General features: G+C 62.5%; 49 protein-coding genes and 1 pseudogene (1 of these 50 cut by a window edge). 31 read left to right on the forward strand and 19 right to left on the reverse strand.

Features of this window, described 5'->3' with window-relative positions:
* Together BUS42_RS35075 and BUS42_RS35080 are read right to left on the reverse strand one after the other, a co-directional pair.
* On the reverse strand, window positions 1-478 hold the 5' portion of the coding sequence (locus BUS42_RS35075) for an L-2-amino-thiazoline-4-carboxylic acid hydrolase (RefSeq protein WP_074314948.1). It extends 65 nt beyond the left edge of the window; only the first 478 of its 543 coding nucleotides appear in the window; its start codon is at window positions 476-478; the stop codon falls past the left edge of the window.
* 88 nt (window positions 479-566) lie between these two features.
* A complete protein-coding gene (locus BUS42_RS35080) occupies window positions 567-950 on the reverse strand; it encodes a response regulator (protein ID WP_074314950.1) in 384 nt (127 codons plus the stop codon).
* Between the two features lie 381 nt (window positions 951-1331).
* Between BUS42_RS35080 and BUS42_RS35085 the strand changes: the two genes are divergently transcribed.
* From BUS42_RS35085 to BUS42_RS35105, 5 genes are all read left to right on the forward strand, one after another.
* A complete protein-coding gene (locus BUS42_RS35085) occupies window positions 1332-2336 on the forward strand; it encodes an alpha/beta hydrolase (protein ID WP_074314952.1) in 1005 nt (334 codons plus the stop codon).
* Between the two features lie 186 nt (window positions 2337-2522).
* Entirely contained in the window at window positions 2523-3791 is a 1269-nt protein-coding gene (locus BUS42_RS35090; RefSeq protein WP_074314954.1) for a M24 family metallopeptidase, read from the forward strand.
* A gap of 140 nt (window positions 3792-3931) precedes the next feature.
* Window positions 3932-5140, forward strand: coding sequence for a DUF1559 family PulG-like putative transporter (locus BUS42_RS35095; RefSeq protein WP_083671015.1), 1209 nt, complete (start codon window positions 3932-3934; stop codon window positions 5138-5140).
* Between the two features lie 133 nt (window positions 5141-5273).
* Window positions 5274-6083: a site-2 protease family protein gene (locus tag BUS42_RS35100; protein WP_074314956.1), complete on the forward strand. Its 810-nt coding sequence runs from the start codon at window positions 5274-5276 to the stop codon at window positions 6081-6083.
* Window positions 6074-6307: a hypothetical protein gene (locus BUS42_RS35105; RefSeq protein ID WP_074314958.1), complete on the forward strand. Its 234-nt coding sequence runs from the start codon at window positions 6074-6076 to the stop codon at window positions 6305-6307. The genes BUS42_RS35100 and BUS42_RS35105 overlap by 10 nt, the downstream gene beginning before the upstream one ends.
* Before the next feature lie 109 nt (window positions 6308-6416).
* Here BUS42_RS35105 and BUS42_RS35110 read toward each other — a convergent pair whose 3' ends face one another.
* The 4 genes from BUS42_RS35110 to BUS42_RS35125 form a co-directional block, all read right to left on the reverse strand.
* Window positions 6417-6743, reverse strand: a complete 327-nt coding sequence (locus BUS42_RS35110; protein WP_074314960.1) for a hypothetical protein — start codon at window positions 6741-6743, stop codon at window positions 6417-6419.
* 36 nt (window positions 6744-6779) lie between these two features.
* Window positions 6780-7400, reverse strand: a complete 621-nt coding sequence (locus BUS42_RS35115) for a 3-keto-disaccharide hydrolase (RefSeq protein ID WP_074314962.1) — start codon at window positions 7398-7400, stop codon at window positions 6780-6782.
* Between the two features lie 157 nt (window positions 7401-7557).
* On the reverse strand, window positions 7558-8772 hold the full coding sequence (locus tag BUS42_RS35120) for a hypothetical protein (protein WP_074314964.1): 1215 nt from the start codon (window positions 8770-8772) through the stop codon (window positions 7558-7560).
* A gap of 80 nt (window positions 8773-8852) precedes the next feature.
* On the reverse strand, window positions 8853-9782 hold the full coding sequence (locus tag BUS42_RS35125; RefSeq protein ID WP_074314967.1) for an LOG family protein: 930 nt from the start codon (window positions 9780-9782) through the stop codon (window positions 8853-8855).
* Between the two features lie 475 nt (window positions 9783-10257).
* Between BUS42_RS35125 and hemE the strand changes: the two genes are divergently transcribed.
* Window positions 10258-11334, forward strand: coding sequence for a uroporphyrinogen decarboxylase (gene hemE, locus BUS42_RS35130; protein ID WP_083671018.1), 1077 nt, complete (start codon window positions 10258-10260; stop codon window positions 11332-11334).
* A gap of 184 nt (window positions 11335-11518) precedes the next feature.
* On the opposite strand, the gene BUS42_RS35135 is transcribed toward hemE, so the two are convergent.
* Both BUS42_RS35135 and BUS42_RS35140 read right to left on the reverse strand, forming a co-directional pair.
* A complete protein-coding gene (locus BUS42_RS35135; protein ID WP_074314970.1) occupies window positions 11519-11983 on the reverse strand; it encodes a DCC1-like thiol-disulfide oxidoreductase family protein in 465 nt (154 codons plus the stop codon).
* Window positions 11984-12050: 67 nt separating this feature from the next.
* Complete coding sequence (locus tag BUS42_RS35140) at window positions 12051-12461, reverse strand: hypothetical protein (RefSeq protein WP_074314972.1); 411 nt, start codon at window positions 12459-12461, stop codon at window positions 12051-12053.
* A 240-nt stretch (window positions 12462-12701) separates the two neighbouring features.
* Here BUS42_RS35140 and BUS42_RS35145 point away from each other — a divergent pair, with 240 nt between their 5' ends.
* The 4 genes from BUS42_RS35145 to BUS42_RS35160 all read left to right on the forward strand — a co-directional run bounded on the left by BUS42_RS35145 (window position 12702) and on the right by BUS42_RS35160 (window position 17553).
* Window positions 12702-13340 (forward strand): sigma-70 family RNA polymerase sigma factor, encoded by a 639-nt coding sequence (locus tag BUS42_RS35145; RefSeq protein WP_074314973.1) that lies wholly within the window; start codon window positions 12702-12704, stop codon window positions 13338-13340.
* The gene (locus tag BUS42_RS35150; protein ID WP_074314976.1) at window positions 13337-15052 is read left to right on the forward strand and encodes a serine/threonine-protein kinase; all 1716 of its coding nucleotides are present in this window, start codon (window positions 13337-13339) and stop codon (window positions 15050-15052) included. The genes BUS42_RS35145 and BUS42_RS35150 overlap by 4 nt, the downstream gene beginning before the upstream one ends.
* A gap of 965 nt (window positions 15053-16017) precedes the next feature.
* Entirely contained in the window at window positions 16018-17082 is a 1065-nt protein-coding gene (locus BUS42_RS35155) for a DUF1559 domain-containing protein (protein ID WP_074314979.1), read from the forward strand.
* 273 nt (window positions 17083-17355) lie between these two features.
* The gene (locus BUS42_RS35160) at window positions 17356-17553 is read left to right on the forward strand and encodes a hypothetical protein (protein ID WP_074314981.1); all 198 of its coding nucleotides are present in this window, start codon (window positions 17356-17358) and stop codon (window positions 17551-17553) included.
* A gap of 260 nt (window positions 17554-17813) precedes the next feature.
* Here BUS42_RS35160 and BUS42_RS35165 read toward each other — a convergent pair whose 3' ends face one another.
* From BUS42_RS35165 to BUS42_RS35175, 3 genes are all read right to left on the reverse strand, one after another.
* The gene (locus tag BUS42_RS35165) at window positions 17814-18476 is read right to left on the reverse strand and encodes a hypothetical protein (RefSeq protein WP_143206614.1); all 663 of its coding nucleotides are present in this window, start codon (window positions 18474-18476) and stop codon (window positions 17814-17816) included.
* 146 nt (window positions 18477-18622) lie between these two features.
* Window positions 18623-20437 (reverse strand): ABC transporter ATP-binding protein, encoded by a 1815-nt coding sequence (locus BUS42_RS35170; protein WP_074314986.1) that lies wholly within the window; start codon window positions 20435-20437, stop codon window positions 18623-18625.
* On the reverse strand, window positions 20424-22229 hold the full coding sequence (locus BUS42_RS35175; protein ID WP_074314989.1) for an ABC transporter ATP-binding protein: 1806 nt from the start codon (window positions 22227-22229) through the stop codon (window positions 20424-20426). Before BUS42_RS35175 ends, BUS42_RS35170 begins: the two co-directional genes overlap by 14 nt.
* 563 nt (window positions 22230-22792) lie before the next feature.
* Here BUS42_RS35175 and BUS42_RS35180 point away from each other — a divergent pair.
* The 10 genes from BUS42_RS35180 to BUS42_RS35225 all read left to right on the forward strand — a co-directional run bounded on the left by BUS42_RS35180 (window position 22793) and on the right by BUS42_RS35225 (window position 35697).
* Window positions 22793-23695: a PEP-CTERM sorting domain-containing protein gene (locus BUS42_RS35180; RefSeq protein ID WP_254053994.1), complete on the forward strand. Its 903-nt coding sequence runs from the start codon at window positions 22793-22795 to the stop codon at window positions 23693-23695.
* Window positions 23696-24332: 637 nt separating this feature from the next.
* A complete protein-coding gene (locus tag BUS42_RS35185) occupies window positions 24333-25832 on the forward strand; it encodes a trypsin-like peptidase domain-containing protein (RefSeq protein ID WP_074314993.1) in 1500 nt (499 codons plus the stop codon).
* A 559-nt stretch (window positions 25833-26391) separates the two neighbouring features.
* Window positions 26392-28311, forward strand: coding sequence for a DNA primase (dnaG, locus tag BUS42_RS35190; protein WP_074314995.1), 1920 nt, complete (start codon window positions 26392-26394; stop codon window positions 28309-28311).
* A gap of 31 nt (window positions 28312-28342) precedes the next feature.
* Window positions 28343-30013, forward strand: coding sequence for an RNA polymerase sigma factor RpoD (rpoD, locus tag BUS42_RS35195; protein WP_074314997.1), 1671 nt, complete (start codon window positions 28343-28345; stop codon window positions 30011-30013).
* Window positions 30014-30264: 251 nt separating this feature from the next.
* The gene (locus BUS42_RS35200) at window positions 30265-31002 is read left to right on the forward strand and encodes a zinc ribbon domain-containing protein (protein ID WP_074315738.1); all 738 of its coding nucleotides are present in this window, start codon (window positions 30265-30267) and stop codon (window positions 31000-31002) included.
* Window positions 31003-31166: 164 nt separating this feature from the next.
* Window positions 31167-31499, forward strand: coding sequence for a thioredoxin (gene trxA / locus BUS42_RS35205; RefSeq protein WP_074314999.1), 333 nt, complete (start codon window positions 31167-31169; stop codon window positions 31497-31499).
* Window positions 31500-31503: 4 nt separating this feature from the next.
* Entirely contained in the window at window positions 31504-32175 is a 672-nt protein-coding gene (locus tag BUS42_RS35210; protein ID WP_074315001.1) for a phosphoribosylanthranilate isomerase, read from the forward strand.
* Between the two features lie 313 nt (window positions 32176-32488).
* Window positions 32489-32803, forward strand: coding sequence for a hypothetical protein (locus BUS42_RS35215; RefSeq protein ID WP_074315740.1), 315 nt, complete (start codon window positions 32489-32491; stop codon window positions 32801-32803).
* Window positions 32804-32885: 82 nt separating this feature from the next.
* On the forward strand, window positions 32886-34226 hold the full coding sequence (gene ahcY, locus BUS42_RS35220; RefSeq protein WP_074315003.1) for an adenosylhomocysteinase: 1341 nt from the start codon (window positions 32886-32888) through the stop codon (window positions 34224-34226).
* A gap of 175 nt (window positions 34227-34401) precedes the next feature.
* On the forward strand, window positions 34402-35697 hold the full coding sequence (locus BUS42_RS35225; RefSeq protein ID WP_074315005.1) for a DUF1015 domain-containing protein: 1296 nt from the start codon (window positions 34402-34404) through the stop codon (window positions 35695-35697).
* 58 nt (window positions 35698-35755) lie between these two features.
* Here BUS42_RS35225 and BUS42_RS35230 read toward each other — a convergent pair whose 3' ends face one another.
* Window positions 35756-36355 carry a general stress protein gene (locus BUS42_RS35230; protein ID WP_315850749.1) on the reverse strand — a complete coding sequence of 200 codons (600 nt, stop codon included), beginning with the start codon at window positions 36353-36355 and terminating at the stop codon, window positions 35756-35758.
* A 190-nt stretch (window positions 36356-36545) separates the two neighbouring features.
* Between BUS42_RS35230 and purN the strand changes: the two genes are divergently transcribed.
* Window positions 36546-37208, forward strand: coding sequence for a phosphoribosylglycinamide formyltransferase (gene purN / locus BUS42_RS35235; protein ID WP_074315010.1), 663 nt, complete (start codon window positions 36546-36548; stop codon window positions 37206-37208).
* Between the two features lie 185 nt (window positions 37209-37393).
* Here the strand turns inward: purN and bshB1 are convergent, their stop codons facing one another.
* Entirely contained in the window at window positions 37394-38086 is a 693-nt protein-coding gene (gene bshB1 / locus BUS42_RS35240; RefSeq protein WP_074315012.1) for a bacillithiol biosynthesis deacetylase BshB1, read from the reverse strand.
* 447 nt (window positions 38087-38533) lie between these two features.
* Between bshB1 and BUS42_RS35245 the strand changes: the two genes are divergently transcribed.
* The 3 genes from BUS42_RS35245 to BUS42_RS35255 all read left to right on the forward strand — a co-directional run bounded on the left by BUS42_RS35245 (window position 38534) and on the right by BUS42_RS35255 (window position 40429).
* Window positions 38534-38842 (forward strand): Rieske (2Fe-2S) protein, encoded by a 309-nt coding sequence (locus tag BUS42_RS35245; protein ID WP_074315015.1) that lies wholly within the window; start codon window positions 38534-38536, stop codon window positions 38840-38842.
* Between the two features lie 75 nt (window positions 38843-38917).
* Complete coding sequence (locus BUS42_RS35250; protein ID WP_254053995.1) at window positions 38918-39901, forward strand: GNAT family N-acetyltransferase; 984 nt, start codon at window positions 38918-38920, stop codon at window positions 39899-39901.
* 234 nt (window positions 39902-40135) lie between these two features.
* The gene (locus BUS42_RS35255) at window positions 40136-40429 is read left to right on the forward strand and encodes a hypothetical protein (RefSeq protein WP_015245125.1); all 294 of its coding nucleotides are present in this window, start codon (window positions 40136-40138) and stop codon (window positions 40427-40429) included.
* Here the strand turns inward: BUS42_RS35255 and BUS42_RS35260 are convergent, their stop codons facing one another.
* Window positions 40430-41245 carry an SDR family NAD(P)-dependent oxidoreductase gene (locus tag BUS42_RS35260; RefSeq protein WP_074315019.1) on the reverse strand — a complete coding sequence of 272 codons (816 nt, stop codon included), beginning with the start codon at window positions 41243-41245 and terminating at the stop codon, window positions 40430-40432. It lies immediately after the preceding gene.
* 160 nt (window positions 41246-41405) lie between these two features.
* Between BUS42_RS35260 and ilvB the strand changes: the two genes are divergently transcribed.
* The 3 genes from ilvB (at window position 41406) to BUS42_RS43945 (ending at window position 45323) form a co-directional block, all read left to right on the forward strand.
* On the forward strand, window positions 41406-43175 hold the full coding sequence (ilvB, locus tag BUS42_RS35265) for a biosynthetic-type acetolactate synthase large subunit (protein ID WP_074315021.1): 1770 nt from the start codon (window positions 41406-41408) through the stop codon (window positions 43173-43175).
* A 225-nt stretch (window positions 43176-43400) separates the two neighbouring features.
* The gene (locus BUS42_RS35270; RefSeq protein WP_074315023.1) at window positions 43401-44678 is read left to right on the forward strand and encodes a type II secretion system F family protein; all 1278 of its coding nucleotides are present in this window, start codon (window positions 43401-43403) and stop codon (window positions 44676-44678) included.
* Window positions 44679-45152: 474 nt separating this feature from the next.
* Window positions 45153-45323 (forward strand): hypothetical protein, encoded by a 171-nt coding sequence (locus BUS42_RS43945; RefSeq protein WP_159452334.1) that lies wholly within the window; start codon window positions 45153-45155, stop codon window positions 45321-45323.
* 9 nt (window positions 45324-45332) lie between these two features.
* Here the strand turns inward: BUS42_RS43945 and BUS42_RS35280 are convergent, their stop codons facing one another.
* Together BUS42_RS35280 and BUS42_RS35285 are read right to left on the reverse strand one after the other, a co-directional pair.
* Window positions 45333-45761, reverse strand: coding sequence for a hypothetical protein (locus tag BUS42_RS35280; protein ID WP_074315027.1), 429 nt, complete (start codon window positions 45759-45761; stop codon window positions 45333-45335).
* Between the two features lie 99 nt (window positions 45762-45860).
* Window positions 45861-46805, reverse strand: coding sequence for a DUF1559 family PulG-like putative transporter (locus BUS42_RS35285; protein WP_074315029.1), 945 nt, complete (start codon window positions 46803-46805; stop codon window positions 45861-45863).
* 766 nt (window positions 46806-47571) lie between these two features.
* On the opposite strand from BUS42_RS35285, the gene BUS42_RS35295 reads away from it, so the two are divergent.
* The 3 genes and pseudogenes from BUS42_RS35295 to BUS42_RS35305 all read left to right on the forward strand — a co-directional run bounded on the left by BUS42_RS35295 (window position 47572) and on the right by BUS42_RS35305 (window position 51099).
* On the forward strand, window positions 47572-48141 hold the full coding sequence (locus BUS42_RS35295) for a hypothetical protein (RefSeq protein WP_074315032.1): 570 nt from the start codon (window positions 47572-47574) through the stop codon (window positions 48139-48141).
* A 214-nt stretch (window positions 48142-48355) separates the two neighbouring features.
* A pseudogene (locus tag BUS42_RS35300) lies at window positions 48356-49069 on the forward strand (DUF4291 domain-containing protein).
* A 641-nt stretch (window positions 49070-49710) separates the two neighbouring features.
* Window positions 49711-51099: a neutral/alkaline non-lysosomal ceramidase N-terminal domain-containing protein gene (locus tag BUS42_RS35305; protein WP_074315034.1), complete on the forward strand. Its 1389-nt coding sequence runs from the start codon at window positions 49711-49713 to the stop codon at window positions 51097-51099.
* Window positions 51100-51123: 24 nt separating this feature from the next.
* Here the strand turns inward: BUS42_RS35305 and BUS42_RS35310 are convergent, their stop codons facing one another.
* From BUS42_RS35310 to BUS42_RS35320, 3 genes are all read right to left on the reverse strand, one after another.
* Complete coding sequence (locus BUS42_RS35310; RefSeq protein ID WP_074315036.1) at window positions 51124-52431, reverse strand: MFS transporter; 1308 nt, start codon at window positions 52429-52431, stop codon at window positions 51124-51126.
* Between the two features lie 120 nt (window positions 52432-52551).
* A complete protein-coding gene (locus BUS42_RS35315) occupies window positions 52552-54084 on the reverse strand; it encodes a purine-cytosine permease family protein (RefSeq protein ID WP_074315038.1) in 1533 nt (510 codons plus the stop codon).
* Window positions 54085-54268: 184 nt separating this feature from the next.
* On the reverse strand, window positions 54269-55840 hold the full coding sequence (locus BUS42_RS35320) for an MFS transporter (RefSeq protein ID WP_074315039.1): 1572 nt from the start codon (window positions 55838-55840) through the stop codon (window positions 54269-54271).
* A 1117-nt stretch (window positions 55841-56957) separates the two neighbouring features.
* On the opposite strand from BUS42_RS35320, the gene BUS42_RS44175 reads away from it, so the two are divergent.
* On the forward strand, window positions 56958-57641 hold the full coding sequence (locus BUS42_RS44175) for a hypothetical protein (RefSeq protein WP_074315044.1): 684 nt from the start codon (window positions 56958-56960) through the stop codon (window positions 57639-57641).
* The last annotated feature ends 30 nt before the right edge of the window (window positions 57642-57671 follow it).

Genomic DNA, 57671 nt, shown 5'->3' on the forward strand with positions numbered 1-57671 from the left:
CCGAGCCTGGGGACGCAACAAACCGGAAATTGCAGCACGACGCCCCTTCCATGAGGGTTTGCGTGCGTGAGAGGTGAATCGTGGAGTTGAAGCCTTCGACGAGCGAAAAATCGCGCTGGCAGGAGAGGCTCGAGCCGAGGTCGGCCAGGCCCAAGGTGTGGTACATTTCGGCGTAGCGGCAGCGTGTCACGTTGAACGAGAGCCGTTCCTCGGTCTGCTCGAGCATTTCCAGCTCGAGCGCTCCCCCCGCCCGCCAGCGGTCGAGGCTTCCCGAGAACGCTTCGAGAGTCGCCGCGCCCAATTGCGCCGCGAGGTCGGCACCGCTCTGACGGGCCAGTTCGGAGATGACGCGGCGAAGCAGGGCCAGGGTTTTCTCCTCGCCGAGCTCGTCGCGTACCGCATGGATGATGGGGCCAACAATTCGCGCTTCGATTTCGCGTTGTTGAAGGAGAGTGAGCGGGTGGGGGTCGGATGACATTGGGGGCAGGCTCCACGGACCCGACAGGAATGCAAAGGCAACTCCAGGATGCCCGTCATTCTAAGGGGTTCGGCGGCCTTGGACACGATCAAACCGGGATCGCGCGTAACCGAAGCAGGAGTGTCGGAAGGTCGATCGGCTTGGTGACGAAGTCGTCTGCCCCCGCAGCTCGGGCTCGTTGTTCGGACAGGCCGGAGGAATCGGCCGTGATCGCGACGACAGGCAGGGTGGCTGTCTCCGGATTGGCGCGGAGTTGGCGGATGAGCTCAACCCCATCCATGACGGGCATCGCCAGGTCGGTCACCACCAGTTGGGGTCGAAATGTACTCACGCAGTCCAAGGCTTCACGACCATCCGTCGCTTCCATAACCTCGAAGCCATGCATTCGTAGCAAACGCCCGAACGCATAGCGCAGGAAAGGAGCATCCTCCACCAAAAGTAACCGAGGGTTCTTATCGTAAGAATCCCACATCGGATCAACTCCAGCCATATAAGGAAGGCCTGAACTCGGGGCCCAGCTCGTTCCAAGCCTTCCCCGCTCGATGCGATCACGGCAGTCGCGGATTCACAAGCCTCGCTGCCTCATTTGCAACGCGTTCCTGATCGATTCGACATTAGCAAGCAAACCTCAGGCCAACAGCGTGATTGTGCTCAGATCTAGAAAAAAAGACGTGACTCAAGCAGTCTGACGGCTGTGGACTTTACCCAGCCATCGCGATCGTTGCGGAGCTCAGTTCCAAGTTGCCCAAGATGATGCCGGTTCCTTGCTCAGGGCGGGAGCTCGCGCCTACGATGAGATTGATCCCAACTTGATTCCATGCTCGCAGAGAACTGCGTCGAAGGATCACCCCCCATGATGCCCACAACTCGCCAGCCGCTCCCCGCGAGCATTCGTTTTGGCACCGGCCTATTCCGGACTGTCGCCTGGCTGGTCCTACTCGGCGCGACCGCGATCCTGGTGCGTGCCGAGGCCCAACGAACGACCTTGCCGGAAACGGTTTCGGAGCACGCCGACATCGTCTACCGGAGCATCGCCGGTCGTGAGGTCCGGCTCGATGTCTACCTTCCCACCGCCCCTCCGATCCGAGGCGGATGCCCGGCCGTGGTCGCGATCCACGGAGGAGGCTGGCGGGGCGGCAGCAAGCGAGACATGAGACTCATGTCGATCCAACTCGCCGAGCACGGGTACGTTGTGGTGGCCATCGACTACCAGCTCTCGCGCCCCGGTCGACCAAGCTGGCCCAGCAACTTCGAAGACACCCGGGAGGCGGTCCGCTGGATCCGCCGCCACGCCGCTGACTACGGCGTCGACCCGGATCGAATCGTCGCGCTGGGGGTCTCGGCGGGGGGCCATCTCGCCGCCTTGCTCGGGACCTACCCCGACGGCCCGGTCAATCCGGACGCCCGCGACCGGCACCCCGCGCTCTCCTCCGCCTCCGTCGCTCGTTCCGACGCCTCGACCCGAGTCCAGGCAGTCGTCGACCTCTATGGTCCGGCCGACCTGCTCGCGTCCCGGACCTCCCTCCCCTTACCGGCAACTCCTGTCACCCTGATGCTGGGCGGAACCCTCGAGACCATGCCGGGACGGTACGAGGCGGCCACACCTGTCCGTCACGTCTCGCCCAACGATCCGCCGATGCTCCTGATCCACGGTCGCGACGACCGACTCGTCCCCCTCGAACAATCCCAGGCGCTCGCCGCCGCCCTCGACGAAGCCGGCGTCGCCCATCGCCTGATTGAGGTCGATGACGCCGCACACGGCTTTGGTTTCCACGTGCCGAACCGCAAGATTCTTCCCGACATCCTTGCCTTTCTCGACTCCGTGTGGAACTCTAATACGAGCCGGCCCTCAAAATAGAGAAACTAGGGCGATCATGCGGATCGCCCTTGGGGGGGGAAGGAATTCGTTTTCCAGAACTCCTTGCATTTTTTTGCTCGACTTGGAACGATTAGTGAATCCTTTCCCAGCAGGCACTCAGGTAGGAGCCGGAGGCTCGCCGAGCGCCATGTTTCGCGTTCGATCACGCAAGATGGAGGCGGCGTAGTGGATTCCAACACCCCAATGGGTGGGATGAACGCGCCCATCTCGGAACCGCTGGACTTGAACGACCAGTTCGATCGAGTCCTCCATACCGCGGGCGATCGCCCATCCACCGACACCTTGCCAGCCTTGATCGATCCAGCCGTCGATTTCGCCGACCGCAAGTTGACACGTCGCCGGGAAGATATCGAGGAAAAGCACCGGCGGATCGCCGCCTTCCTCGACGCGACGGGGCACGACGCGGTCGTTCTGGGGCGGGGCGACTCGGTCTCCTGGTTCACCTCGGGGGGCGACCTCGGGCAAGATCTCGGCTCCGAGGTGAGCACGGTCCTGCTCTACATCAACCGAGGCAGTCGAGCGGTCGTGACCGACAACGTGCAGAGCGCCCGGGTCTTCGAGGAAGAACTGGCGGGGCTTGGCTTCCAGCTCAAGGAGCGCCCTTGGTTCGAAGACCCGAGCCGGGTCATCGACGAGCTCGGCCACAACAAACGGCTCGCCTGCGATCTGGCCCACTCCCCGCGCCCCTGGCCGCGCGACGGCGACCCGTTTCGCGCCTTGCGACGCCCCTTGACCTCGCTCGAGCGGCAGCGGCTTCGCGAACTGGGCCGGACCCTGACCCTGGCGGTCGAGGCCACCTGCCGGAACTTCGTCCGCGGGGAAACCGAAGCCGATATCGCCGGCCACCTTGCCCACCGTTTGATCCGCGAGGGTGTCGTCCCGGTGGACATGCGGGTCGCGGGGGACGACCGGCTCGAGCGCTTCCGCCAGCCGACGTTCAAGGCGGCGGCCATCGATAAGCGCGTCACGATCACCGCCACGGGCCGCCGCTTCGGACTCTGTGCCACCGTCTCCCGAACCGTCTCGTTCGGGCCGGTCGACGCGAAGTTCGGCGCCTGCCATTCGTTGGCCGCGATGATCGACGCGAGCTGCATCTACTTCTCCCGCGACGGCGAGACCGTCAGCGAAGTCGCGCGCCGATCGAAGCGAATCTTCGAGAAGTACGGACGCGGACACGAATGGACGCTCGATTATCTCGGATTCGTGACCGGCTACACCCCCCGCGAGTCGCTCCTGCTCCCGGATAGCTCACTGGTGCTCACGCACGGGATGCCCCTCTGCTGGAGCCCGAGCATTGGCGCCGCACGCTCCGGTGACACCCTGGTGGTCGACCGTCGAGGCTACGAGGTGGTCACAACGGCTCAGAATTGGCCGCAAATTGATGTCGCCGTCAAGGGTTTCGTGATCCCACGGCCGGGGATCCTCGAACGCTGATCAGGTTCCCGCAGCCGAATTTCCGAACAAAGCGCACGGCCCCTGCACTCTCTTCCTCGCTTCTTTTGAATGCCGATTTTTTAATTTGATCGCTCGGTCAAGAGCCTCTTCTGGAACTGATCCTGGGGAGAACCACGCGCGTGCTGATCCGTTCCCATCCCCATCGCGGCTTCAAGCTGATCGACCTGATGGTCGTGGTGCTGGTCATCGGCGTCTTCTTCGGTTTGCTCATCCCCGCCATCGAGGCCGCGCGCGAAGCAGGTCGCCGGGTGCATTGTTCCAATAATCTGAGACAACTGGCTCTGAGCCTGATCAACTTCACCGCGAGCAAGAACCAGTATCCCAACGCGGGGACCTTTTTCGACGACCCGGCGATTCATGGCGGGGATCCGGCCCGGTCGATCATCGCTCGTTCAATCGAGAACCCCGCCGCATTCAAAGGAGATACTGATGGCTGGCGCCGCAGTTGGGTAATCGACATAATTCCTTATCTAGATTCTAATGACGTCTCAAATGGTTGGGACCGTAGCGAATCCTACCTCAGCACCACAAATTTCGGTAATCTCAAAATCTGTTCAGGTGACTTCGGTGTCCTGAGATGCCCCGATGACACGACGACGACGACGGGTCAGGGCAACCTGAGCTACGTCGTCAACGGCGGCTTCTCGCGCTGGCACGCGATCCCGTTGAGCTGGAATGGCGGGAAGGCGGATGGGCAATCCAAGAACGGCGGAGCGCTGCAATGGATTCCGCCCGGCGGCACCTGGCAAGAGACCCAAGCGGTCAGTCGTAAGTTGGGAGTCATGTTCCTGGGCACGAGCACGGGCGACCAGCCCTGGGACATCGTCACGGGGCCGAACGACATCCCCGACGGATCGAGCGAGACCCTCCTCCTCGCCGAGAATACGTTGGCAGGCTATTCCCCGGGGACTCCTTACTCGGGAGGAATCCCGACCAACTGGGCCTGCCCTCTGCCGAATTTCTGCATGTTCATTGCCTCGGACGATGTTTGCCGATCGGCTCGATCGACGACCGATTGTCTCGCTGGATCCTTGAAACCCGACACATCCGGCAAGGATGGCACCGGCTGGGCCTGGGCAAATCGGCCGGGAACCTACGAGAATATTGGCTATGGCCAGAACTTGCGTATCGAGGGTTCGTTCCCGTTCGCCAGTAGCGGCCATCCCGGTGGCGGGAACTTCGTTTTTTGCGATGGAGCGACACGATTCCTCAGTGACTCGATCGACGGCACGGTTTATGCGAAGATGATCAGTCCGGCGGGAAGTCAACTTCCCACGCCTCTGCTCCAGGGACCGCTCGCGCGCGACAGTTGGGAGCAGGCACCCTGAGTGGCTGCACTCAGGGCAAAAGATTTCATTCAAACAACGGTTTGTTGATAGTTGGGCTGAACATTCCTCACTCGAAGTGCGAAGTACTAGAGAGAAGAGAAGGGTCCGCCCTTCGAGAAAGGAAAACAAGGTCATGCAAAGTTCCTGGAAGTTGGGCCGGCTGGCGGGAATTGACGTTTACCTCCACCCGACCTTCATGCTGATCCTCGCCTACGCAGGCATGGTGCTGGGCGGCCTCCCGGCGATCTTGCTCGTGATGGCGGCCTTTAGCTGCGTCCTGCTCCATGAATTTGGCCATGCGCTCATGGCCCGAAGATTTGGAATCGAGACCGAGGATATCACCCTCTACCCGATCGGTGGCGTGGCCAGACTGCGGCGGATGCCCAAGTCGCCCGGCGCCGAGATGGCCATCGCCCTGGCTGGTCCCGCGGTAAACGTCGTGATCGCCGCGATTCTCGCGTCGGCGCTGGGGCTCGGCCTGTTTGATGGTCCGGGTAACGCGGCGATCCTCGGTGCCTTCGCCGTAAACCTCCTGTCGATCAACATCGTCCTGGTGTTGTTCAACATGATCCCCGCCTTCCCGATGGACGGCGGACGCGTTTTACGGGCCGCGTTGAGCGGCTGGCTCGGTCGGGTCCGAGCCACCATGATCGCGGCCTCGATTGGCCGGGGATTGGCCACCTTGTTCGGCCTCTACAGCATGGTGCATGGCGACTGGATTCAAGTCGTCCTGGCGATCTTTATCTACGTCGTGGCCGGAGCCGAGCTCAGACAGGTTCTTGCCGAGGGCCGCTCCTCGGATTCCGATTCGGACTCGCATCAAGACTCAGATGACGTCTGGGTCGCTCCACCCGGATTCCGCTGGGTCAGCCGCGGCAAAGGCGTCTGGCAGCTCGCTCCCATCGTGGTGCGCACCTCCGACCGGTCGTCATCATGGCGCTGATGCCGATCGTCGAGCTCGGAGTGGCCGAAGCGTACGAACTCCTGTCCGGCCGTTTCGGTATCGTGGGCCTGCCCCCACTCGAGGCGATCGAGAACGAGGACTGGGGTCGAGACTTCCTCCTCAGCCGATTCCAAGAACTGCCCGCCCAGGCACTCGCCGAGGCGGGCCTTTCTTGGGATGACCCCGATCCGGACGAACCGGCCGTGAATCCCTCCCCGATCTGACCCGACGTGTTGGGGGGCGTGAACGGCGCCTGGACTGATTCCCGACGGCCAGACCGAACCAACCTCCGGGAACAGATTCACCCAAGGCAACGGCAATTTAACGGGACTGTCAAACGGCCCAGGGGCGGACCAAGCCCGAGGCGCTCAACGACTCATCATCCTCGGCGATGATCTGGAACCGCAGGCCGGGCTCCACGGGGACCGGCCGCGCCAGCCTGAGACTCAGGCAGGTACAGACACGTTCGTCGAACGATCCCAACGGGGTCCGATCACGAATCGTCGCCCAGACGTCCGCCGTCCGGATTTGAACCCGCCAGGTGGTGCCGGGTAAGCATTCGAGCAAAAAGGTGTCAGCCTTTGCGGGGTCGTTGACCGTCACCAAGGCCTCGATCCGGTCGACCTCACGCGCATCGGGAATCCGCGGTGAATGTGACATGGGTTTCAAGCTCGCAACGGCCGGTCTTAGCTTCGCTTAAGAGGCCGGAAGTTCCTTGATTTTGAGACTGCGCCACTCAAAATGCCCGTGCTCCGCCTGGAGGCCGATATGGCCCTCAGGAAGCGCAATCGCATCGGATGCCGTGACGGGTACGCCGTTCAACGACGCTTCGACACGGGTTCCGACCACCTTCAGGCGAATCTGCTGCCACTCCCCGGCACCCTTCATCGCCTGCTTCAATTCCGCGGAGTGCCGATCCGAGGTGGGGGGAGGAGTTCCATGGCCAAACACCTTGAAATTGTTCTCGGAGTCGCTGACCTGGAGTTGATAGCCTCGCGCAGGCCAGTGCGGTTCTTCGGGTGAACTCTCGGTGGCCGTTCGGAAAAAGATGCCGCTATCCGCGCCTTTGTTCACCGCGCGATATTCCGCCTCGAGCTCGAAGTTCTTGTAGCGTTTGTCACTTCGCAGCCAACCGGTGCCGCCATCGTTGACGATCACCCCGTCGCGCACCGCGAACCGCTGGGTGTGCTCGAGCGTCCACCCGGTGAGCGTCTTGCCATCAAACAGGGCGACACTCGCCGGCTCGTCGGCCAGACTCATGGCGACCCAGACGACCGTCAAGGCAACGCCCGCAAGTGTCAATCTCAGGCGTGTCATTGACCGGCACCTCCACGACTCTCGCCACGCATCTCGTTCATCAGTTCGTAAACAACCATGCCACAAAAAATCGACCGGGCCCCCGAAATCAAGCCGCGGCCGGTTTCCTAATCCCCCAAATCGAGACACCCTCGGGCGATACGGTGTCAGGGTCGAATCAACGGTCTGCACTGGGCGGGATGTTCTTGGGAGCAGCCGCTTGGAGGAGGGCGGCCGTGAAATTGACGAGATCGCCTTGCTTACGGGCGATCGCCGCGAGCCGGTCGGGCTGACCGGCCCGCTGGCAGAGTTGCGCGACGCCCGGGCAGATCAGGCTGGACTCCGGGAGCCCCGCCAGGTGCTCGGCCGCGACTTCAATCGCCTGGTCGAGCCGACCGAGTCGCACCATCAGACCGACAAGCACTTGCGCCGGCAGGGATCGATCCGGCCGATCGGGATCGGGAGAATCGAGCTTTTGGCGAAAATGGGCCAGGGCGAGATCGACATCCTGACCGAGGAGCGCGGCCAGGTAGACCGCATGGTCGTCGAACGTCTTCTCGAACGGAGACTCTCCCTCATACTGGTACCGTTCCGAAAGCCGTCGACCATACTCGCAGAGCCCGGCCGCGAGCTTGAGCGTCTCGGGGTCGGTCAACATCGGAGCCAACCGCGCCGTCGCCGAGAGGTGGGAGACGTCGATGTGGTAGGCGTCTTCGAGGAACAGCCAGTCGTTGCCGGCGAGGAGGGCAGGAATCAGGCTTCCTTCCGCGGGCATCGGTTGGCCGCGCTGGGCGATTTCCGCGCGCAGGTTGGCGACCAGATGTTCATGGAGCTGTCGGACCAGACGATCGGAACAAGCGACGCGGGTCGCCTCGTCGGGGGGGAGATGCTCGAAGGCCGAGATCGCCGAGCAGGTCCCGTAGTGCTGAAGGATCAGCTCAAAGCCCTTGCGAGGATTGGCGCCTTGATTGAAGGCGACCTCGACGATCTGGTTGATCTGCTCGTCCCCTTCGACCGCTTGATAGGCGTCGATGGCGCGTCGGACCGGCTCGGGCTCGCCGATCGCCCGAAAGTAGGGCCAGGCCGAGGCGATATCCCCAGCCTTCAAGAGTCGGTCGCCGACCGAGCGGATCGCCTCGACGTAGCGTTCTTCGTACTGGGCTCGCGTCGGCTCCGGCAAGTCATTCAGGGAGCCAACCTGGATCAAGGGGAGTTCGAGCTCATGGCGGGCCCGCAGTAAGAGTGCATCGAGCAGGGCGCGAAACTCCCCCCGCTCGGCGAGGTGATCGACCAATTGGTCGAGTGCGGCTCGAGGACCCGAGGCACTCAGCGTCTGCTCGAGTGCGCGAAACACCTCGGCGTCCTGAACGGTCACGTCGGGGGCGATGGTCATGTCACAAGGGCTCCTGCGGAGGGCTCAGGCGGGTCAGGGCGGGGCCGGTGGGACGGACGATCAAATCCAACTCGGATCGACTATTGCGCGTCGGACTTGGCAGGGTCGATGGCCGTGGCCGGCGCCCCCGGCGGGTCGGCGTCGAGCTTGGCCCCTTCCGACTTCTTCCAGGTCGTCCAGCAACGCGTATTGTAGCAGTCGACAATCACGTCGCGGGCTTCGTCGATCGAGTCGGTCACGATCAGCAGATTCAGATCCTCGGCCGAGATCGCTCCATGGACAAGCTGGGTTCCCTTGATCCAGTCGAGCAAACCACTCCAGTAGGCCGAGCCGAAGAGCACGATCGGGAACCGGCTGATCTTCCGGGTCTGGACCAAGGTCAAGGCCTCGAACAACTCATCCAAGGTACCGAACCCGCCGGGAAAGATCACGAACCCATTGGCGTATTTCACGAACATCGTCTTCCGAACGAAAAAGTAGCGGAAGTCGATCGAGAGCGTTGTATATCGGTTCTCCGACTGTTCGAACGGGAGCTCGATATTGCATCCCACCGAGATTCCGCCCGCCTCGTAGGCTCCCCGGTTGGCCGCTTCCATCAGGCCGGGCCCACCGCCGGTAATTACGGCGAAGCCAGCCTCGGCCAGCTTGGCCCCGAGCCCTCGTGCGTCGGCATAAAACGGGTTGTCCTCACCGAACCGGGCCGAGCCAAAGATCGCCACCCCCGCGCCCACCTCGGCCAGTGCATCGATCCCGTTGACAAACTCGCCCTGGATCCGCAAGACCCGCCAAGGGTCGGTATGCGTGAACGCGGCCAATTCCGGTGCCTGGGCCTGCGGAGACGGAGGCACCGGACGATTCAGCAGTTCCTCGTCCTCTGTTGTCCGAGTACCCGAAAGGCCACGAGTGCCGGAAGCCTGAACGATTCTCCGGCGAGCCACCTCGGAGTTCTCGCCGTTGTTATAGGAACTAAACTCTTGATTCCGTCCTGCATGAGGATCAACGCGGTCCATCGTTATAAAACTCGTCGAGAAAACGCCGCAAATCGAATGGTTATCAGAAAGTTCTCGCTCGTGAATCGCGGCCAAAGCCAGCGAGAACCTGGATTATCACGAATCGGTCCCAGCATCCGTTGCCCTTCGACGTAAACCCTTTACAGTAAAGAGACTACTCCACTCAGGCTTCGGCAAAAAATCCCTCATCCCTTGATCTACAAAGGATTCGGGATTCTTGGTTCAATCCCTGGAAAAGCTCCTCGAATCCGACTGAAATTGTACGCCCCGTCCTCGCGCGGGCCTACCCCCCTGCCCGATCGCAACTCCTCGCTCATCCCGGTCGGAGATTGGCGAGATTCCGAAAAAAGGGGAAAGTGAGTCGAAAGTCTGGGCCGTTGGTCGCCCTCGTCAGGACGCCATTCCTTCTTCTACGGCACCTGGCGTAAAATAGTTTGCGATCGCCTACCGAACGAATCCCGAAGACAACATCCCCATGCCAACCCCCGCCTCGCAATCCACCATGAATGATACGCTCAGGCAAAGTCGATTCCTCAAGGCGTGCCGCCTCGAGCCGACCGACGTCACGCCGGTCTGGCTGATGAGACAAGCCGGGCGCTACATGTCGGAGTATCGCGAGCTCCGTGCCAAGGTTTCGTTCCTGGAGCTGTGCAAGAATCCCGAGCTCGCGACCGAGGTGACCGTAACCGCCGCCGAGCGGTTGGGCGTCGACGCCGCGATCCTGTTCGCGGACATCCTCCTGATCCTTGAGCCGATGGGCCTCGACCTCGAGTTCGCCAAGGGCGAGGGGCCAGTCATCCACAACCCGGTCCGCACGGCGGCCGACGTTGACCGGATCCGCTGGATGGAGGATCCCTCTCCGCTCGACTACGTCTACCGCGCGGTGACCTCGATTCGCTCAGCGCTCCCGTCGGGGATGCCCCTGATCGGCTTCGCGGGCGCTCCCTTCACTCTGGCTTGCTACGCGATCGAAGGAGGGGGATCACGCCATTATGAGAAGGCCAAGACCTTCATGTATCGCGATCCGGGCGCCTGGGATGCGTTGATGGAACGGCTCGTCGCCGCGACCACGCTCTATCTCAATGCCCAGGTCGCCGCGGGAGCCCAGGTGCTTCAGATCTTCGATAGCTGGGTCGGCAACCTCGGCCCCGACGATTACCGTCGGTTCGTGCTTCCCCACATGCGCCGGCTCTTCGAAGGCCTCGATCCGGCGACTCCCGTGATCCACTTCGGCACCGACACCGGCTCGCTCCTGGAACTTCAACGCGACGCCGGCGGCGACGTCATCGGGCTCGACTGGCGAGTCGACCTCGACCAGTCCTGGAATCGGCTCGGGCCCAAGGTCGGAGTTCAAGGCAACCTCGATCCCACCTTACTCTTCGCGCCGATCCCCGAGATCAAGCGCCAGACCAGGCGAATCCTCGACCAGGCGGCGGGCCGGCCCGGTCACATCTTCAACCTCGGGCATGGGATCTTGCCCACCACCCCCGTCGACCACGTGATCGCACTCGTGGACGAAGTCCATTCGTATCAGCCCCGTTCGGCGCAATAACGCCGTTCGTCGGGCTCCCGAGGCGATCCGTTGGTGAGTCGTGCCCTCCCCACAAGTCGCTTTGCATCAAGATTTCTCGACTTGTAAGCGAGGCGCGGCCCACCAACCTCTACCACTGATTTCTTCATGAACACGAAGGCAGGGAGCGGCACTTCCCATCGAGGCAACCGCAATCGTCGAATCGTCAACCGACGGTCGGAGCGTTCGAGGCGAGGAGGGCTTCGGGAACCTGGATCTCGCAAACGGCCCCTTGATAAGGCCGAAGCGTATTCGCGATCTCGGCATCGCTCGCCAGGTTGAGCCACGCCGAGAGGCGCCTGCGACCCGTCGAGATCAGGGCGAACGTCTCACGGGCAAACGGAAAGAGAAGCGGCTGCGCCAGGCGGAGTGACCACTCGCGGTATTCGACCAGGGCGTAGAGGCACATGATCCAGGCCTGAGCCTCACGGTAGACGCCGCCTTCGTCCGAGACGACCACGAGGTCGTCGACCGCATCGGGCGCCGAAAGGTCGGGGAAGATCCGCAAGGCCCAGGCCGAGCCTTTGGGGATGAAGACGAACTCCAGGAAAGCCGGCTGTCGCGTCAGCCAGCGCCGCGCCCAGGTGCAGAGCCCGCACCGGTCGTCATAAAGCACGAAGAGACGTCGCATGCGGAAGCCCTCCCACAAGCCCGGGCGGGAGCGAACGCTCACTCCCGCCCCTCACCTGCACCCACCGTCAAGAATGGCTGTACTCGCGAGCCGGCTCGATGAAGCGCTCGGGCAGGACCGGCGGCTTCTGGCTTCGGAGCATGGAACGCCGGCGAAGCTTGGTGAAGAGGTAGAGGTTGAAGAAGTGCATCCCCCCCAGGACCAACAAGACCACCCCCACCTTCGTGCTCAGGGTCTCGATCGCGCCGGGCAAATCGACCGGCCGATCGCCATATTTGAGCGCGAGGCTGACGTAGCCGAAATTGACCAGGTAAAACCCGACGACAAGTAAGTGGTTGACGGAGTCCGCGAGCCTCTCGTTCTCAAGAAATGCGTCGATCAAGAACACGCGTCCGTTTTTCATGAGCGTGCGAGCCACCCAGATCGTGAGCCCGATGCTGATCGTCAGGTACGCGAGATAGGAGTAGACGACGTACATTTGCAGACCTCCCACGGTTGCGGCACGCGATGCGCCACGAACCGTCTTGAAACTCACGGTCAATCGTTTCGGCTCCGGCCACCCTTCCCCAACCGAGCCACCGCCTCGTTCTTAACCCGGTTTCCAGAACAAACCCCAAAAAAAGGGAGCGTGCCCGCCTGGATGCCTGGTGGCCGCTGCGCGGAACCGAGCGTTATACTGAGAACTTGATGAGGAACCGACACCGGCCCGAGCCGCACCATGTGGCCTGACGCAAACGAGACCGAAGTCCTGCTGAAACACGTCGAGCAGGAGGGCGCCTCGGCAAAGGAGCGGCTCTGGGAGCGGCACCGCGAACCGCTCCGGAGGATGATCCTTCACCGGCTCGACCACGCGCTCGAACGACGCGTCGACGCGAGTGACGTCGTTCAAGAAGTGCTCCTCAAAGCCAATCAACGTCTGGCGGAATACCTGCGGAATCCGGTGATGCCGTTTCACCTCTGGCTTCGCCACATTGCCCGTGACCATATGATCGACGAGCACCGACGACATCGCGTCGCCGCCCGGCGCAGTCTCGATCGCGAGCAGTCACTGGCCGCCCCTGCGTTCGTCGATCGCTCGTCGATGGATCTGGCGGCGCAGCTCCGCGACCCGAACCTGACTCCGGCGGCCGCCGTCTTGCGCCTCGAGTTAGAACGACGCTTTCGCGACGCACTCAACCAGCTCGAGGACAACGACCGTGAGATCGTGCTGATGCGTCACTTCGAACAACTCTCCAACGGCGACGTCGCGCGACAGCTCGGCGTCAGCGAAGCGGCGGCCGGGATGCGGCACCTTCGCGCGCTCCGCCGCCTGCGGACGATCCTGGGGGAAACGCCCTCGTTGAGAGGACAGGCATGAGCGCGCCTCACCCGCCGCGAAACCAGGACCAGGACCAAGACCTCATCGAATCCACCGAACACGAGACCCAGCTTGTCGCACTGCTTCAAGCCCTGACGGACGAGCTCCGCCAAGGACTCGTGCCCGACGTCGAAGGGGCGGCACGCCGTCACCCTGAACTCGCGGACGAGGTCCGCGCGCTCTGGGCCACAGCGCGGATCGCCGAAGATCTGGCGGTCCCGCTGGAAGCAACCGCCGCCTGGTCGTCCGGCTCCCAACACGGTCGCACACCACGACCGACCTTGCTCGAACCGGGCGCTCGGAGACTCGGAAACCACCAGTTGTTGGAGGAGCTGGGCCGTGGGGGCATGGGGGTCGTCTATCGCGCGTTGGAGCTCGAGCACGGTCGGATCGTGGCGTTGAAATGCCTGCTGCGCGGCGAGTCAGCCGGCGCCAACGACCTGGCCCGATTCCGCGCGGAGACCGCGGCGGCCGCAAAGCTCGCTCATCCTCACATCGTCCCGTTGCACTATATTAATGAATACGAAGGCCAGCCCTACTTCGTGATGACGTATATCGACGGCACAACGCTTGCGAAACGTCTGGCCGATGGCCCGATGACCGCCAACGAGGCCGCGAAGCTCTTGGTTCAGGTCAGCCGGGCAGTGCAGCACGCCCATTCCCAGGGGGTCCTCCACCGCGATTTGAAGCCGTCGAACATCCTGCTGGACCGGGACGGCGAAGCATATGTCGGTGACTTCGGCCTGGCGAAATTGATCGACGTCGACGGCAGCCTGACCCAGAGCGGGGCGATCCTGGGAACGCCGAGTTATATGTCTCCCGAGCAGGCCTCGCGGAGTTGGGGCCCGATCGGCCCCGCCAGCGACGTCTACAGCCTGGGCGCCATCCTCTACCAGATGCTCACCGGCCGCCCCCCGTTCCAGGCCCCCTCCCCGCTCGATACCGTGCTCCTCCTGCTCGAGCAGGACCCGGTCCCGCCCCGGCTCCTGAACCCATTGGTCAACGCCGACCTCGAGATGATCGCGCTGAAGTGCCTTCAGAAACCGCCCAACCTCCGCTATCCCACGGCGGCCGCGCTGGGAGACGACCTCGACGCGTTCCTGGCCGGCGAGCCCGTCTCAGCGCGTTCCACGACCCTCCGCGCGCTGGCGGCTCGGCTCCTGGGCGAGACCCATCACGCGGCCGTCCTCGAGAACTGGGGAATGCTCTGGATCTGCCACAGCGTGGCCCTGATCGTCTTCTTCGGACTGACGAACTGGCTCCTCTGGCGGGGCGTCTCCGCGCGCTGGCCGTATGTCGCCATCTTCACCGTCGGCCTCGGGGCCTGGGCGGCCTTGTTCTGGACGCTCCGTCGACGCGGGGGCCCGATCGCATTCGTCGAGCGGCAACTCGCCCATGTCTGGGGCGCGGGCGTCATCGGCATCAACCTGATCTTTCTCGTCGAATGGCTTCTCGGCCTGCCTGTCCTGACTCTCGCGCCCATGATCGCGGTGATGAACGGAGCGCTCTTCTTGGTGAAGGGGGGCATCCTGTCGGGAAGCTATTACGTCCAGGCCGCCTTGACCTTTCTCACGATCGTCCCGATGGCCCGATACCCTCGATTCGCTCCGCTCATCTACGGCGTCGTCGCAGGACTCTGCTTCTTCACCACCGGCCTGAAATACCACCTCCGCTCTCAGCGCGGCCGACGACTGGCGACGAATCGGCCCTGAGCCGACCGGCACGAGAGACCAGGCACGGGCGAACCCCCGGGTTCGTCCCGGCCGCCGTGCGCGGATGCCCGCAAATCGCCGGGCGCATTTTCGTCCGGGACGACTTCAGACAGATCCGCCTGGCACCGCAATCGCATTGCACCACCAAACACACCGGCTTACAATGGCGATTTCAACCACTCCTGGCACCCTCCGCCGTTAGTACTGAACCTGGATCATCCCGGCGACCGTCAGTCAATTCGGACCTCCAGACCCGGCATTCACCCCGCAGTAAGTTCGAGGCATGTCCGAGCGATCCAATCGCAGGATCCAAGATTCCTACACTCATAAGCTATTCCGAAATTTCCGTTTTTTAGTCGACTTGAAAACCGATCACTGGACCAAGACCCAGGCGAGGAACGGGCGTCCGTTCGTCGTCGCGAAGCCAGATCTCGGAACGATGGCTCGCTCCCAAAGCCTGGCGCCTTGGCTGCATGACACCGAGTTTCGGCTCCCCTGCCTCACCGCCAGATTGACGCAATCGGACTGCGGAAGAATAAGCTTCAACCCTCATAACACAAGCAACTTACAAAGCGAACACCCGGCCATCCGCTCGACTTGCTGCCTCGCGGCAACGACTTGCGATTCTGGCCACGAGCACTCGCCTCTTCAAAACGATGAAATACGGACATACTGGTTCTTACCACCTGTAAATCACCCGATTTCCAGAAATTGCAGAATTTATTTGACAGAGCCGTGTCGCGGCGGGATGCTTCATTGACCCGCTCTCCGAGGCATCCAACTCAGGGGCGGATCTCACTGATGTTCTTAATCTCCCAGACTCCATCACCTTTTTCCTATCAGTATTGTTCCTGTCCGTGGCTGCCGACAGGATGTCGTCGGATTGGCAGGGGTGGAATATCCACGCTTTGTTTGGCATGGATGCATCCTTGCCATTAATGCGAAGGGTATAATGAGGGGGGCTCATGATGAAACGCTCACGTGGCTTTACTTTGATCGAGTTGCTCGTAGTGATCGCCATCATTGCCGTCTTGATCGCATTGCTCTTGCCGGCGGTGCAAGCGGCCCGTGAGGCCGCCCGCCGTGCGCAATGCATCAACAACCTCAAGCAGATCGGGTTGGCGATGCACAACTACCATAGTGGGCTGGACACCTTCCCGATCGGTGAGATGCGTCCTGGCATCGGACCCAGCGGGCAAAATGGGGCGTGGCAGTATTGGGGCTGCCTCGCGTTGTTGGCGCCGTATATGGAACAGGGGGCGGCGTTCAACTGCCTCAACTTCAATTATTGGGCGCCGTCGGACGCCGCGAATGTCACGACCCTGAACATGACGGTGGCTTCGTTCCTCTGCCCCTCCGACGGGGGTCGCGACGGTCTGATCCAGAACAATTACAAAGGGAGCACCGGTACCTACGCCAAGATCCAGAAGGGGGGCGGATCCAATGGCCAGGGCATCGGATTCCCCACCAACGGCATCTTCACCGTCGACCTCTGCTACGGGATTCGCGACTGCCTTGACGGCACGTCGAACACCATCGCGTTCGGCGAGCAGATGGGCGGCGACGGCCAGCGGGCCCGGTGGAGCCGTTCCGATGGCTGGGGCGGCGGCGTCGGTGTGTGGGCCTTAACCGCGGCCGGCGACCCGGTCACGGGCAACGCCCAGGTCGAGTTCAGCCTGTACCAGCAGATGGAAACCCAGTGCGACGCCAACGGCTACCGTAAGGCCGGCGTGACCGAGGCGAATTGGGCCGGAAGGTGGTGGACCGTCGGCGGATTTGAACTCTCCTTGTTCAACACGATCCAGCCCCCCAATGGCCAGCACGTGATGGGTTGCCGGTCGGACTGCAGTCCCGACTGCTGGCCCGAGCAGAACGGCCTGGCGATGGCCACCAGCCCGCACCCCGGCGGCACCGGCTTCTTGATGGCCGACGGCAGCGTCCGCTTCATCAAGGACAGCGTCGCCCAGAAGACCTACATGGGTCTCGGCACCCGCAACGGCGGCGAAGTCATCAGCGCCGACGCCTACTGACCCCGAACCGCATTGCCAGGCCGGCCACCGAGGCGGGTCAGATCGATCGATCGGTCGTGGGGCGAGGAAAAAGGGCTTGAACCTCGCCCAGGATTCTTGGCCAGCCACTCCCCTCCACCCGCCCCCCCAGGTGTGGGAGAGATTCGACGGCCACCAATCGCGCAAGGCCAGCACACTTCCAGTCGATCGATTGACATTCAGAAATTATGAATATTTCGGCGTATCCTCTTTTCCTGGATACCAGCCTCCTCGAATTTAGTGAAGGATTCTCGCATGTACGTAACAATCCGCCTGCGTGCCCTCGTTTTCTCACTCCTGCTCGCGGCCCCCGCGCTCCTTGCCCTGTCAGGCTGTGGTGACCAGTCAGGATCGACCGCGGAGGCGAAGGATCCAACGACTCAATCGGTCTCGAAGTACGAGTCGGAGATCGCCAAGAGCAAGTCCGCCGCCCCTGGGAAAACCGCCAAGTAGGTCAAGTGGGGGGCTGGGCTTTCCGGTTGGCGCTGAGACGCTCGAATGCCCGTGTGCCTCCCTCACCACAGTAAAGTCTCGACGGCGAACTCGACCGTATCGGGATCGCCCCTGGCCGAGTGGAGGAGAGGAAGGATGGAGTTCCCCCAAGCCTGTCCGGATTGTGAACCGAAGCAGTCCAGTGAGTTCGGCGACTCGAGGGATCTCACCTCGCTCGAACGCCTGGGACTACAGCGTTTTGCCATTGGATGGCGCACGGATCATGGGACACAGCGAGTGCCGAACGGGCTCTGAGCAATCTCCCGGAGGATGTCCTGTCCCCAATCGGGCCGGCCCCGGTGAAATTCTTCGAGTGGGCACCATCCCCGCTCGGGTTCGAAGCACTCGAACCGCTGACCGTATCGCCGACAGAGCTCCCCGTCATCGCCCCGAACGCAGGCGTTGAGCGAGCCGGCGATCTGGAGCATTTTATCGAGGGTCGCCAAATCGGGATTCTTCGTGGAGATGCTCCCGTGCTCGAACCAGAAGCATCGTTCCTCGCCATTCGGATGCCCCACCCATTCGGCGGTGTCGGATTCGATTGCTTCCGGGTCCGGTGCGGCGTCCCCCTTGAGATCCTCCGCCAATTCCTTCAGACGCCGCGCCTGTTGCTTCGAGAATCGGAAGCCGACCTCGCTGCGGCACTCCGCCAACTCTGGTGTTCCGTCCACCAGACGCTCCAACTCGTCGATCGTCAGGCGGTCAGAATAGTCGATCGCCAACTCGGGGTCTGCCTTTACCAAATTCTCCCATTCGTTGAAGCCGATGACTTCGCACTGGCTCTCGGACCAATGCACGTTCTCAGGCCAACGATCCGCACGAGTGATGTGAAATTCGTAGCTCACCGCCATCCCCCAACACGACTTGGGTTCTGACCAAGCCACCTCGAAGCCTCGCTTTATCGTATCCACTTTCTGCATCAAACGGATCAGTGATTTTGTCGAACGTTCTCACTGGTTCTAATCCGTCCCGACCGGGCATCCCAGGTGTCTCGCCACCTCTTCCAAAGTTGCGGGCTCTGAGGTCACTTTTATTGATAAGACGCTGCCTGGATCCCATAGAGTTCCGCGTATTTGCCCCCTTTAGCCATCAGTTCCATGTGGGAACCGACCTCGACCAAGCGCGAGCCGTCGAGTACGACGATGAGGTCGGCCATTCGCACGGTGCTGAAGCGGTGGGACACCAGGATTGTGATCCGGCCATGGGTCGCTCCCGCGAAGCCGTTGGATTTCTCAACGCGTGCGGCGGCGGCGTAACGCTCGAAGAGCGCGTGCTCGGTCTCGGCATCTAGGGCCGCGGTCGGCTCGTCGAGGATCAGGAGTAACGGGTGATCGCGCATGAAGCCGCGGGCCAGCGCAAGCTTTTGCCACTGGCCAAAGCTGACTTCCACGCCCTCGGCCCAGGTGGGGCCGAGTTGAGTCTCGAGGCCCGCCGCAAAACGTGCCACAACGTCGTCCGCGCCCGCACGCTCCACGGCGGCCATGACCGCGGGTTCGTCGTCGAGGCGAGCCAGGTCGCCGATGCCAATGGTCCGTCGGGCTTGGAACTCGAACCGAAAGAAATCTTGAAACGCACCGGCGAGCCGAGACCGCCACTGGTCCGCGGGCATACGTCCAAGTTCAAGTTCGTCGACCAAGATACGTCCGCTTGTCGGTTGGTAGAGCCGACACAAGAGCTTTACAAGAGTTGACTTGCCTGCGCCGTTTTCTCCCACGATGGCCACCACGGTTCCGGGCTTGATGTCCAGGCAAACGTCCTCGATCACGAGGCGGTCAGTCGCCGGATAAGCGAAGGAGACGTGATCGAAGCGGATCCCGAGGTTGAGCCGCTCCGGCACCGGTGTATCGGCCGTTTCAAGCAATCCGGCCGCGTAATCCTCGAGCCAGGCCATGCGCCTCGAGCCGTCAAGCCAGAATCCGCAGAGGAAGCCCACCTCGCCCACCGTGGCGCCGATGTAGGCCGAGAGTCGCGAGCCCGCCGCGAGCACGAGCAGGACGTCACCGGGTTTCGCCTGGATCCCCAACGCGACGAAAGCCACGGACCCGAGAAACCCTGCGCCGAAGATCCCCCACGCCAGCATGTTCCAGAGGGCACTCCCCCAACGTGCCTTGGCGACCGGCCGATACCAACGTTCCCAGGCCGCCCGGCGATCGGCGACCAACCGATCGCCGATGCCGGTCACCCGCACCTCCTTACCGGGCGGGGCCGTGGTGGCCGTCACGAACAGGTGCCGTGCCAGCCGGTTCGCCGCCGCGCCCTGCTCCTCGGCGGCACGTTCGACGCCGGGTCGCCAGGTCGAACTCAGCACGGTGGGCAAGGCGAACACGACCAGCAGCACGAGCGCGGGGTGGATCGACATCAGTAACGCGACGGTCACTCCCAGACGCAAGATCCAACCGCACGTGGAAAAAAGTGACATATACATATGATCGAGAACAAAAACCTGGTCGCGGAGCACCGCAAGCCGGTTGAGGTACTCGGGGCGTTCATGATGCTCCACCGTGACCACCGACGCCTGGAGCCGCGCCACGTGCGACTCGAGTGCGATCGTGACCTGATCCCGAAACCGGCGCTGAGTGCGATCGCTCATCACACGCAGGAACCAGGTCGCAGTCGCTGAGCCGCCGAGGCCGACCGCCGCCACCAACACGAGCGGGCGGTGGTGAGCCAAGACCCCGTCACCGAGCAGTTTGAACCAGAGCGCCATCAGCGAGTCGGGTAGCGCTGCGAGCAGAGCCAGACCAAATGCCACGACGAGGAGCCGGGGCTCGGCCTCGTACCCCCGTTTGAGGGCGCGCCACATCGAAGCCAGCGCCGGGGGCATGGGGGCATCAGGCGAGGACATCGTAGTGGCCCCCTTCTTCCTCAGCGTCATCGGATCCGAACCGCGAGGCTTGAAGCTCGAACATCGTATGGTAACGGCCACCGGCCGCCATCAACGCTTCATGGGTACCGAGTTCGACGACCTTCCCGGCTTCAAGCACACAGATCCGATCGGCGTGCCGCACGGTCGAGAAGCGGTGAGAGATCAGAATCGTGGTGGTCTGACGCGTCGCGGCGAGAATGCGCTCGAAGATCTCGGCCTCGCCACGCACGTCGAGTTGCGCGGTGGGCTCATCGAGCAGCACCAAGCCTGCTCCGAGCCGGACCGCGCAGAGCGCTCGGGCGAGTGCGACCCGTTGCCACTGGCCGCCGGAAAGCTCGGTGCCCCCCTCGTAGCCACGGGCCAGCACCGTGTCGAGACCGGCGAGGCCCGTCGCACCGGCATCCGCCAAGGCGGCCCGGATCAGGTCGTCGGGCGCGCCGCCGGGGGCCACGTTGTCGCGCAGTGAGAGCTCGAAGCGGATGAAGTCCTGAAAGACGGCGGTCACCCGCGATCGCCACCCATCGAGATCGATTGTGCGAAGGTCCACCCCGTCGACTTCGATGGCGCCGGCCTGGGGGTCGTAGAGCCGGCAGAGCAACTTCGCCAAGGTCGTCTTACCGGCTCCATTCTGGCCGACGATGGCGAGCGAAGTCCCGGCCGGGATGGTGAGGTCGAAGCCCTCGAGCACGGGATGGTCCGTGCCCGGATAGGCGAACGTCAGGTTGCGGAACCGGATCGCGCGAGCCGGGACACCGACGGCCGATTGTCGGCCAAGGACCAACGCCCCAGCCGGTTCCATCGCCTCCTTGAGCCGGAGCACCGCCGCGACCGGGGCGGACGAGCTATCGAGCGCCCAGGACAGACCACCGAATGCGATCAGGCTGGTTGTGACCGCCGCGCTCGCGTAGGTCACCAGTCGATCGAGAGCAAGCGTACCATCCGCCGCGGCGCTCGCCATCGACCCGAAGACCACGAGGTTGGCAATCAAGACAATCAAGAGGCTCCAGAGCACGGGGCGTTCGCGCAACTTCGTCGCCTGGAAGCGAAGCGCAACGAGGCGGCTGCGCATCGAGCGGAACCGATCCACGGTCCAGTCGGCGAGTCCGAAGAGCCGGAGTTCCTTGGCGGCGTACGGTTCGACGGCAAGGCGGTAAGCGTAGTCGGCTTGGCGCTGGGCGTCGCGGACTTCCTCGGTATTCCGGTCGCGCCAGACGGCACTCTCGCGCAACAGCCAGTGGGTGGAGAGCCAGCCACCGGCAAGGAGCAACGGGGCCCACCAGGCATAGCCGACGAGAATGACTGCGGAGGTCAGCCCCGTGATCATCTCCACCAGCCCGGCGGCGATAAAATCCATCGAGATCGACAGCGGAGGGCCGCTGATTCCGAGGTCGAAGTCACGCGCCATCGTGAGGTCGTTGGTGAGCTTCGGATTCTCGAGGTGGCCCATCCCCGGAGGTCGCGTGCAAGCCAGAGCAAGGCGGTCATAAAGCCAGGCAGCGGTTTGGCTTCCAAGATTGGCGCCAAGGGCCCGGTGGAGAGGCGCCAGGATTTGGAGCGGGACGAACACAAGCCCTACCAAAACCAACGAGCCCACCACATCCTGCTCCCGCTGGACGGTGCCCACAAGTGTCCCAATGACGATGGCGAACAGTGCCGGAAGGATGCCACGGAGCAGAAGCACCACCCACCAGGCCAATGCGAGGGCGCGATCCGCCCGCGGCAATACCCCGAAAAACTTCCACCCGTCGCTCGCGCGGAGGCCGTCGATCATACTGATGCGAATCCTTTCAAATCCAATCCAACTCCCCACTCGGAGCCAATCCAAAACGGCCCGGCTGGGGACCTGGACGCGGAATCCTTCCCTTCGAGCCGGATCGCATGCAAATGGGGATAGACCAACCCAAAACAGATGCCCACGTGAGGGCAAAATAACCGAAGTGGCTCCGATTCACAATTGGCACCGGGGCGTCTGGACGCCTGGCCCCGACCTGACTGGACTCAACTCAAACCGTATTCCCCGCGTGAGTCGGGCCCCTTGAGAAGCGTCCGAATTGCCGCAGGTTTGCCATTCCTCATCAATTGCAACCAGCATTGGAACCCGAAACCTGCGGTCGACTTACAATTTACGGTTTAACATGTACGTTCCATTGTGGTAGCACTTGACATCCAATCTGCATTCAACCATGATGCGGCTCCCCGGCAGTAATTTCTAAAGCACCCCATGAGTTCTTCCCAGGGAGGGGTCGAATGCGCGGCAGATTACTTCAACTCGCTTTACTTTCGACGACCGTGGGACTGGCCGGAACGCGGGTAGACGCGGATCCCGTCTACTCCGTGACCGACCTCGGTCAGGCTGACGACACCACCAACTACCACTTCAACTATCTGGACGCCCTGGGCGCCACAGACAAGTCGGCGTTTCAGTCGGGTTCCTTCGAGAGATTTTCTCACCCAGTCCCGCCGGGACTTCCCGTTTATTGGATTCAAGGAGATGTGGAACAGTCGAGTATCGGCAATCTGTTCCTTGACAGCGTCCGTTTTGCAAGTGGCAATAATCACGGCTACGTGGTCGGCGTCACAAGCCAAAGGTTTTATCCGGATTTTAATGGGCCTCATTCGTTGGTTGCCTTGTTTCAGCCGGACCCGCACACACTCCAGGTTTACGGATCCCACGAACCAGCCAGCGTCCAGAGTCCCGGCTACCTCAGCACGGTTTTCATGGGCGGTCCGGTGAATAGTTTTTACGGAACGGTCTCAGGGATCAACGATCACCTGATGATTACAGGATCGCAGCAGAAATCTCCGAACTGGCAGGAGACTGCCCCCGTGCTGATCGACCCCACAATCACATCAGGCACATCAAGGTTTGTGGACTTGGGTAGCCTCGGCGGCAAGAATGGAACGGGAAACGCTCTGAATAACGCTGGGCAAGTTGTCGGCTGGTCGGAGATTGCGAACGGCGCACACCACGCCTTCCTCTATGACAAAGGGATCATGGAGGATCTCAATACTCTGATCCCACCCACCGCGGGGCTCAACCTCGAATCGGCCATCGGTATTGACGCCTCCGGGCGGATCGTGGCTTTTGGAACCGATCGTTCCGGGGCCACCCATGAGTATTTCCTCACCCCCGCTCCTGTGCCGGAGCCGAGCACGTTGGCGTTTTTCGGACTCGTCGCCGGAAGCCTCGTCCTTCGCCGTCAGCGCCGATGCGGGCGAATCAACACCGCGGCTTGAAAGCGCACGCTGACTCAGCCGGATTCCCAATCCTGATCGTCGCTCAACCCCCTGAGCGGCGCTCGAGCCTTCAAAGCCGATATCGTCGAGGGCTTGCCGCGGAAGCCTCGCCCAAATCCCTGGTCTCAGTGCCGCTCGACCCGCGTCGGAACCTGGATTGAAGCGTGTGGGTCGTCCGCTTCATTCTAAAATATTACTGATTTCAACAAGTACAAAATATCGCGGCAGTTGTTCCAGCAACTCGTTGAGTGGCCAGGAGAGGCCGTGACGTGACTCATGGCTTGAAACTGACTCCCCTCCTGCAAAGCCCGCGGACGCTCCGCCCGCAATTCGTTGGAATTCCATCCAAATAAGCGCCCACGGTCGCAGGGAACTCAACCGACGGTAAGCCGCATGTGGTGTGGTCCCACGCCAGCAAGCCGGCATTTCCCGCCCCCAATACCTGCCTCCTCGACCGAGGACTGGTGAGGTTCACCACGCCTGTAGCTGAGGAGGCCCACCCCAAAAAGGGCTCCGAATGGATCTGAACCCGCGCGACCGCGGGTTGCTTTCGGCCGGATGAGCTCCCAAAATAGAGGTTAAAGGTGGAACGCTCCGCGTCCACTCTGAGCACATCTTCGTTAGGAGAGACGCGCCGATGGCCTCGTTCGACCCGCAAGACTTTGGCCTCGACGAGCCGCCTCCCCGCCCCACGACCCCGCCGGTCCGACGCGGGTTCCTTTTGATCCTGTTCGTACTCACCCTCCTGGCCTCGTTGGTTTACGGCGTTCCTTACCTTGCGGACAACGCGGGATACGCGTGGGAGTCAGGCCGGTCACGCGCGGCGTCCGAAGCGTTGGCGAAGCTGAACCAAGCGGGAATTATTGCGCGGGCTTCGGAGCTGTTCCGGATGGCCACAGCCGCGGCCGCCCCGGCGGTCGTGCGGGTCGAGGCGAAACGGTTTCCGGGTCGTGGCAACGGACCGCGCGAGGCGCCGGCGGGTGACCCGCTTGGGCTGGCGGACGCCAGCCTCGGCTCGGGCGTGATCATCGACAAGGATCGAGGGTTCGTGGTCACGAACAACCACGTTGTGAAAGATGCGGACGAGATCGTGGTTCGCCTGAGCCAGGGGACGCGGATGCCTGCCCGGCTCGTGGGGGCCGACCCCAAGACGGACCTCGCCGTCCTTCAGATCAGTGGCAAGGTGACCACCGCCGCGTCCTGGGGCGATTCCGACAAGCTCGATATCGGTGACTGGGTGCTCGCCATCGGTAGCCCGTTCGCCCTCGACCATACGGTGACCGCCGGAATCGTCTCGGCCACCCAGCGGAACGACCTCCGAATCAACGAGTACGAGTCGTTCATTCAGACCGACGCCGCGATCAACCCGGGAAACTCCGGGGGCCCTTTGATCGACCTGACAGGTAAGGTGATCGGGATCAATACGGCCATTTATACGTCCAACCAGAGTCAGGGCAATGAAGGCATTGGCCTGGCGATCCCCTCGTCGATGGCCAAACGGATCGTGGAAAGCCTGATCAAGGATGGGCGGGTGATTCGTGGGTTCGTGGGGGTGAACATGGAACTCCTCACCCCGGACCAAGCGCGTGCGTTGGCGATCCCCGACGGCAAAGGGGCGTTGGTCAAAAACGTCGTGCCCGATGGCCCGGCCGACAAGGCAGGGCTGCTCGCGGGGGACGTCATCGTCCAGTTGAACGGCAAAGCGGTCGCCGATCCCGACAGCCTCAAACGCGTCACGGCCGACCTCGCCGTCGGCTCGCACGTCCCGATCGGCGTCTATCGCGACGGCAAGCTGAAACTGGTGGAGGTGATCATCGCCGAGTATCCCGGGGCTCCGGTCCTGGCTTCGTTCGGCTTCCGGGTCCGTGAAATTCCCAGCGAGGAGGACCCGAGCCTCGGCGGATCGCTGGAAATCGATCAGGTCGTCCTCGAAAGCCCCGCGGCGCGGGCGGGGCTTCGTCCTGGCCTGAGAATCGTCGCCGTCGGCCACACCCCAGTTCACACCAAGGCCGAATACGACGCCGCGATCGCCGCACTCAACGCCGATCAGGGCCTTCCCCTCCTGGTTCAGACGCCTGATGGCCAGGCGGGCTCAGTCACCATCAACAGCGGCAACTCCTCCGCCCCCAGGCGCTGAGCGTTCCGAGGGAAGGAAGGCCGCATCCGCCGCGAGCCGACGGATCGCCGCAAGGCGCCCGGATCGAATCGCCGACGACGCCCGCCAGGCCCTGGCGGGCGTCGTTCGCGTTCTGTTTTCGTCCCGGCGGCATGGGCCAGTCCCCAATCCGCGGCACCACCCTTGACTTGGACACCTGGTTTGCGGGACAAGGGTTTCACGCGTTTGTCGCCCGCGCGTGGAACAGGTCCAGGGAATACGACGAGGGATTCTCGAGGAACGAGCGGACCCCGGATGTCAAGAGTCGAGTCAGGCCGGCTGGAAGGATCGGGCAAACTAGGGAGGCCTGTTTTCCGGCGGCTAGCCCTAACTGCTAAAATCATGCCAGGTTAGAATCAGGGCTTCCTGTCGTTCAACCCCCCGAAAAACTTGACCGTATTTCAGATAGGGGCTATAATTCCGCTGACAGCCGACGAAGAACGGCACGGAACGCGGCTCGTTCGGGAACGGGCGATCATCAAACCCACCGTGTCTACGATCCCCTTGGACCCGGGCCTGAGGACTCGTAGAGGAGATCTCAGTGCCCCGATACTCCGAAGCGACTTTGACCGCTATTAAACAGGCGGTGGATATCGTCGCGATCGTTGGCGAATACCTTCCTCTGCATCGTTCCGGTTCAAAATTTAAGGTTTTGTGTCCGTTTCATGACGATCACAATCCCTCGCTCGAGCTCAACCCTGAACGACAATCGTTCAAGTGTTGGAGTTGTGGCGCGGGGGGCGATGTTTTCGATTTTGTCAAGGATTATTTGCGGGTGGATTTTCCCGAGGCACTCCTCATGTTGGCCGAACGGGCAGGAGTCACTCTGGAGAGCGCACCTGCCGGGCCGGGCCCGAAGGGACCATCCAAACGCGACCTGCTGGCGGTCAACGAGTGGGCGCAGCGGATGTACGGCGAGGCTCTGGGGCGTGATGCCGGGGTTCTCGCTTATGTCGAAGAGCGGGGAATCAGCGCCGAGAGCGTCGCTCGATTCCGCCTGGGCTACGCTCCTGACACGCGTGACTGGCTCACGAGCCGGGCAGGCAAAGAAGGAATTTCTCTTGACTTTCTGGAGCGAGCGGGCCTCGTCGTTCGATCTAAGGAGTCTCCCGGACTGACTCGCGAGCGGTTTCGCGGCCGACTGATGTTCCCGATCCACGATCTTCGGGGGCGCACCCTCGGTTTCGGCGGTCGGATTTTGCCCCAGTTGGAACGATCGTTGGCGGCCGCGGGAAAAAATATTGCAAAATACTTGAATAGCCCCGAAACACCTTTGTTTCAGAAGCGTAAGATTCTTTATGCGGCGGATCTTGCGCTCGCCTCGGCTCGCGAGATGGGCTGGGTGGCCGTCGTTGAAGGTTATACCGATGTGATTGCGGCCCACCAGGTGGGCCTGAGAAACGTGGTGGGCACACTCGGCACGGCCCTGGGCGACGACCACGTCCTGATGCTCCGCCGGCTCACCGATCGGGTCGTGCTGATTTTCGACGGCGACGATGCGGGACAGTCGGCCGCCGACCGCAGCCTTGAGTTGTTCCTGGCCCATGAGGTAGACGTCCGCGTGTTGACTCTTCCATCCAAGCTCGACCCCTGTGAGTTCCTCCTCGCCCAAGGAGCGGATGCGTTCCGGGCCCTGGTGGACCAGGCTGTCGACCCGATGGCCTTCGCGATCCGGCGCGCGGAAACGCGGTTCGACCTCAACTCGTTCGAGGATGCGCGGCGGGCGGCGGAATGGGTCCTCTCGATCCTGGCGCGGGTGCCCAAGTCGACCCGGATCGGCATGGATATCAAGATCGCCCGCGCCCTCGACACGCTCTCGCAGCGGCTGCGCGTCCCGGTGGACGTCCTGAAACAATCATTGAAGCGGCTGCACACCACGGCGGCCTCGTCCGCCGCCGCCGCCGCGACCCGCAATCGGGCGCTGCCCGAAGTGGCGACGACCTCGGCCGCGGGAACACCCCCGGCGGCCCCGGTCGTCCCGATCCGCATGGCGGATCTCGACCCCTTCGGTCGCGAACTCCTCGAAATTGTGTTGAACCAGCCGAACGTGGTCGGGCAGTTGATCTCGCGGGTGGCGGTCGCTTCGATCCGCGACGCCCCGTTGCGAGCGATCCTCCAGGCGTGCTACGACCTGCACGCCGAGGGGTTGACGCCCACGTTCGATCGGGTTGCTCTGCGTCTCGACGACGCGGCAACGCGGGCTCTGGCCGCCGGCCTGCTCCTCCCGAGAGACCCGGCCCCCTTGCCCGATTATGCCCAGCCCGCTCCCTGGGAGGATTGTCTTGCGGGGGTGCTCGGCCGACTCGCCCAGCGCGACTGGCAAGACCACCTGCAAGATCTCAAAGATGCTTTGAAAGAAAACGATCCTGCTGCGCGGCCTGAAGAGTATCAAGCCCTGCAACGCGAATTGTACCGACACCATTCCATGCGGCCGGACACGAAGAAGAAAAACGCGTCCTGACCCATCGTTCCGTCGTGAGGGAGGTTATTGGATGGAAAAGCTGGACGAGGGCCTCAAGACGCTCCTCGATTTGGGCAAACGCCGAGGGTTCCTGACGTTCGATCAGGTGAACGACTACTTGCCGGACGAGGCCAGTAGCCCGGATAAGATCCACGGCTTGCTCGAATCGCTCGACGAGATGGGGATTGAGCTCATTAACGAGGACGAGGCGGAATCACGCCTTCAGGCCTCGGGGGACTCCGATGATGAACCCGACGAGTTGGTTGACGAGCCGGTCGACGACGATGACGGAGAACTGACCCCCGAAGACCTCGACGAGATCTCGCGGCGGATCGACGACCCGGTCCGGATGTACCTGACCCAGATGGGAGAGATCCCGCTCCTGACGCGCGATCAGGAGATCAACCTCGCCAAGAAGATCGAGATCACCCGGAAGCGGTTCCGCCGCAAGGTCCTCGAGTGCCACTTCGCGCTCGCCTTGGTCGTCGACGTGCTCAAGAAGGTCAACGAGGGTGACCTGCCGTTCGATCGCACGGTCAAGGTGTCGGTGACCGAGAATCTCGAGAAAGACCAGATCCTCGGCCGGATGCCCCATAACCTGGTGACGCTTGCACACCTGATGGAGTGCAACAACCGCGACTTCCGCTCGTTCATCCGCGAACGCGACAAGACAGCGCGACGCGCCTTGATGGCCGAGCTCAAGAGCCGCCGCCGCAAGGCCGTCAACCTGGTTGAGGAGCTCTCGATCCGGACCCAGAAGGTCCAGCCGCTCATGAAGCGGCTCGAGCAGGTCGCCGCCCGGATGGGTGAGTTGGTGGTCCAGCTTCAGGACTACCGCGCGGGTCGTGGGGGCAAGGAAGACCGCTCCAACCTGCAGAAGGAACTCAAGGACCTGATGCGGATCACCCTCGAAACCCCGAAAAGCTTGCGCAATCGGGTCGAGGCGATGAACTCGCGGTTCAAAGAGTACGAGCAGGCCAAGCGTGAACTCTCCGGCGGTAACCTTCGGCTGGTCGTCTCGATCGCCAAGAAGTATCGCAACCGCGGCCTCTCCTTCCTCGACCTGATCCAGGAGGGGAACACCGGCCTGATGCGGGCGGTCGACAAGTACGAGTATCGCCGGGGCTACAAGTTCAGCACCTATGCCACCTGGTGGATTCGTCAGGCGATCACACGCGCCATCGCCGACCAGGCCCGGACGATCCGGATCCCGGTCCACATGATCGAGACGATGTCGAAGCTGCGCAACGTCTCGAAGAAGCTGCTCCAGGAAAAGGGGCGCGAACCGACCATCGAAGAGACCGCCAAGGCCGCCAACATCTCGATCGAAGAGACCCGGCGGGTGATGAAGATCTCCCGCCACCCGATCTCGCTCGACCGGCCGGTCGGCGAAAGCGAAGACAGCTACTTCGGCGACTTCATCGAAGACGAGGCGGCCGAAAGCCCGATCAACGCGGCCACCCAGGAAATGCTCAAAGAGAAGATCGATCAGGTCCTGAAAACCCTGACCTATCGCGAACGCGAGATCATCAAGCTTCGCTACGGCCTGGGAGACGGCTACACCTATACCTTGGAAGAGGTGGGCCGGATCTTCAAAGTCACTCGCGAGCGGGTGCGGCAAATCGAAGCCAAGGCCGTCCGTAAGCTGCAACATCCGGTTCGCAGCCGGCAACTCGAGGGTTTCCTCGAGAGTACGGGTTGACCTCGGACGACACAACCGCCGGCCGCCTTCGGGCGACCGGCGGTTTTTTGTTGGCCTCGCGGCTCGATCCGCTCCGCTCCGATCCGAACGGGACCGGCGATCGACCGCCACAATTCAAGGGACGCCAGCGGGAACGCGCTCCGCGCTCGTTGGAGGTCGACTCCGTTGACAGACCTCTGGACTTTATATGGTTGGTTCTCTTGCTTGCTGATTTGACTGCGCCTCCGAACCGACCCGATGGAGACGAAACGATGGCTGCCACCGCCGATAATCTCCGCGAACTCCACCAGCTCCACCAGCGAGCCAAGGCGCTCCGCGACCGGATGACCTCGGGTCCCAAGACGCTCGCCGCGCGCCAGGCGGCGCTGGTGCTTCGCAAGACCGCGCTCGAGGCCTCCCGCAAGGCCGTTCAAGATTCCAAGGTCCAGCTCAAGAAGCGCGAGCACTCGCTCCAGGCGCACCAATCCAAGATCGACGACCTCAAGGTCAAGCTCAACCTCGTCAAGAAGAACGAAGAGTACAAGGCGATCCAGAATCAGATCGCCAATGACAAAGCGGCCATCGAGAAGCTCGAAGGCGAGATGCTCGAAGACATGATGCGGATCGACGAGCAAGTGGCCGCGCTGGCGACCGAGGAGCTCGAGGTCAAGACGTTCGGGGAACAGGTCGCCACGCTCCAGACCGAGATCGAGTCGCAGGCCGCGGACCAGAAGACCCGGCACGAGGAACTCGTGGCCGCGATCGTCGGCGCCGAGGCGATCATTCCCGAAGACCTCCGTGAACGGTATCGCCGGACCGTCAAGCAGCACGGCGCCGACGCCATGGCGTTCATCGAGAACCACGCCTGCTCGGGCTGCTTCGTCTCGATCACGGCGCAGATGATGAACGAGCTGATCAACAACAACTCGCTCAGCTTCTGCAAGACCTGCGGACGCGTCCTCTACCTGGCCGAGGAAGACGTCGCCAATACCCGCCGCTCGGCCCGATAAGGGCAGGCAGGCACGTTCGCCGCGGTCGATCCGGCCGGTTGACTCGCGCTCAAGCCTTCTTATAATGTCTACCAACGAGCGACGGACCCCAAACACCGCCAACAGCCCTGTCAAGTCCGTCGACCCCGCTCTTGAACGTTCGATCGAGGAACGAGGCGATACCAATGGCCGCGAATGTGCTGGATTTCACCGACGCGAACTGGAAGTCGGACGTTTTGGACTCGGAAATCCCCGTGATTGTCGACTTCTGGGCTCCCTGGTGCGGTCCCTGCCGAATGCTCGCTCCGACGATCGAAAAGCTCGCGGGAGAGTTCGAAGGCAAGGTCAAGATCGGCAAAATGAACACCGACGAGAACCAGGAGACCCCCGGGGGCCTGCGGATCTCGGCGATCCCGACCGTCTTGATCTTCCACGGCGGCAAGGAAGTGGACCGACTGGTGGGGGTCAATACCGAGTCGAAGTTCAAGGCTTCGCTCGAGAAGCTTGGGGTTTCCTGAGCCCGTGCCCCAACCCACCGTCCGAATCAAGGTGTGCGGGCTGACCAGCGTGGCCCAAGCCTTGGCGTGTGCCGCGGCGGGTGCGGACTGGGTCGGACTCAACTTCCACCCCGCGTCACCCCGCCGTGTCGACCCCGCGCTGGCGGCCGAGATTGTGGTCGCCCTTCCGAGCCCGACCGAAGTGGTCGGGCTCTTCGTCGACCGGCCCCCCGATGAGGTGGCGGCTCAGGCCGATCGAATCGGGATCGGCATTGTCCAACTCCATGGTCAAGAGCCCCCCGAAGATCTCGTGAGACTCGGCCATCTCCGACTCGTTCGCGCCTTCCGGATCGGTAGCGCGGACGCGGTCGCGGCGATGATCGCCTACCTGCGCAAGGCCGCGGACCTGGGTCGCGTCCCCGACGAAGTCCTCGTCGATGCGTACGTCCCCGGTCGCGACGGCGGGACCGGCCAGGCGATCGCCGACCACCTGTTCCCGCTCCTCCCTCCCCTGCCCCGACTCATCCTGGCCGGCGGGCTCACGCCTGAGAATGTCGCCGAGCGCGTCGCCCGGGTTCGCCCATGGATGGTCGACGTGGCCTCCGGAGTCGAGTCGGCCCCAGGGCAGAAAGACCCCGTCCGCGTGGCCGCCTTTGTCCAAGCGGCCCGATCAGCCATCTCTACGGTGCTTTCCTAAAGCGGTTCCGGCCGGAGGATTCAGAGACGGATCGATCCGGGTGGCCGGGGTCCGTCTTCGGCCCCCATTCTTCTTGAGATCGCGCCGGAGGCCGAAGACGGACCCGAGCCGCCACCCCAGAGGTGGGCGATCCCAAAGGGGTAACCGCTCCGGCGAGGACTCGCCATCGGGCGAACCGAGTGGAGTCGGGTGAATCGTCCGAATCGGTCAAGGCGAGTTTGGCTCGCTCTTGACACACGCGTACGTGTGTCTTATCATCCCCGACGAAGTGAAACGAACGATCTCGTTGCGGGACGGTTTCCGGGAGGTCGGCATGGAGAAAGATCGGCGCGGGCGGCGACGGCAGCCCGATCAAGAACGGGGCTTGCGTCCGCTCTATCCCCGGTTGCCCGGCGAGTGGACGAGTCGAGCGGTTCGGGTGGCGATGTCGAGTGAGGACTGGGCGCGGTTTGACGACTTGGTTCGCACCGCGGCTTCGTCGGCTCCGACTCAGGCCCGGGCCCACGGGATCGCGATCTCCCAACTGATCGAGCGGCCAGTTGCCGTGGATCGACCCGCCCCAGGGCCATTCGATTGGATGGACTGGGAGCGGCAGAAGACCCTGAAGCTGCTTCGCTCGGCGATCTGATAAAGCGGTGTGAAAACGTTGTCTTGTCGGGTAGACCGTGTCCTCTCGACGTTTTTCCTTGGCACTGAAGATAGGCGCTAACTTGGCGACTGTAGTTTCTGGCGATGTGAAGAATCTTGGGCTGGCGGCCCTTGGCTTCGAGCGAATCCATTGGGCGGAGCGGGACATGCCCGTCCTCCGTGCGATTCGCGAGCGGTTCGAAGCTGAGAAGCCATTGGCAGGCATGAAGATGTCGGCCTGCTTGCACGTGACGGCCGAGACCGCCAACCTGGCGCGAACGCTGGTCGCCGGTGGCGCGGACCTGGTCCTGGTCGCCTCGAACCCGCTCTCGACGCAGGACGACGTCGCGGCGAGCTTGGTGCAAGACTTCAACATACCGGTCTACGCAATCAAGGGTGAGGACGAGTCGAGCTACTATCGTCACATCGCGGCCGCGCTCAAGCACAGCCCGAACGTGACCATGGATGACGGCGCCGACCTGGTCAGCGCGATGATCTTCATCGCTCTGAATCGGCTCGACGACCTCCACCCCGAGCTCAAGGCGTGGGCCAAGACCCTCACCGCCGCCGAGCGAACCGGCCTGGTCGAGAACGTCGTCGCGAGCATGGAAGAGACGACCACCGGTGTCATCCGGCTCCGCGCCATGGAGAAGGACGGCGTCTTGAAGCTGCCGGTCATCGCCGTCAACGACGCCGAGACCAAGCACTTCTTCGACAATCGCTACGGCACCGGTCAGAGCACGCTCGACGGCGTGATCCGCGCGACCGATATGCTGCTGGCGGGCCGCCGGGTCGTCGTTTGCGGCTATGGCTGGTGCGGTAAGGGCGTGGCCTCACGGGCCAAGGGCCTGGGCGCTCACGTCATCGTGACCGAGGTCAACCCGGTCCGTGGTCTCGAAGCCGCCATGGACGGTTTCGAGGTCATGGATATCAATAAGGCGGCGACCACCGGCGACCTGTTCATCACGGTCACCGGCAATATCCACGTCATCCGCGAAGAGCACTTCGCGCTGATGAAGGATGGCGCCATGATCTGCAACTCGGGCCACTTCAACGTCGAGCTGGCGCTCGACTCCCTGGCGAAGTTGGCGACCACGATCCACAAGAAGGTCCGCGAGTTCGTCGACGAATACGTGCTCAGCGACGGCCGCAGGCTCTACGTCCTCGGCGAAGGCCGCTTGATCAACCTGGCCGCCGCCCACGGACACCCGGCGAGCGTCATGGACATGAGCTTCGCCACCCAGGCGTTGGCGACCGAGTGGTCGATCAAGCAGAAGGGTGAGCTCAAGAACGCCGTCTACAACGTTCCCAAGGCCGTCGACCATTGGGTCGCCGCCTTGAAGCTTCAGACGATGGGGATCGCCATCGACACCTTGACCGAGGAGCAGCGCAAGTACCTCGTCAGTTGGGAAATAGGAACCTGATTTCCCCGCCTCGCCAACGTCCGAGAGCGATCAGAATCGCTGGGCCGGCCGGCTTCACCGGGACGGCCGGCCCGATCCGATCCAGGAACTTGTTCTTCTCACAAATTGGGCCACGATTGCCCTTTATCCTTAAACACCGGCGGGGCCTGAACCCCTGCCGGTGGGAACCATTCCGATGCCCGAGATTCAACCGTTCCGGGGCGTCCGCTACGACATCGCTCGAGTCGGGGCGATGTCCGATGTGGTCGCTCCCCCTTATGATGTGATCGACGCGGCTCTGCAGGACCGGCTCTATCAGGCGAGCGAGCATAACGTCGTTCGACTCGAGCTCAACCGCGAAGAGCCGGGCGACGACGCCACTCAGAACCGTTATAGCCGCGCGGCCCGCGCGCTCCGGGAGTGGAACCGGGACGGGATCCTCCGCCAGGACGACCACCCCGCGCTCTACGTCTACCACCAGACGTTCGAGGTCGAAGGGCAAAAACACACGCGCAAGGGGTTCCTCGCACGTGTCCGCCTCGAAGCGTTCGGCGAGGGGAAGATCTACCCGCACGAGCAGACCCTCTCCGGTCCCAAGGCCGATCGGCTCGCCCTCTTCAACGCCACCAAGTACAACCTGAGCCCGATCTTCGGCCTCTACCCCGACGCGGAAGCCGAAGTGCTTCGCGCCGCGGAAGCCGGAATTCGCGACCGCACCCCGCTGGAGGCGACCGATCACCTCGGCGTCCAGAACCAGCTTTGGCAGGTCCACGACCCACAAGTCCACACCGCGGTCCAGGGCTTGATGGCCGCGAAGCCGATTTTCATCGCCGACGGCCATCACCGCTACGAGACCGGCGTGAAGTTTCGCGACGACCTCGCCGCCGCGGGCGAGTTGACCGGCCCCAACGACCCGGCCAACTTCTGCATGATGATGCTGGTCGGCATGAGCGACCCCGGCCTGCTGATCCTCCCGACCCACCGGCTCGTCTCCGGGTTCCCGGGCCTCACCTCCGAAGCGCTCGCCGAACGGCTCGCCCCCGAGTTCGACGTTCGGATCGCGGGCGAGGGCGATGCGGGTTGCCGCGCTGCCTGGGAAGAGATCGCCATGGGAGGCGATCAGGACGTGCTCGCCTTCGGTACGCGTGACGGACGCTGGTTGATCGCACAGCTCCGGTCCGACGCGACCATGGACACCCTCGCCCCCGAGCATAGCGCAGAATGGCGATCGCTCGGTGTGAGCATCCTCCACGAGCTCGTCCTGAAGTCGATTTTGAAGCCGGCCGAACCGGCCGCCTGCCGCTACGTCCACCTGCTCGAGGAGGTCACGGCCGACCTCAACGCGGGAGGATGCGACCTGGCCTGCCTCGTGCCGCCCGCGGGCATGGAGCACGTCGAGTCGATCGCCTCGAACCTCGAGAAGATGCCCCCCAAGAGCACCTATTTCTATCCCAAGCTGCTCAGCGGACTCGTGCTCAATCCGCTACGATGACTGAGGCGCGGGGTGGGTGGGCACTCCCACCCATCCCGCACGCTCTCGAAGTTGGCGTTCAGGCCGAAGCCGCGTCAAAGACATCGACCTGCTCGGGAGCTTCCGGTGCCAGCAGTTCCTTGGCCGTTTCGATCGCCTCGGCCGTGCCTCGAGCAACGACGAGGAACTTGCCCGCCTTGACCTGCGTTTCAAACTTGAGTGCCTGGTCCTTGGGCACTCCCCAGCCGACCAAGGCTCCGCCCAGCGCTCCAATCGCCGCCCCCGCGAGGGCGCCTTCCACCCCGCCGAGTAGAGCCGCCGACAGCGGTCCCGCCACGATCACCGGGCCCAACCCCGGCAGAATCAGGAACGCCGCCCCGACCAGGAGCCCGAAGAGGCCGCCGACCCAGGCCCCCGTCCCCGCGCCTGCCGCCGCGAAATCGCCCGTGTTGACGAAGCCGATCGGCTCTTCGCTCACCTGGAAGTCGCGTCCCACGATCGACAGATCGCTCATCGCGAACCCTCCCTGATGTAACCGACGCACCGCCCTCTCCGCCGAAGCATGGTCAGGATAGACCGCGACAACACTGGAACCTGTAGGTGTTTCCGCCTGGCTCATCATCAAATCTCCTCGAAGGAATGTGAGGCGAGATCCGATTTTAAGTGTAGCAGGTGACATACCAAAGCCGTCTCAATGTTTTCGCTCGCCGCAGAGTTTCGCTCGCCACCGATTTTCCCGCGTGCCTTTGCATTCCTCGGCCCTCGGCCCATAATGACGAGGCCTCTGTTTCTGTCGAAAACCTGGCGCAAACTCGGATCTCGGCAGAGTCACTCCTTTTTGTCTTGATAGGTCCCTGGATCACCCGGTGATGGCCGACTGTCCCCGCAACCCGCCGATCACGAGCCCTCCGATCCGCCTGGCCGTCTGCGTCTCGGGGGGTGGAACCACCCTCCAGAATTTGATCGACCTGATTGGGGCCGACAAACTCGACGCTACGATCAGCCAGGTCATCGCAAGCCGCCCCAAGATCGGAGCGATTACGCGTGCCGAGGCCGCGCAAATTCCGGTCGCCTTGGCCACGCGCGGGAAATCGCAATCGCTCGCCACCTTCAGTGCCTCTGTGTTCGACCCGATCCGCGAGTCCAAGGCAGACCTGGTGATTCTCGCCGGCTTCCTGTCACTCGTGGAAATCCCGGCCGACTACACCGGTCGAGTCATCAACATCCATCCGTCTCTGATCCCCGCCTTCTGCGGCAAGGGCTTCCATGGCGCCTCGGTGCACCAGGCCGTCGTCGAGGCGGGAGCCAAGGTCACCGGCTGCACCGTTCACTTCGCCGACATGACCTACGACACCGGGCCGATCATCCTCCAACAAACCGTCCCGGTCCTCGACGACGATACCCCGGAGACCGTCGCCGCCCGCGTCTTCGAAGCCGAGTGCCAGGCACTTCCCAAGGCGATCGCACTCTACGCCGCTGGCCGGCTCAAGGTTGAGGGGCGACGGGTTCGCACGCTCGGACAAGCCGAATGAGGCTGCGATTCCGCACCAAGAACCAGGCGTCGCTTCGCGAAAAAATCAAGAGATATCAGCAAGACCAGGAGCATCTGGCCATCGTCCAAGGCATTGAAGCCGATCTGCGAAGGTCGGTGAACCGCGTGCCCCGGTCGAAGCCGACAGCCTCCCAGGGGCGTCCGGTCCGTTCTCGGTGGATCGGCTCAGAGCAAGAGATGTTCCAGGCTGGCCAGTCCGATCGGCTCCCGGCTCGCGAACGGTTCCGCGTGCGCGACGCCAACGGTATGTCCCCAGAAGCGTGAGCGATCACGGACCGAATCGATCACGCCCGGGACGCCTTCGGGTTGGTTGTCCACCAGTTGCGAGCGGTAACAGCGCAGCGCCGTGAGCTTGTCCTCGAGTTGGTCGCTGATATCGACCATGAAGGTCGGGCGCTCGACGATCCGGAGATGAACGCTGAAGTAGTAGAAGATTCGCGATGGGTGGAACGGAGTGCCGGGAATATCGGACTTCGACAGCTTGCTCCAGAACCGGGCCCCTTCGACGAGTTGGGTCGCGGCGGTGTGGTCGGGGTGGGCGTCTTCCCAGTAGGGCGCGAACAGGATCCGGGGCCGAACCTCGCGAAAAAGAGCCGCCAGAGCGCGGCGATGCTCCAACGTCGGCTCGAGGCTGCGATTGGGAAGACCAAGGTTTTTTCGCCAGGGACTCTTGAGCGCGAGGTTCGCCTCGGCCGTCTCCCGTTGCCGGCGCTCGACGCTTCCCAACGGGGTCGGCTCGCCGCTGGTGAGGTCGAGGATCCCGACCTTCCAGCCTTGACCGAGCAGGCGAACAATCGTCCCTCCCATGCCCAGTTCGGCATCATCCGGGTGCGGCGCAATGACCAGGGCATCAAGCATCGTCAAGGAACTCCAGGAGCGAAGGTCAGAAATCATCCCAAACTTAAAAAACGAGCCAGGCAACGCACCAACGATTTTCAGGGGACGAGAAGCGCGACGTCATCGGCCGCGATAACCCTGACGCTCGGTTCTTGAGTGTCCCAGCTCACGGGCGCGCCCACTCCGCGCTTGGTCGGCGACGTAAGCCCCCCTGCCCCCGCCGACCACGACCAGGCCGTCAGTCGAATCGTTCCCCATGGCCCCTCCCGGAGCGGTCGCGAGCGACCGCCGTATGCATGGAGTTTATCCGGGCGGCAAGTCTCGTGCCTCGGGATCGTTCCCAAAGGGTTGACGGATATGCTAGACTAGCCATGATTGAGGAACGCCAAGGTGGCGAGATGAAGACGGACGTCGGTTCGAACCGACGATCCGTGGTGTGCATGTGGACTGATTTTGGAGCCGTTGGGAATGCCTGAACTCGTCAAAATGGCGGAGTTGAGTGAATTACCTCCAGGAGGTTCCAAGGAAGTCGAGCACGACGGACGGATTTACGCCCTCTTTAACGTCGATGGCAAGATCACGGCAATCGACGGAATTTGCCCCCACCAAGGGGGGCCGCTCGCCGAGGGCCCGCTGGATGGGACACTCGTCACCTGCCCCTGGCACGGCTGGCAGTTCGATGTCTGCTCCGGAAAAACCCCGATGGGTTCCAAGTTGAAGCAAACGGTTTACGAAGTCACAGTCGAAGGCCAAGACGTTATGGTCTCCGTTCCCTGATCGTGGTTCCTGCTTCCGCGGAGGACGACTCTCATCCTCCCAACGCGATCCGACCTCTTACCGCAATTGAACCTGGTGACGAACTTTCGCTCGTTCCGAAACGGCGACTCACCCGCGCTGGCGGACCTCTGGAACCGGGGAATCCCCGATTCAGGGGCCGCTCGTCCATTGACCGCCCACGACTTCGACTACCATGTCGTCTCGAGGCTGGACTTCGATGCGAACGGCCTGATCGTGGCCGAACGCGACGGCCAAATCGTCGGATTCGCGCACGCCGGCTTCGGTCCTGACGAACCGGTTGGTCGCCCGAACCACCTGAGTTTTGAACTCGGCACGATCGCGATGCTAGTCGTCCCGCCCGGCGCGGAGGACGTGGAACTTGAGACGCACCTGGTTCTTGCCGCCGAGCGCTATCTCCGCGGCCACGGTGCGAAGGTGATTTATGCGGGGGGACAGTTCCCGCTCAATCCGTTCTACTGGGGTATTTACGGCGGCAGCGAGTATGCGGGAATTCTGTCCACCCACCATGGATTTCTCAGGGCCGTGGTGCGTGCGGGCTATCAACCCGTGAGCGAAACGGCGCTGATGGAGGCCGACCTTGACCAGCCGGAAGTGCGGGAGCCGAGGGCACCTTTGATCCGCCGGGTGGCTCGAGTCGAGGTCATCGAGGACGCCTTGCCCGACAACTGGTGGGAAGCGCTCGCCATCGGCAATTATCGACCGACCTGTTTTCAGCTGCTCGCCAAGGCCGACGATCGCGTGCTCGCGCGGGCCACGACCTGGGATATGAGTTGGTACACTCGGCGCGATAATCGGCTCCGGTTGGGCCTGATCGCCATGGGCGTCGACCCCGAACATCGCCGCAAAGGGTATGGCCGCCACCTGGTGGCCGAGATCCTCCGCCGGTCGCGCAGCGAGATGATCTCGAGTGTCGCCCTTCAGACCCGAGCGACCAACATCCCGGCCCTGGAACTCTATCAATCGCTTGGATTTGCCCCCGCCGAGTCCTCAATCCTCTACCGACTCCCCGCCCACCTGACCGCGCGAGCCGATTCGTAGCCGGTCGAACTCGACGGCGAGGACCGGGATGCGAATAATCCCAAAGCAGCGCAACAACTGATCGGCCCCGAGCGATGCCGCTCGCTCCTCGCCAAACGACCGAGGCTGGGATGGGGCCGATCTGGGGTTTCATGGTAAAAGCTTCGGGCAAAGCCGCCCGATCGCTCCGGGAAGACAGGCGTCCCCGGTGAAACCCGCACACTCATCGATCTCGTTTTGAGGCCTGATTTTCCCATGGGACGACCCCTGAACCGACACGAACTCCGCGCCCACGCGGAGGCCGCCGAGGCCCTCGGTCTCAATACGCCGTCTGAAAAGAAGCGGCGGTCCGAGCCCACCGAACGTCGCGCCAAGCCCGAGCTCCAAGCCCGAATGCGGGTCGTCTGGGCCGTCTGCGACATCGGCGGACGGACCGTCAAAACGTTCGACTATCCCCTCAAGGCCGACGCCGAGGCGTTCGCGCTCCAACTCAAGGCCAAGGGGAAGGGGAACCACTTCGTGCGGTCGCTCAAAGAACCGATGATCTAGCTAGGAGGAACGCGTTCCCGAGCGTGCCCGTTCGATCTGGGCACCAAAGACGCGGGGCGACCAGCGTGCCATCAACCAGTCGAACGGACCGGGGAGCCAGTGGGCCAGGGTCACCGTCCACCAGGCGGCCATGGACGGGTACAGGAAGGCCTTCCGCCCGTCAATCCCCCGGACGATGGCACGCACCACCTGTTCGGTCGACGTCCCCTTGGGGACCGGCCCGCGCGGTTGGCCGTCACCGAGAGCGACCTGAAAGAATTCGCTCTCGGTCTGACCCGGGCAGGCCGCCCAGACCCTCACGCCCGTCCCGCGCAACTCGTAGCGCACGCTTTTCACCAAACCATTGACGGCGTGCTTACTCGCCACGTAAGCCGCCGAATAGGGAAGTCCGATCGAGCCCAGAACGGACGAAATCTCAAGAATTTGCCCAGCCCCTCGCGCCCTCATGGAACGGACCCCTCTTTGCGTGAGGTCGATGAGCGCGAGCAGGTTGACTTCGATGATCTGACGAATGATTTGCGGGTCCTGGTCGGCGAACTCGTGATAGTGCCCCAGACCGGCGTTATTGACGAGGAGATCGACCCCGCCCGGAAATTGCTCGGCCCGCGCCCAGAGCCGGTCACGGAATTCAGGGTCGGCCAGGTCGCCCGCCAGGATCTCGACCCGACCGGCGGGCAGTTCTCGGGCGAGGCTCTCGAGACGGTCAAGGCGGCGGGCGGTCGCCAACACGGTCAGACCTCGGTCGAGAACGAGTTGGCGGACCAATTCTCGTCCCAGTCCGGAAGAGGCGCCTGTGACCAGGGCGTGGCTCAGCATTTGAGAGCGAACTCCGAAGCGGTGAGGCGTGTCCAGCAAGCCGGAATCGGTTCCGAGATCAGGGTGGGTTGTCCCTGGTCGTACGATGAATTAAGATCATTGTACGCGAGTTTCCCCCGAAAAAGAGCTGGACTCCTTACGTCCAAAGAAGAGGATTGACGTGGCCACTATCGACGACCGCCAGACCGCGACCAACCGTCAACCAATGACCGGAGCCGATGTCCTGGTCGAGTCTCTCGTGCGCCACGAGGTTGATGTCATCTTCGCCTACCCGGGCGGAGCAAGCATGCCGATGCACCAGGCCCTCACGCGCCAGCGGGACAAGATCCGTACGATCCTGCCGCGGCACGAGCAAGGGGGCATCTTCGCTGCCGAAGGCTATGCCCGGACCACCGGGAAGCCAGGCGTCGTCATGGCCACCTCGGGCCCCGGAGCGCTTAACCTCGTGACCGGATTGGCCGACGCCAAGATGGACTCGCTTCCGCTCGTGGCCATCACCGGCCAGGTGCCCAGCCATGCGATCGGCAGTGACGCGTTTCAAGAAACGCCGATGGTCGAAGTCTGCCGCGCAATCACCAAGCACCACTACCTCGTCCAGAACGCCAAGGACATCGCCCGGATCGTCAAAGAGGCGTTCCATATCGCCGCCACCGGACGTCCCGGGCCGGTCCTGATCGACATCCCGAAGGACATCCAGAACACGATCGTGGCCAATCCGGACTACGACGTCGCCATGGACTTGCCCGGCTATCACCTCCCCCCGGCCCCCTCGGCCCAGAAGATTCAGGATGTCCTCACCGCGCTCAAGGGGAGCCGCAGGCCGATCATTTATTGCGGTGGCGGCGTGATCGCCTCCAACGCGGCCGAAGAGCTCCGCGAGTTCGCCATCAAGTCGGGCATCCCGGTCACGATGACCTTGCAAGGGTTGGGGTCGATCCCGAACGAGCATTATCTCTCGCTCAACATGCTCGGGATGCACGGGACCGTCTACGCCAACCTCGCGATCAACGACGCGGACCTGCTCCTCGCCCTCGGTGTCCGATTTGATGACCGGGTCACCGGCAAGCTCAGCGAGTTCGCCAAGCACGGCCGGATCGTCCACGTCGATATCGACGCCTCGGAGATCAACAAAAACAAGACCGCGAACATCGCGATCAACTCCGACGTCAAATCGTTCTTGAAGGCGATCACCCCGTCGGTCGAGGCGGGTGACTGGCGTGAGTGGCATCAGCAGCTCGATGCCTGGCGGGCCAGCGATCCGATGACCTACGACCAGCGCGACGACGCGATCATGCCCCAGTACGTCATCGATCAGTTCTCGAACATCACCAAGGGCGACTTCGTGATGGCGACCGGTGTCGGCCAGCACCAGATGTGGGCCGCGCAGTGGACCCGATTCACGGCGCCGCGAACCTGGATCACCTCGGGGGGCCTGGGCTCGATGGGCTTCGGTCTTGCCGCCGCGATGGGCGCTCAGGCCGCCCGGCCCGACGCCCTGGTCGTCGACATCGACGGCGACGGTAGCTTCCTGATGAACATCCAGGAGTTGGCCACGGTCTACTGCGAGAGCCTGCCGGTCAAAGTCATCGTGCTCAATAATCAGCACCTGGGCATGGTCGTGCAGTGGGAAGACCGGTTCCACGCCGGCAATCGCGCTCACACCTACCTCGGCCCGATCGACCATCCCGAGGCCACCGGCGAAGGCGAAGGGAGCCTGCCCGAGGTGACTTACCCCGACTTCGTGGCGATCGCCAAGGGATTCGGCGTCAAATCACGGCAGATCCGCCATAAGTCGGAAGTCATCGACGCCCTGAAAGAGATGATCGCACATCCCGGACCCTATGTCCTCGACGTGCTCGTCCCCTATCAGGAGCACGTGCTGCCGATGATTCCCTCAGGCGGCACCGTCCGCGACATCATTAAGAGCTAACATCACGCCACCTCGCCTTGGCCCCGAACCTCGAGCGTTCCGTCCCCGACTTTTGCCGGAGCGGCCCTGCCCTCTCCGACAAAAGTCGAGGAACCGGCGTCGGCGGATTGAAAACCAAGGCGCCGGGCCTGATAATGGGGGGATTGGAGCCGATCTCAACTTCTTGAAAATGCCGGTTCGTTGCCCACCCAACGGGGATGGCGTCCTGGCGGGGAGTGCCCTTCGATGAGCCAAGACCCGCAAGATCCAATGCCCAGACGCCACCCCAAGTCTCCGCCGGCGGCGAAGAGGCCCCCCGCGAAGCCGGACGATGGGCTCGAACCGTCAACCTTTCGCGCGAACCCCAAGAAGGGGGCCAATGGGGTCAAGTCGACCACATCCACGACGACAACGGCAAGCGAGCGCGAGCCGATGCCGTCGGCCCCGGGCCTCTGGGAGCGGATCCTCTTCGGTCGCGTCGGCTCCGGACAACTCGCCCGCTTCTGCCGCCAGTTCGCGGCCTACCTGGACGCGGGCGTCGACCTCTTAAAGAGCCTTTCCAGTCTGGAAACTCAATTCGCGCGAACGGCCCTCGGGCCGGTGATCGGCCGGATCCGACTGGCGGTCCGCCAGGGGGATAGCCTGACCGAAGCGGTGGCCCGCGAGCCGCAGGCGTTCGACTCTTTGTTCGTCAGCCTGATCAAAGTCGCCGAGATGCGCGGGGGGATTCCCGAAACGCTCCATCGCCTGGCGAAGCATTACGAAGCGCGCCAGAGCCTGATCCGTCAGGCCCGGTCAGCGATGATCTATCCGATCGCGGTGCTGGTCATCGCCTCGGGCGTGGTCGCTCTGATCACGATCTTTCTGCTCCCCCAGTTCATCGCCATGCTCAAGGATGTGGCGCATGGAGCGGCCCTCCCCCTGCCCAGCCGGCTCCTGATGGCCTTCAGCGCGTTCGTCGGATCGTCGGGCTGGTGGATGATGCCGCTTGTCATGATCGGCGGGCCTATCCTGCTCTTCAAGCTCTATCAGACCAAATCCGGGAAAGGGGTGATGGACCGGATCGCGCTCTACATCCCCGTCCTCGGCCTTCTCTTGATGAAGATCGACACGACTCGATTTGCGCGGACGCTCTCCGTCCTGCTCGGTTCGGGGGTCGACGTCGGCACCTCACTCGACCTGACCGCGGGTGTCTTGCAACTCGACCCGTTCCGCGATGCGGTCCGCAGGGCTCGAGCCGCAGTCATGAGTGGAGAGACCCTCACCGCGTCGCTCGACGACACCCGTCGATTCTCCGTCGACGTCATCGCGATCGTCGACTCCGGTGAAGAGACCGGTAAGCTCCCTGAGAGCCTCGATCGCCTGGCCGACGATTACGACGAGCAGGTGGCCTACATGGTCAAGAACATGGGCCAGTTGGTCCAACCGATCCTGCTGGTCATTCTCGGCGGCATCGTCCTCTTCATCATCCTGGCGATCTTCCTGCCGTACCTCTCGATCTTGACCAACCTGGCGGGCGGATAAACTTCTTAACCTGAAAATTTGCCGACACAAGCACATCAGCAAATCGAAATTCCATTTCCCGTAAGGTGGGCACGGCCCACCTTCATGCGGGATGCTCCTGTTGGGTAGACATCAACCGGCCCAACCGAAGAGGGACGATAGCCGAGCCGGGTCGTCATCCACACGGGAAATCCGTGTGGATCTTCGTGAAATCCCGGTTGGCGATATCACCAGGATCGAGCCAGATGTCGAGATATCCCCCAGCCCATTCGCCGCGTGATCGTCGCTGGCGAGTTGGATCAGGAGCCGGAGGTCTCGGGAGCCGACCTCATCCATGAAGCACCACTTGTATGCACGTTGGGTTCGCGCGGCAAGACTCGCGAGCGACGGACCTGTGCCTACCTCTGGGAGGCTGCAAGGGATTGCAGCCGCGATCGCGTCGGAGTCGATCCGCGTGCAACGCGGAGGTTGTCGGGTCCTCGGACCGGATTGATCTTGCCCAACGACGTGAGGGCCGAGGGCGAGGCCGGGGCGTTCGACTCCGGGCCGCTCGACGGGAAAGGATCGCGGCGTTGCCCTGGGGAAAATCATGACGGCGGCGCGATCAAGCGGCCGATCGCCGGTGAGGTCGCGACCGACCGCTTGTTGAACGCAGGAGAGATTTGACGCAATGCGTTATTTCAAGTCAAAATCATAGGCCGACTTGTCTTTGCTGACGGTGGCCTCGAGGCCTGAGGTTTGGAGCTGGTTGTACTTCTTGGGGATGATGTCTTTGGGCTTCACGTAGCCGGGGGATGAGCCGGGGATCATCGTGGGGTCGGCGGTGTTGGATATGATCATAATTTTATGCACACCGAGGACGGCGCCGTCTTTCTCGCCGAAAGTGGAGAGCTGGAAACTGCCGTCGGGCTGGATCTCACCGACAGCGGGTTGGCCGTCGGCGGGCTGAAACGTGATCGTACCCTTGGGGACGGGCTTGCCGTCGTAGGTGACTTTGCCCGAGACCGGAACGGTCTCGGGATGCTTTTCGGCAGAACCGCACGCGCTGAGGAGGACAGTCAGGACGCATGAAAACATGAAACTATATTTTCGAATCGATCGCATAGAGAGGGCTCGGGCTCGTTGGGTTATAGAGATAGGTCAATAAACATGACGCGCAACCGCCGCAAGGCGGGACGCCTGCGCGCCCTGTCGCCTCGTGAGTTAGAAGGCATCGGCACTGATGATTTCACCGAAGGCCCTCGTGCTGACGGCGCGGTAGATCATCTGGGAGATGCTCCCCTTGATGAATCGGACTGACCCATCGGCGAAACCGGCGTTCATGCCGCCAGGGTGCTGGCTCCGGAACCCGTAGCAATAGCCCGGCTGGGCACGGTCGAGATTCGTCCGCTGATTCATCGGGATCGAGGTGGTGGCGACCGAGGAGTTGCTCTCCGACCAGGCATTCCAGTTGCAGGCGTTGGGCAGGGCCTCACCCGTCAGCATCGTCCCGCTCAGCCCGTCAGTCACCGCGGCCACGGTAACAACCATCCGGGCCCGCCAGAACATGCCGGTGGCCGAAGGCTGCGTGGACCCGCTCGGGACGTCGCCGTAGGCATTGTTTGAGCCGGGGAAAGGCCCCGTCGTGTTGTCGCCCAGGCTCCCCTTGTAGCAAGTGCCGGCGATATCCCAGCTCGACAGGTTTCCGCTCGTCCCCGCGTAACTGTTCCAGTCCGCCTGACCTTTCTGAACCATCGGGCCGGGGTAGCTCGGGCAGACGAACGCGTTGAGCTGTGTCCGGATGACCGTGGTGTTATTCCAGGAGTATTCGGCGCGGTCGGCGACGAAATTGTACGCGTTGAAGAGTGCGCTCTGCTCCAGCATCGGCAAGATCTGAACCATCCAGCTCGTCCGGTAATCCGAGTTGTCAAACCAGCCCACACTGCCCGAGATCAGATAGCCGCCAACCTGAGTGGGGAACACCTGGTTAATGTCGATGTAGTTGTGGCAGGCAATTCCGAGCTGCTTGAGATTGTTGACACATTGGGCGCGCCGAGCCGCCTCACGAGCCGCCTGGACGGCCGGCAACAGGAGCGCAATCAGGACTGCAATGATGGCGATGACGACGAGGAGTTCGATCAGAGTGAAGCCGCGACGACGACGTACCATCTCAACACCTCCTCAATGGCATATCAGGAATCGACTCATGACACATCATGACGCCTCCTCGTCCCGGGTTAGCCCGCTCGCCGAGGCGCAGCGACGAGCGAAACCCATGCACGAAAAGTGGGTTGGGGGGACACTCGACTTGACGGACGTTCGATGACTTAGGTAGGCCTTACTCGATCAGACTACTCCTGACGTCCACGACTAGCAAGTTCATCCACGCCAAAAAACCGCTGTTTATCACAAATTCTCGTAAATGCATGCCAAAGGTTCACACATGCAAGGTACCACGAGTACGATTATTAAATTAAAACTTGCCATTCGTTTTGCCAGGCTCTTCTTGATCGTAGGGCCGGCTGCACGAGCCGGGGGCCGGTGGCGGGGGAGTTGGGCTTTGAAGTCGCCCAGGCTGTGCCAGTCGAGGGGTTCTCCGAGGTCAACTTCGGCAAGGGCGACGCTTTCCTACTCGGAGGTGCGGGCCAGAGGGTAGCCGTCGTGGCCGGAGATCGCAGAGAGGGTCCCGTCGTCCTTGACGTCAGTGAAGGTGCTGCTGACGAGGTCAATGTGGTTCTCGCAGGCGCGGCCGATGCGAGCAGAAATGGACGCAATGCATAAATTCGTCAATATTGCATTCGTTTAGTTAACAATGAACAGTACTATCGATTCATACAGGGATGAATTTATCAAGCTTACGCATCTTTCCTCAAAATTCAGGTATGTCACAATTTCATCGCCTTGAAACGAGACAGACCGAATCGGAGTCAATTGTATGGTTGACGATGAGACCAGCGACTCACGTTTCGACGACGTGGTCGGTGACTGGAACAAGTTGGAGGAGCAGGCTCGAGAGTTCGCGGAACGGGCTAACGATGCGGCCCAGACAGCGGCCCGAGAGCGGCGAGAGGCCGCGAAATGGCCTGCGTCCTCGGAGTTGAGAGAACGCCACGAAAAGGAAGTACAGCGGTGGGATAAGATTGCAGAGTGGAACTTGATTCAGTCCGAGTACCTGTCAAAGCGGAGCGATTCCATTCGGTCCTTTAAGATTCGCTTTCGGACTGGAGTCCTCACGCTCCTGCCCGAGAATCGAAGGGAAGAAGGTGCTTGGATATCTATGCTTTCGAGACAGGTTCGCATTGATCGGGGGGGCGCGGAGATCTTCTGTCAGAGGTGTCGAAGGGGTGATCGATTTGACGTCTGGCTGGGCCCGCCACTACCGGACGTCGCCCTCCAAGAGAAGGCGGCGGCTCACTTTTTCAAAGCGGGCTGGCGGCTTGAATGCAAGCTTGAATGCAAGGCATTGTGCCCTGATTGCCTGACTGAGTCTTCTAGGGAGAAGTGAGTAATCCCTCAGCTGGGACGGCGGCAAATCGCCCCCTATGACCAATGCGTGCGGAAGGCCGCAGGGGGATACACGTCAATATCGCCGCCATTTAAGCAACAATAAATATCAAACATACAATTATTCAAATGTTATAATTCAATCAATTCATAATCCCTTAAGAATTAGGGCCATCTCCTGTTCGTGCCCGAGGAAGGAACAGCCTGTGTCTCAAGTGAACCTGATCACCGAACCCTACCTTGCTCAGACGGACCGCTGGCCCAGGCTCAGTCGCCATATCCTGGCCCAGTTTGACGACGTATCGGTGGTCGTCCACCAGGCGTACAATCGGGCCATTGGCCACTTTGCGGCCTTTCATGGCTAATTTGGTGACGGGATTAGCACGAGTCGGATGACCTGGATCAAGCCGAACTTCCTCTGGATGATGTACCGCTCCGGCTGGGGCACCAAGGAGAACCAGGTGGTGACCCTGGCCGTCCGGCTCAAGCGAGACGCCTTTGACAACATCCTCCGCCTGGCGGTCCACTCGTCGTTCGATCCCGACGCCTACGGGACCCAGGGGGCTTGGAAGCAAGCCATCGCCGACTCTGACGTGCGGCTTCAATGGGACCCTGACCACGGGCCGTCTGGCACCCCGATGGAACGGAGAGCGATCCAACTCGGGCTGAGAGGCAAAGTCCTCAGCAAGTACGCCCAAGATTGGCGATTCGACATTCAGGATATCACCGAGTTCGTGGCCGAGCAGCGGGCGATCGCAGCAACCCCGTACAGCCACCTGATCACGCCTCGGGAACTGGTCTACCCGGTCACTGATCCCATTGTCGCCGCACGACTGGGCGTGTCACGAGACTGGACGAAATCGGCGAAGTCGGTCGCCAGGCACTACTATTCCGTTACGTTTCCGGCACGCATTTGCACGAGTGCGTGACATCAAAACCCTTAAGTCCTTGAGACCTGAGGCTTTCCGTTAGACAAAAAAAAGACGCAATCGTCATCATGCATTCATTTATTACACACAATAAAGCCTGTTGGTACAGAGACTTGAAGAACGTAACGGAGTAGCACCAAGAACGAGGGCAACGCGTGAACCCTGAGCAATTCGTCGAGTCTCGCGAGTCGGCCACCAGCTTTGCCGAATTTCCCAGAGATTACGCCCACTCCCCAAGATCTACACAGCCTCGCTAGTGTTGCTCATTTTAGGCATTCTAGGTGTATTGCCGGATGATGCTCACTTGAAAATCGCGGCCTCTGCCCTTTCGGCCATACACCGATCGTGGCATGGGCCGCATTGAGGGATTCACCGGACGCAGATCAAGCGCTCCGCTCTCCGGAGATCCTCCTTGGTTCAGGCGAGAGGAGAACGTGGGGCTCCCCGGCGTCTTGGGGGCGAGACTTCGAAGCCGGTGGGTCGTGCCCACTTTCCACGTCTGAGACGGCGGCCCCCGGCAAAGCACGCGGGGAAATGAGGCTCAAGATCCTTGTCGGGGGCAGCCGCTCCGAGTACCCTCGGCACGTCGCTACCGAGACGCACGTATCGCTTCGAGGCCCCGTGGCGCGGGAGAACCGTTGATGGATAAGTTTGAGGTCCGAAAAATCGTCGCCGTCTCGCTGGTGATCGTCTCAGCGTTGGCAAGCCAACAACTACCCGCCGACGCAGCCGAGGGCGCGCGAGCAGGCACGGCGCGCGTGGCCATCACGCCCAAGCAGCCGACCTGGATGGCCGGGTACGGGAGCAGGACCAAGCCGTCGGAGGGAGCGATCCATGACCTCTGGGCCAAGGCCCTGGTCCTCGAGGATGAGGCGGGCCGAAAAGCCGCGCTGGTGACGCTCGACATCTGCGGGATCGGTCGCGAGCTCTCTTTGAAAATTCGCAACCGACTCAAATCCGACCTTGGAATCGACCGCGATCATGTCGTCCTTGCGTGCTCGCACACCCATTCCGGGCCGGTCGTGGGGGATAATCTGATCGGTATGTATCCGATGGATGACGCCCAGCGCCAGGTCGTGGCCGACTACGCCATATTCCTCGCGGACTCGATCGTCGCGATCACCGCCCAGGCGGTCAAGAACCTCGAGCCGGCGAAGCTCGCCTGGGGGACGGGTCGGGCCGATTTCGCGGTCAATCGCCGCAATAACAACGAAACCGAAGTCCCCACGCTCCGCGATCGCCTGGCGCTCGAAGGGCCGGTCGATCACGACGTCCCAGTCTTGCGCGTGCAAAACGCCGCGGGTAAGACGGAGGCCGTGGTCTTCGGCTACGCCTGCCACTGCACGGTCCTCTCGTTCAACCAGTTCTGCGGCGACTACGCTGGCTTCGCCCAGCTTGCCGTCGAGAAGAACAATCCCGGGGCGCAAGCGATGTTCGTCGCCGGCTGCGGAGCCGACCAGAACCCGCTCCCCCGCCGCACCGTCGAGCTCGCCAAAGGTTACGGTGAGCGGCTTGCTCAAGGCGTGCAGCGCGTCCTCGACGCGGCCATGGAACCGATCACGACCCCCTTGAAAACGTCCTACTCCGAAATCGACCTTGGCTTCGGCACGTTGCCGACGCGTGACGAGATCAAAAAGGAGGCAAGCTCGAAGACCCTGGCCATCGCCAACCGTGCCAAGGCGATGCTGCAAACCCTCGATGCGAAGGGACAATTGCCAACGAGCTATCCCTATCCCGTCCAGGCCTGGCGGCTCGGCGAGCTGACCTGGGTCTTCCTGGGCGGGGAGGTCGTCGTCGACTACTCGTTGCGGTTCAAGCGCAACCTCGGTTCGTCGCACACCTGGGTTTCGTCCTATTGCAACGACGTCTGCGCCTACATCCCGTCGTACCGGGTGCTCAAGGAGGGCGGGTATGAAGGGGCCACCTCCATGATCTATTACGGCCAACCCACCGTCTGGTCGGAAAAGGTGGAGGAAGACATCATTGATGCCGTCAACCGCGCGGCGAAAACGATCGAACCGGCACACTGATCGTGCGCCTCAATACGCTCAACGTCAGCGCGCCTCGCGCTGAGCCAAGCAGAGGGGTTGCGCCGAAGGCTTGACCAGGAGCCAGGTGACGACCCCGCCCACACCGACCACCGCACAAACAGATGATGACACGGTCATCGCATACGTCACCCCAAAGTGGCTCGCGACGTAGCCGGTCCAGAGTGAGCCGAGCGGGACGGATCCCGAATAGGCGATGATCCAGATCGCCATCACGCGGCCGCGCAGGTGGTCGGGAAGCGCGTTCTGGATCATCGTCTGCGTCGAGGCATAGAACAAGACGGCCCCAAATCCGACGCCGAACAGGCAGACGGAGGCCGTGGCCAATCGCACGGCGGGGAAGGCGACCAGCCCCGCCAACGGCGGGAACCAGGCTGAGGCCGCCAGCGCGACCGCGAAAATGAGGAGACCGGCGAGGACGAGCCACTCCTTGCTCTCCGCGCTGCTGAATGAGGCCATCCAGAACGCCCCGACCGTCGCCCCGACCCCACTGCACGCCAGGAGCACGCTATAGCCCCGGACGTCGGTCCCGACAACCCGCGTGGCGTAGGCCGGGATCATGGAGTCGTAGCCCATGCCGACCACTCCGAAGAAGGTCATGAGCACGAAGAGGATCATGACCCTACGATCGCTGCCGATGAACGCAAACCCACCGAGCACTTCCGCCAGACCCTTAGCTCCTTGCGGGCGGCGGCGCGCGGGAAGCCTGATCGCCAACACGGCGACGATCGCGGCAAGATAGCTGGCGCCGTTCAAGGCGAAGCAGGCGGTCGCGCCAAGCCCTGCATAGATCAGGCCCGCCAGCGCGGGACCGATCACCCTCGACGCGTTGAAAAGTCCCGAGTTGAGCGCAATCGCATTGCTCAGGTCGGCGCGTCCGACCACGTCGTAGAGGAAGACCTGGCGGCTGGGCATCTCGAACGTCACGCAGACGCGGGTCAGCATCAAGATCACGATCAGATGCCAGACCTGGACGATGCCGAAGCCGATCAGAAAAGTGACGGCAAAGGCCAAGACCATCTGCGCGACTTCCATGATCAAGATCATCCGCCGAGGGACGACTCGATCGGCGATCACCCCCGCAATCAGCCCGACGACCAGGCCGGGGAACAGCGCCGCCGCGCCAACGACGCCGAGCATCGACTCCGAGTGTGTTTTCTCGAAGACGATCCAGTTGATCGCCGCCCCTTGCAGCCAGGTACCGATCAGGCTGATTCCCTGGCCGAGATAAAACCGTCGATAGTTCGGGTTGGCCAACGCCGCAAAGGTTCGAGAGCGAATCGGAGCACGATCAGAGGCGAGAGCGTTGGCCATGAAGGTCCTGAGGGCGGGAGAATCGCTTCGGCCTTGGGGAGGGGCCGCGGTTGGCTACTTCATTATGGCGAGATCCTCCGCCCCGGACAACGTCACCCACCTGGCTCTCGGCCGCGCCTCTCAAGCGGTTGGCGCCGGTTCCGAACTGAGCGGGACGTCGGCAGCATCGGGCAGCTCGCAAGCCGGCAGCGGCTTGGGGATCGGCAGGGCCTGTGACTCCGCGCCGATCGCGGCGAGGAGCGTATAAATCAGGAAGGCCGCCGCGAATGCGAAGACGGACGAAGGCTGGAGCCGAGAACCGTCGCTCCAACCACCGGCCACGGCGATCAGCGGCACCAGGCCAACCGCGACTCCACACAACCAGGCCACCAAGCCGGCGGGGTTCAAACCGCGGCGCGGGCCGGGCCAGACACCACGGTTCCGGACGTAGTCGGCCGTCATCGCCCCCACCATCGGCGCGAAGATCGCGCCCAGCAGCGTGAAGATCTCCTCGAGCCGGATGGCCAGGCCGGTGGCAACCAACGGCCAGGCCGCGGTAGTGCCGATCAAGTTCCAGCCGAGTCGCGAAATCCGGGGCCAAACCGCCGCGAATCGGTGTCCGATGATGTCGGCGGAGAAACAGGTCTGCGCGAGCGAGGAGAGGGCGAAAAAGAGAAAGATCGCGCCGGCAAGTTTCTCGGGCAGCCCGAGGACCAGTGCCGTCCGGAAGCTGAAGTTTCCCACCCCCGGCGTGTTCTTCAAGTGGAGCGGAGCCGAGTAGCGGCCCACGGCCCCGGCCACGGTCAGTAGCGACAGGGTCGCCACGGTCCAGGCGGCGAGCGCCACGCCGATCCAACCGCCCAGGCGGACGTCGCGCTCGGTCCGATTCACGGCCCCAAAGTCGGCGGCCACGGTCCCCGCGATGGCGAAGAAGCCGAAGATCATTTGGACCATCATCAAGAACGCGCGCGGGCCGCCGTCAACCACCGGGGCCGACGTGGCCGGATCGATCTCGAGCGGTCGGAAACTGGGCAATCCGGTCAGCGTCAAAATCATCGCCAGGGCAAGCATCAAGGCGGGGAAGATCGGGTAGATCTTCATGAGCGCCGCGATGATCCTGACCAGAAAGTGACCGGTCAGCGAGGCCGCGTAAATCCAGACGAGCGACGTGATCAGGATCAGAGGACTGCGAAGTTCGAGGACCGTGCCGGCACCCGCCCCCAGCGTGAGCGTCATCGGCTCGAGCCACTTGAGACTGACCAAGCCACAGAGACTTAGACCTTGGAAGGCCCAATCGACCGCATAGAGCGTGGCCACGGCCATGATCAGGATCTGGGCGAGGCCGAACACGATGAACGTCAAACCCACCGTGCCGGTCGTACCGAAGGTGCTGGAACCGATGACGGTGAACGGCCAGCCGGTCTTCTGGCCCCAGAGGGCCGGAACCCGATAGAGCAGGAAGTAGCAAAGCAGGCTGGCCACGGCCGCCCCGAGGACGGACCAGCCAATCCCCCCGATAGCCAGGGTGCGCCGGCCGAGTTGGTCGAAAAAGACAGCCCACAAGAAGAAGGCGATGTAACTCGGCGCCGAGGTCGTCTGCCACCCCTTCCGTTCGAGCGGCGGGTGGCTCAGAGCGGACTGAAGTGCAGGAGAGAATGGGGCGTGTTCCGACATTTTCGAGAAAGACTCAAAGTAGACAGGGTGCTCCTCCGAATCGGTTCCGCTTGGATCGGATCTCGAGCGAGAGGGTCCCACACGCCTTAACGGAAAACGCGGCCCGAGGGACTCAGGCCGCGACACGGTTTCCAGAAGGTATCGGTGTTTCCGCTCTCCGGTCAAGAGAAGCGACGATCGTCGCTCACAGCTCGGCCGGACCGACCGCCCCTCCCATCATCAAAAGCGCCTCTTCCTTTTCGCTAATCAGGATCTTCGGCTGATAGCCCCCCTGCGACTTGAAGTAGACAATCAGGGCGAGGTAACAGACGAACATGATGCAGGGGAAGATCGCCACCGTCGCCAGGGCCCGCTTCTTGGCCAGCCCTTGAATCGACTCGATCTGTCCCTTCTTCTCCTCGGGAAGGTTGTCGATCTTCTTCTGGTCGAGTGGTTGATACTTGCCGAAAACGCTCGACTTCGGCGCATCGACCACCGAGGCATAGACCTCGGGGTTTTGGACCTTGAGCTCGCGCCCGGCCTCCTTGTCCTGGATATTACCAAGCAAGGCGGCGCCGATCACGCCGACGGCCAACATCCCCACGCCGCCCGTCGTGTTGAGCGTGAGCGCGCCCCCCTTGGGGAACTGCTCGGCCACGACTCCGAGCATGGTCGGCCAGAAGAACGTTTTCCCGAAGCCGTAGAGCGTCGCCGCCGCGAGAATCGCCCCGCCCGTGGCCTTCGAGAGAAACATGAGTCCGCAGGCCGCCACCAAGGCGCTACCGGCCAGCAAGCCGAGCGGCGACAACTTGTGAACGATCGGTCCGGCGAAGAACCGAAGAATCAGCATGATGGTCGAGGTGTAGATCAAGACCCAGCCGCCGTTGAGCCCGAGTCGTTCCATCTCGGGGCCCATCAGGTCGCCGATCCAGCTATCCGTTCCGAGCTCGGTGGTCGCCAGGGGGACCATGATCAGCAAGAGGAAGATGAACAACGGTTGGCCGAGTGTGCGAACGTAGGCGCCGTAGGCGGCGACGAGGACCACCGAGATCGCAACTTGCACCCCTGTGTTCAGCTCAAACGTGTTGCCGAGCTCGCGAACGATCAGGCCAACGACGATCGCCGCGCCCAGGATGCCCACCTGCTGAAGCATCGGCTTGTACGACACGCCGGCCGCCACCCGCTCGTTCACCGGGAACTTGCGTCCGATCATCATAATTCCATAAGCGATCACCGGAATGAACAAGAGGGCAACTTTAAACCTCCAATTCGTGGAGCCCATCGCCATCGCGAGAATTCCGCCGAGCACCAAGCCGCCGGGCCAACCCGCGTGCAGCATGTTAAGCCACTTCGTCTTCTCGCGTGCAAACAGGGTTGCAACCACGGGATTGATCACCGCCTCGACCGTGCCGTTGCCCAGCGCGACAACGAAGGTGGCCCAGTAGAGGCTCTTGTAACCGGTCGCCGTGATCGTCAGGTAGGCGGACACCACGTGACAGAGGAACGCGAAGACCATTGCCTTCCCGTAACCGATCTTGTCGATGATCAGGCTAAACAGCACGATGCTGATCGAGAACGGCCAGAGCCCCACTCCGAAAATCTGCCCCTGCTCCGTTTTGCTCAGACTGAATTCCCGGCCCCAGTCGGCAATAATCTGAGTGCGAACGACAAAGCCGAACGCCGTGGCAATCAGCGCAATGAAACAGGCCCAGAAGAGCAGCTTCTCGTCTCTCCCTGCCTTATCCATCGGGGGGACGTCGCTAATAAATTCGTCCATCGGAGCCGGTCCCTCTCATCCCAAGCGTGGTGGTCACGATTACCATCAATCGATCAATCAATCATGCAACGATCAAAGCCATCGCTTGCTCGTCGCGCACCCACCCTCAGATCCGGCCCACCAAGTCTAATCCGCAGCGGGTAAGGTCCCTTGCGGAAAAAAAGAGCCGGATGACCTGAATCAAGCGGGCAGACACTCGTTCGTCCGATCCAACGGATTACGTGCGATCGTCATGTCATACCCGAGCGGTCGGCGCATCGCAATGCCCAAGCAAGGTATGCGTCAGACTGAGCAATCTCGACGGCCTCGGTTTTCCTCATTGGGACGATCGTGAGGATGGGAATCCTCCCGCTCCATCCCGTGAATCCGGCTGACCGAAGGCGGATCTCCCTGTTCCATCGGCACACCGGTCATCGCGACCGGGCCCTGGACCGGCCCGCGCGGTTCGACGGCGCGGGTTCGGCTCCCCATGGTCCCGGCGTTCGGATTCGATCGGGGCGACCCGTTCGGGAGCCTGGGGGCCTTGGGTCGGTCAGTCCTGGAGACACCCGGAACCAAGTGCTTTGTCGTGCATGTGTCGCCTGGCGGTCCTAGACACTTGGAACCAACGACTCTATATTATTGAGTGGAGTATCGGCGAGTTTTCGTCATCGAGCCGATGGTGCTCACCTGGGATCGTTCCGTCGAGTCCGTTGTCGTCGACCTCGGCGATGACCAGTCGGAAAGGACGGTGGTGAAATCGGTGGGCCTGCCGATGCAGTCGTCAGTGACCGCGATCTTGCTCAACCTCCCCGAACGGACGTGGGCATCGACCGCACCCTGTGAGCGTGTTTGCTCGGGCCCGCTTGGTGACCGGCGCGTCATACTCTCGCTCCCTACCAGGCCTTGGATCTCCGACCGCTTCCCCCAATAATCAATTAGAAACCACCCGATCAGTCGCCGACTCCGGCCCCCCCCTCCTGATCTGATCGAGTGGCTCGATTGGAACGCTCTTTCCTGCTGACCTTTCCTCCCCGGGTTGGCTCCCTTGCCGTTCCTACCGATCCACGGCAATTGACCCTTGCCGCGGTCGCGGACCTTGGACCGCTTCCCAGAGAGATCCATCAGGAATCACTTGATGAGACGCCAATTTGAGTTCCATCCCGATCTGTCCGAATGCGTCCTGGAAGATCGCGTCCTGCTGGCCCTCCCTCCCGGACTGGCTCCCTCGCCCTTTATGCAGATCAACTCGGCAACGAATCAAATGGTGCCCGCTGGCACAGGCGGAGGTGGCGGCAGCACGGGTGGAAACCTCGTAAACCCCGGCCCCACGTATTTCTACCTCCGGATTGGGGTCAGCCTCGGCGCCTCCCAGGCCGGCTCAACGATCGGCGGAACGGTCTCGGTCTTCGGCCTCAACACCCGCGCGACCGCCCTCGGTGGCGGCGGAGGAGGAGGCGGTGGTGGCGGAGGCGGTGGTGGACGAAATGGAACCGGAGGTAACCGAGGCTTTGGCGCCAGCTTCAGCTCCGGGTTCAGCTTCGCCCTCAGCAGTCTCAATAACTTTGGGACAAATTTTCCGACCCTGGGATCGATCCCGGTGCATACCTACGGCGGAGGCGGTGATCCTGTACCTGATGCCCCGGCGAACTCGAACAACTCCGGCAATGCCCCCGAGGCGGCCCCGAACGACCAACTCACTCCCCAACCCGGCGCCGACAAGGCTGAACAAGTCCCCAGCGTGGACCTCGCGAATCGTTCGCTGGGAAAGAGCCGATCAGCCGCGTCCGCACTGTTGAAAGGTCCGGCCCCAGCGAATTAATCACCCCTGATCCCACCCTCTGGCATTCCT

This window comes from Singulisphaera sp. GP187 (assembly GCF_900129635.1).
GTDB lineage: Bacteria > Planctomycetota > Planctomycetia > Isosphaerales > Isosphaeraceae > Singulisphaera.

Coding starts and splice junctions, on each gene's coding strand:
- BUS42_RS35110 (WP_074314960.1), bottom strand. CDS start 6,743: ATGTCACATTCACCGCGGATTCCCGATGCGCGTGAGGTCGACCGGATC.
- BUS42_RS35200 (WP_074315738.1), top strand. CDS start 30,265: ATGGCTGCCACCGCCGATAATCTCCGCGAACTCCACCAGCTCCACCAG.
- BUS42_RS35170 (WP_074314986.1), bottom strand. CDS start 20,437: ATGTCCTCGCCTGATGCCCCCATGCCCCCGGCGCTGGCTTCGATGTGG.
- trxA (WP_074314999.1), top strand. CDS start 31,167: ATGGCCGCGAATGTGCTGGATTTCACCGACGCGAACTGGAAGTCGGAC.
- BUS42_RS35140 (WP_074314972.1), bottom strand. CDS start 12,461: ATGTACGTCGTCTACTCCTATCTCGCGTACCTGACGATCAGCATCGGG.
- BUS42_RS35280 (WP_074315027.1), bottom strand. CDS start 45,761: ATGCGATCGATTCGAAAATATAGTTTCATGTTTTCATGCGTCCTGACT.
- BUS42_RS35285 (WP_074315029.1), bottom strand. CDS start 46,805: ATGGTACGTCGTCGTCGCGGCTTCACTCTGATCGAACTCCTCGTCGTC.
- BUS42_RS35125 (WP_074314967.1), bottom strand. CDS start 9,782: ATGGACCGCGTTGATCCTCATGCAGGACGGAATCAAGAGTTTAGTTCC.
- BUS42_RS35230 (WP_315850749.1), bottom strand. CDS start 36,355: ATGTCACCTGCTACACTTAAAATCGGATCTCGCCTCACATTCCTTCGA.
- BUS42_RS35185 (WP_074314993.1), top strand. CDS start 24,333: ATGGCCTCGTTCGACCCGCAAGACTTTGGCCTCGACGAGCCGCCTCCC.
- BUS42_RS35310 (WP_074315036.1), bottom strand. CDS start 52,431: ATGGCCAACGCTCTCGCCTCTGATCGTGCTCCGATTCGCTCTCGAACC.
- BUS42_RS35145 (WP_074314973.1), top strand. CDS start 12,702: ATGTGGCCTGACGCAAACGAGACCGAAGTCCTGCTGAAACACGTCGAG.
- BUS42_RS35245 (WP_074315015.1), top strand. CDS start 38,534: ATGCCTGAACTCGTCAAAATGGCGGAGTTGAGTGAATTACCTCCAGGA.
- BUS42_RS35105 (WP_074314958.1), top strand. CDS start 6,074: ATGGCGCTGATGCCGATCGTCGAGCTCGGAGTGGCCGAAGCGTACGAA.
- BUS42_RS35255 (WP_015245125.1), top strand. CDS start 40,136: ATGGGACGACCCCTGAACCGACACGAACTCCGCGCCCACGCGGAGGCC.
- BUS42_RS35175 (WP_074314989.1), bottom strand. CDS start 22,229: ATGATCGACGGCCTCCGCGCGAGCGACGGGTGGAAGTTTTTCGGGGTA.
- bshB1 (WP_074315012.1), bottom strand. CDS start 38,086: ATGCTTGATGCCCTGGTCATTGCGCCGCACCCGGATGATGCCGAACTG.
- BUS42_RS35315 (WP_074315038.1), bottom strand. CDS start 54,084: ATGTCGGAACACGCCCCATTCTCTCCTGCACTTCAGTCCGCTCTGAGC.
- BUS42_RS35100 (WP_074314956.1), top strand. CDS start 5,274: ATGCAAAGTTCCTGGAAGTTGGGCCGGCTGGCGGGAATTGACGTTTAC.
- BUS42_RS35320 (WP_074315039.1), bottom strand. CDS start 55,840: ATGGACGAATTTATTAGCGACGTCCCCCCGATGGATAAGGCAGGGAGA.
- BUS42_RS35305 (WP_074315034.1), top strand. CDS start 49,711: ATGGATAAGTTTGAGGTCCGAAAAATCGTCGCCGTCTCGCTGGTGATC.
- BUS42_RS35225 (WP_074315005.1), top strand. CDS start 34,402: ATGCCCGAGATTCAACCGTTCCGGGGCGTCCGCTACGACATCGCTCGA.
- BUS42_RS35080 (WP_074314950.1), bottom strand. CDS start 950: ATGTGGGATTCTTACGATAAGAACCCTCGGTTACTTTTGGTGGAGGAT.
- BUS42_RS35260 (WP_074315019.1), bottom strand. CDS start 41,245: ATGCTGAGCCACGCCCTGGTCACAGGCGCCTCTTCCGGACTGGGACGA.
- BUS42_RS35160 (WP_074314981.1), top strand. CDS start 17,356: ATGTACGTAACAATCCGCCTGCGTGCCCTCGTTTTCTCACTCCTGCTC.
- BUS42_RS35115 (WP_074314962.1), bottom strand. CDS start 7,400: ATGACACGCCTGAGATTGACACTTGCGGGCGTTGCCTTGACGGTCGTC.
- BUS42_RS35120 (WP_074314964.1), bottom strand. CDS start 8,772: ATGACCATCGCCCCCGACGTGACCGTTCAGGACGCCGAGGTGTTTCGC.
- hemE (WP_083671018.1), top strand. CDS start 10,258: ATGCCAACCCCCGCCTCGCAATCCACCATGAATGATACGCTCAGGCAA.
- BUS42_RS35295 (WP_074315032.1), top strand. CDS start 47,572: ATGGTTGACGATGAGACCAGCGACTCACGTTTCGACGACGTGGTCGGT.
- BUS42_RS35270 (WP_074315023.1), top strand. CDS start 43,401: ATGAGCCAAGACCCGCAAGATCCAATGCCCAGACGCCACCCCAAGTCT.
- BUS42_RS44175 (WP_074315044.1), top strand. CDS start 56,958: ATGAGACGCCAATTTGAGTTCCATCCCGATCTGTCCGAATGCGTCCTG.
- BUS42_RS35150 (WP_074314976.1), top strand. CDS start 13,337: ATGAGCGCGCCTCACCCGCCGCGAAACCAGGACCAGGACCAAGACCTC.
- BUS42_RS35155 (WP_074314979.1), top strand. CDS start 16,018: ATGATGAAACGCTCACGTGGCTTTACTTTGATCGAGTTGCTCGTAGTG.
- BUS42_RS35085 (WP_074314952.1), top strand. CDS start 1,332: ATGATGCCCACAACTCGCCAGCCGCTCCCCGCGAGCATTCGTTTTGGC.
- rpoD (WP_074314997.1), top strand. CDS start 28,343: ATGGAAAAGCTGGACGAGGGCCTCAAGACGCTCCTCGATTTGGGCAAA.
- BUS42_RS35215 (WP_074315740.1), top strand. CDS start 32,489: ATGGAGAAAGATCGGCGCGGGCGGCGACGGCAGCCCGATCAAGAACGG.
- purN (WP_074315010.1), top strand. CDS start 36,546: ATGGCCGACTGTCCCCGCAACCCGCCGATCACGAGCCCTCCGATCCGC.
- BUS42_RS35135 (WP_074314970.1), bottom strand. CDS start 11,983: ATGCGACGTCTCTTCGTGCTTTATGACGACCGGTGCGGGCTCTGCACC.